Genomic DNA, 57,671 nt, shown 5'->3' with positions numbered 1-57,671 from the left:
ATCTGTATAAAGTGCATCTGATTGTGCCATATAGCCGATATCATTCAATAATTGCTGATGTGGAACATCCAAATCTAACACTTGAATAGTGCCATGATCAGGCTTTAGCATCCCCATAATCATTTTGATTAGCGTTGTTTTACCACAGCCTGACGGACCAAGTAAGCCCATTAGCTGTCCCTTAGGAATATCCAAAGAAAGGGGGGCAATAACTTGCTTTTGTTGAAATCGTTTTTCAAGAGATTTAATAGAGATTGCCTGGTTGCCCATATGGACCTCACTCCTTCACTGAACACAATGTTGATTTGATAAAAATTTTACGGTAGCATGTGAGCAAATACAATCAACAGTTTGCCAGCAAGTGTTAAGTAAATGGAGGGAAATATGTAAGCTTGCTGTTTTAGTCTATTATCATTAACAGTAAAAGATAGTGGTTATCAAAAAATCGCATCATACTTATATGAAATAAGGGGTATTTAGGGATTTTAATGACTAGAAAGTTTCCTGACCTAAAAAATTTTTTATGTTTTAATGATTGAAAGAGTATACGGATTTTTTGTGGCAGTATTCAGCACTCTCCATAAAGTGTTATGTGAATGGTGTTTATATGCGGATTTCTAAAAAATAATTCTGAAGGGGAGTCTTATCATAAATGGGGCAAGCGATTATGTTGTTTAGATTTATAATTTAGAGCTATGTAATGAATTGGGACTGACCCCAATATATAAGAAAAGGATAAAAAAGCATTATCCAACTAGTTGTCGGTACCGAACTGGCGACTGGTTGTTTAATTTCACATATATTCGGATCCGACAGAATATAGCGACTATCTAATCGCAACTTGGTCTGTAAAGGTACTTTTTATTAAACTGTCCATAAAATAGGGCTCAGCTCATACCTTCTTTAGCAACAGTTATACGTTCTTTCATTGCTCAAATTATAACCCAAATATTCCCTTTTAGTCATTTTATTGTATTAAATTCTTTAAGCTTGAATGCATTATAAAATTCTTATACTAATAAGAAATAAGCTACAATATTAGATAGAGGCATAAAAATTAAAGTTAATATTATAACGAACTTACTTATTTACTGTACCCAAAATTATTATAGAAGAATTAGCTATATTTTTAAAATGTATGCTATGGTAACAAATATTTAGTTAATATATCTCCTTGTTTCTCTAAGTAAGAAATGATTCTACTAGAAGAATATATTATTTATGATTAGTTAAAATATAGATATTCATAAGATACAAAAATATTGATATAAGCTCTTTTTCAGTAGAACTTAGCAGGAACAGGATTGTTTAGGATATGTAGATTTTTTATATAATGCAATTCTATATTGAGGGAGTAGAATATAAAATGTATAAAATAGGATTAGTTGGTTTAAGTTCTTCTATTAAACAGGTTTTGGATTTGGCAGATGAATACAAAGATGATTTCGAGTTCATCCCATTTCACTATATAAGAACTGAAGAAGTAGAGAATATTATACAAGAAAATAAATCTAGTGTGCATGCATGGCTGTTTACTGGTCCACTGCCATATGAAATTGTAAAGAAAAAGGTACAAACAGATCAAATAATGGTTTATGTTCCTGCGACGGAATCAGGTCTTTATAAATCTTTTATAGAAATGATTTATCAACAGGGAAAAGTTATTGAAAAATTAAGCATCGATACAATGTTTTCTAACAATATTAGTGAGGAAGCTTGGTCACAGGTAAATATGAAGCCTCTAGAGATATATACGAAGATGTTTGATCTAAATGTTGATACGAATGAATTGCTGAGTTTTCATTTTCAATTATGGAAAGAGGGAAAAATAGAAGGTGTTTTAACTTGTTTTCCATCAGTGTGTGAAGCTTTAAGGAAGAAAGGAGTACCAGCCTATCGCATGTCGATGAGCAGAATGGAAATACAACAAACGCTTCGAATTCTTTCTGAAAAAGTAAAAGGAGCCTATTTTAAAGATACACAAATTGGTGTTGAAATAATTGAAATTGAATACTTTAATAGAGTAGCAGAGGAAATGAAAACCCCTTATCATTTGCAGTATTTAGAACTACGCTTAAAAGCGATGGTCATTCAACTAGGTGAAAAAATAAATGGTTCTGTATCAGAAAAAGGCAACGGAAGATATATGATTTATAGCTCACGTGGAGCCATTGAACGTGAGATTATGTCACTTGAAGATACTGTTCAAAATTTGGCTTTTGAGGCAGATACTACTGTTGCGGTTGGAATTGGTTTTGGTGAAACAGCCTATTCAGCAGAGATCAATGCATTAAGAGCTATTAAATTGTCAAAAGAGATGAAAAATCGCGAAACTGTGATTGTCCAGGATGATGGTAAAATTATAGAATCTCCAGGGAAAAAACAGGAACTACAATATGCTAGCCGTTCCCAAAATGAAATCTTAATTGAAAAATTAAAAAATGGAAATATAAGTGTGAAAACATATAAAAAATTAATAGCCCTTATAGAAAAAATGGGATGGAGTAGTTTTACAACTAAAGATATAGCGACATATCTTGAAATGACAGAGCGAAATGTTCGACGCATAGTAACAGATATGTGTGAAGTTGGTTTGGCTCAATGTATTGGTTCAGAAGCCCCTGCTACTCGTGGTAGACCAAGTAAAATTTATAAATTATTATAAGCACCTGAATATATGGAGGGTATACCAAGAGGCGAATAAATAGATATTGTTTTCTGTATACTATTCTGTAAGGTTCCCAGCATTACGTCAAAAGACATAAAGATGCTTTTTACATCAAAGTGCTTTGTTGCACTGTATAAGCATTGAAGCGGATTTAATAAATAACCTGGGTTTAAAGGGAAAATAAAAATGAACGAAAAAGACGGCTTAGATTCCTATTAATTGGATATATAAGTCGTTTTTCTATCTGCAAAATAATTTTGTGTTTGCTATTACTTCTTCAATATCAATATTATTATAAAATAAGGCATGGCACCTTGTAGCTTTTTACCAACAATATAGAAAAATCACTGAAAGGTCGTATAATAGGGAAAAATAAATGCTCATTTTGATCAAAATGCGCGTTTCAGACTGTAGACAAAAGCCATCGAGAAGATCTCTCTCGATGGCTTTTGTCTAGTTTTGAAACATCTAATTAGATGGTGATTTTGATTTAAAACATTTTTATAGCACTTTATTATCAAATTCTTCTCAAGTGTAATAGAAAAAATACATATTTCAAAATTTTTAAAAAATATATTGAAATTAATGAGATGACAAACTATACTTCATTTAAGGATTTTTTTCCTTATATAATCCTAAAATAGGGTTATTAATAAAAAAGGAGTTGGAGTATGTGTCTCAAAAAGGAATGATACATCATTTAATCGGTGATGTTAAAGACCAAGTAATTGAATGGAGAAGACATTTTCATAGATATCCGGAGCTTTCTTTCCAAGAAGAAAAAACGGCTCAATTTGTTTATGAAACACTTCTGAATTTCGGTAATTTAGAAGTTTCACGTCCTACAAAAACAAGTGTGATGGCTCGATTAATTGGATCAGAGGTAGGAAAAGTGATTGCATTGCGAGCAGATATGGATGCGCTTCCAATTTATGAAGAGAATAATTTTGACTTTGTTTCACAAAATTCAGGTGTTATGCATGCTTGTGGACATGATGGGCATACAGCAATGTTACTTGGAGTTGCAAAGACCCTAACACAGCTTAAGAATCAAATTAAAGGGGAAGTGCGTTTTTTATTCCAACATGCTGAAGAGTTATTCCCAGGTGGCGCACAAGAAATGGTAGAAGCAGGCGTACTAGAAGGTGTAGATAAAGTGATTGGAATGCATCTATCGTCTACAGTGGAAATTGGTAAAATTGGGCTTTGCCATGGGCCAGCCACATCATCAAGTGACACTTTTGATATTAAAATTAAAGGGAAAGGGGGACACTCTTCTGAACCTCATCTAACTATTGATCCCATTGCCATAGGTTCACAGGTAGTAAGCAACATTCAACATATCGTTTCGAGAAATTGTGATCCGCTTGAAAAACTTGTAATATCTATAACAAAATTCCATAGCGGAACTGCCCATAACGTGATTCCTGATACAGCTATTATTGGTGGATCAGTACGAAATCTTAACCCTGAGCTTCGTCTACAAGTTCCAAATTTAGTTGAACAGATTGTTAAAGGAGTTACGGAGGCACATAATGCAACGTTTGAAATGAAATATAACTTTGGATACAGTTCGGTTATTAATGATGATAGTGTAACAGCAGTAATTGAAAAAACAATATTGGAAGTATGGGGAGAGGAGACATTACTAAGGCTACCAGCACTTATGAGCGGTGAGGACTTTTCAGCGTTTTCAAACGAAATACCAGGTTGCTTCATATTCGTTGGTGCAGGGAATCAGAAAAAGGGGATTGTTTATCCGCACCATCATCCAAGGTTTACTATTGACGAAGATGCTTTAGCAATTGGTGTGGAGCTATTTGTTCAATCAGCTTTTAAATTGTTAGGAAAATCAGTCTGAGAGAAAGCGGGTCATTATTTAGTCTATCTAAAATAAAAAACAAGGGGTGTAAAGAAAATGATACATGAACCAGTTGTAGCAGCTATGATTATCTTGGGATTAATCGCTTTAGGGGAAATTATTTCTATAGTTACAAAAGCAAGAGTTTCAATGTTTTTAGTTGCTTTAATGGGTTATCTTATCCTAGTTTGGACGGGAATTTTACCAAAGACTTTAATTGGTGATTCTAATTTTATTGAAATTGGTATTGTATTGGGAACTGCCCCTATTATCATCCATATGGGTACCCTCATTCCTTTCAAAGCTATTCGTAGTCAGTGGAGAGCTGTTGGAATCTCTTTAATGGGAATTATTTTCAGTGCAGGTTTTATTCTTCTTATCATTTCGGTTGTTTATGATTATCAAACGGCTATTGCAGGTGCCGGTCCACTTACAGGAGGGATGATTGCTTTTCTAGTGACTTCACAAGGATTGAAGGAAGTAGGTTTAACTGGCCTAGTTACGGTATCAGCATTAATTTTGTCACTACAATCACTATTTGGTATGCCTATTACTGCAAATTTATTACGAAGATATGTATTAAAGTTCCGAAATGTAGTAGATGTTGAAAATTATACAGCTGCTGCAATAGAAGCAGATACACCAAATGTTTTGGGAAAAGAAAAGCTAGATATTATTAATATAGACAAAGTCGAGGAAAAAAACAATTCTTGGATTCCTGAAAAATACCAAACTAATCTTATCCTACTTTTTCAGTTATTTATTGGAGGAGCGATTGCTGTCGTTCTAGATAAATATACTGGTATACCATATAGTTTATGGGCTCTAGCACTGGGATTTGGCGGGAGAATGATTGGATTTTATCCAGACCATGTTATGGAACGTGCTAATGCTTTCACCGTTGGAATGGCGGGACTCGTATTTTTAATTATTGCAACTATGAATGACATCACATTTGAAATGTTTATTAGCTATCTTCCTGAAACATTCTTGATTATATTTATTGGAATTATTGGTCTCTTGATTGGAGGTTTTATAGGTTCAAAATTGTTTAAATGGGATCCTTTAAAAGGTATTCCTGTTGCATTGACAGCATTAGGTGGTTTCCCTGGTGATTACATTGTCTGTGAAGAGATTAGTAGAAGTTTAGGTAGAAATAAAGAGGAAGAAAAAAAGATACTAGATGAAATCTTAACTCCTATGTTAATTGGTGGCTTTACAACAGTAACTGTAGGATCTGTCGTCATTGCAAGCATTTTAATTAAAACATTATAGCTATATTTTAAGATTCCTATATTAAGAAATATATGTGCAGAGATTATAAGAATTTTTATTTTTTGTAGTCCGTGGTGGTACAGTTTGTGATTGGAATTATACAACTGTAAAACGAATTTTTAGGAAATCAATTTTAGGCTCCGCCGCTAAAAATAATTTTTAAGTGATGTTATTCTATTTAAAAATGTGAAGTGAAGAAAAGCGTTCATTGTGATGGAAGATAAGATGACAAATTATGAAATTAATATGGATCGCTTAAAGAAAAATTTATTGGAAGTTGGTCAGATTGCTAATAGGGGGAGAAAGTATATATACGTATTGCTTATTCTAAGGAGGAAAAGACAATCACTAAATGGTTAGAGAAAAAAATGGGTTAAATTTCACATGGGAAGATGTCTTTTCAGCACAAAAAAAGCAAACTTAGGAGACGGGCTTTCCAATCTAATTTATCCTACTGTTGGAGCATTGATAGCTTTTATAGCATTTCAAAGATTCCATTTAATAAATGGTTAAAATTCATCATACTCGTATGTGTGTTTAATTTAGACTACGTCTATAGTTTTCATTAAGGATGCGGTAGTCATTGATTATAAATCTGAGTTTGCCTATTTGTTTACTAAAAAATAGTTGTAGTTTTTTTAGAAAATGTACCTAAATAACTCAAGTAGTACTAAAAATAATTTTCTAATATTTAGTGATAAACAAAGCGTATTTCAGTTTTAAATTCTTTTAGTATTCAAAGAGATAAAGAGATGAGGGGTAACAATGAAAATAATTTTAGGGATTTCTGGTGCGACTGGTTCTATTTACGGTATAAGGTTGCTTGAGGCGTTGAAGAGAGCGAAGGTAGAAACACACTTAATCATAAGTAAGTGGGCTGAGGCAACAATCAAACTAGAAACAGACTACTCGCTTGAGGAAGTTAAAGGTCTCGCATCTTATACTTACTCTAATTCAAATCAAGCCGCACTAATTTCGAGCGGATCCTTTATTACAGATGGAATGATTGTTGCACCATGCAGTATGAAATCTATTGCATCCATACGATATGGATTAGCTGATAACTTATTAACGAGAGCTGCTGATGTAATCTTAAAAGAAAAAAGAAAACTAATTTTAATGCCTCGTGAATCACCATTAAATCAAATACATTTAGAAAATATGCTGGCTCTTGCCCAAATGGGAGTTTCTATTAGCCCTCCAATGCCTGCTTTTTATAATAAACCAGATACATTGGATGATATTGTAAATCATACAATTACACGCATACTAGATCAGCTAGAAATTGAAAGTAATTTATCTAAGCGTTGGCTGCAATAGAGTCCCTATGAATAAATTAATTGTAACGACGAAATAGAGGAGGAGTATTAAATTGAATAGTGTAGGACAGGACATGCGAGATGCACTTCAATCATTAGAAAAAACAGGAAGGGTAACAAAAGTAAAAGGACAAGTTGATGTGAATTTTGAGCTAGCAGCAGTTTTAGCACAATGCCCTAATCGTTCTGCTGTGATTTTTGAAAATATTAAAGACCATACTATAAAAGTAATTGGTAACTTGGTAGATCGTAAAAATTTTGCGATAGCATGCGGAATCGATCAAACGTTAGAGGCCTCATTAAACTATATAAAAAATGGTATTGAAAATCCAATTGCACCAGTATTAGTAGAGAACGCACCTTGTCGTGAGGTGATTAAAAAAGAAAATATAGACATTCTTAAAGATATACCTATTACAACGTTTTTTGAAAAAGAGGCGGGGCATTATATAACAGCAGGTATTGTCGTAGCAAAGGACCCTGAAACAGGCAAAAAAAATGTCTCAATGAATCGTCTACTTATTCTAGGTCCAAATAAATTAATGATAGGTATGTCACCGAGTCATCATTTGCATCAGTTATTAGAAAAATCCCGAATTCTGGGAAAAACACTTGAAGTAGCTATATCTATTGGTAATCATCCAGCAGTTTTGGTTGCTGCAAACGCATATGTTACTTTAGGTTTTGACGAATTTGAAATTGCTGGTGGTATGTTGAACGAGCCGTTACAACTATCACCAGGTGTAACCGTTGACGTTGAGGTTCCAAAAGGGTCAGAAGTTGTAATAGAAGCTGAATTTATTCCAGATGAACTACATCAAGAAGGATTAGTATCTGAGTTTCATGGTATGTATGTCGATTATGGAAAAAGTCCTGTTCTAAACGTTAAAGCAATAACTCATCGTCACAATCCTTATTACCAGGTTATCTTACCTGGGAAATACCATGAACATTTTCTAATCGGAGCAATGGCAATTGAAACAACATCATTTCTTAAGATAAAAGAAGCTGTACCCAGTATAAAAGAAGCCATTATTACGGAAGGTGGAATGGGTCGTTGTCACCTAGTAATATCACTTTCAAATCCGAAACCAGGCGAGGGACAAAAAGCAGTTTTTGCAGCCTTTGCACATTGTAATTTGATTAAACAAGTCATTGTTGTGAATGATGATATTAACATCCATGATCCAGTAGATGTAGAATGGGCTATTGCTGCAAGAATGAAAGCACATAGAGATATTTTTATGGTATCAGGAGTTCGAACTGATCGAGCAGATGCAGTAGTAGAAGATGGGACTGTCACAAAAATAGGAATTATTGCGTTGCGTGAAGAAACTGCACTACCGAAAGCAGAAATACCAAGCGAGGTTATGACAAAAGTTAAATTAAAATGGGATAGTTATGAGGTAGAACTGTAAAAATGAATCTTAAGATCTTTAGAAATAGATTCATAATGGTAGAAAGGTATTTATGAAATCATTGTAGGAGATTTCAGTAACTATATTTTCAGAAGAAGTTAAGGGTATGTTATAGAATGCTACATTTAGAAAAACATCAAGGAAGAATTCATATTATTTTAGATGCTTATAAAATGGGAGACGATCTGGTGGTTATGATTTCAGGAGGAGATCGACCACACTTAGGAACGATTACTGCTGGAGCACGCCTTGAACCCATACAGACTATTCAACTTCAAAATCATAAGGAGTTTTATATAACTGAAGAGATAGCTATTCGGCTCAGAAAGGAGTTTCCAGGTAATTTTTCTATCTGCTGTGGAACCCATTTAGAAAGGATTACTAAAGAGGAAGTTAAATTGCTTACAGATTTAAGCGTCGAGCTAGGAATAGAATTAATCAATGAAATAAAGAAAGGTTACTTTTAATATTACCATACTACGCACTGACATAATAATTTAAGATAAACAAAAAACACCTTTCGTTGGATAACAGGTATTGAACACCTAACAATCAGTGAGGGGTGTTTTTTCTATGGGGATAAGAGTGAGTTGTTATTATTCCTTTAAGTAGACAATGTTAAAAATTACAGTACGTTGTAGATAACATCGTAAGGTGTAGTAATGGGTTCGACATTTTTATCTTCAGTATAATAAAATAGACAGTTTACAACTTTATTATATATATTAGTTTTTCGTTTTTGAATAAAGGTGATTATTGGGATTATAATTTACAATTTTATTATGATTTAATTAGATAGTAAACCGAACTGTTACTTAAGAATAAGTTTACAACTTCATTATCTCTTCACAACAGTTTGCCAGCAAGTGTTAAGTAAATGGAGGGAAATATGTGTCTGTACATGAAAAGATGAATTTTGAAACGAAGCAAGCCATTAAAAGGGTTTTTATCCAGCAAGTAGAGGAGGTAGGCTTTGAACGTGTGACAGTAAAGAATTTAGCGTTAGCAGCTGAAATCAATCGTGGCACGTTTTACTTACATTATACGGATAAATATGATGTGATGGAGGATTTGCAGCAGGAGCTATTACTGGAGTTAGAGCGCTATGTTAAACATGTTCAGCCTGTGGATGCTTTTCAAACAGTAAAAATGGGGCAACTCTATCAGCCGTTTATCAAGGTGATAGCGTGTATAAAGGAGCACGCACCAGCCTTTCGTATGTTATTAGGAGAGCAGGGGAGTCCTGCATTTACGCAAAAGATGAAAACGATCTTCGGAAGTCATATTTTGGACAGACTATCACTTATCCGCAAGGAAGCACAAGATCCAGAGTTTCAGCAATACTTACAAGCCTTTATAGCATCAGCCATTTTAGGGGTGATTCAGGAGTGGTTAGACAAGGGGAACGAGAACTTAACAGTAGAAGAAATGGTTGCTCTACATTTTCGATTATTAAGCTTTTTAGGAAATGTAGTAGCTACTATTTAATGGGAAACCGCTACAGCACTTGCTCTGTAGCGGTTATGAATTATAGATGTAAATCTCGTTTTACAAAAAAACGAATCGCTAAACTATAGCAAAGCAAGCCAATGAGTAAAAGCGTACCTAGCATCCACCAGCAGGAGCTATTTTGGTGAATTAATTTAACGGAATCGAACAATGAATAGATTGTGAAGTATTGTAATTTGTCATAGGTAAAATAATTGTTGGTTTAAATATTCCCACTAAAATTGGACTAATATTCGCCTGAAAATAGATAAGATTAACATTACTTTTCAGGTTCACATCTTTTAGTTGTTTCGCTAAAATAGACCACATTCTATCCTCTTTAGGCACTACTACACAATTTCTGTGTATTTTTTGATATACCTCGGTATACATACAAAAACCATAAGCTTATTCTAACAGCGCCAATTAACCAAATCACAAATACAATGTACAAAAATTTCTGATAAGGACATAGTGTTTTGTTCAACAATAGGTAATTGTTGAAATGATAAAAAATCCTGCTCTTTTTCGAGCAGTAGAGGTACACTCAATATAAGAAATACAGGTACTAGAAAAAAGAAAAGGGCTAACTTTCTATTCCAGTAATACCATTTAGCAGTAAGTACCTCGCTTGATAGAGTAGTAATACCATATGAAAGAATGAAAATACTACTGCCAGTGATTGATAAGGTCACTACTATATTCAACCATTCATCCATTTACTCACCTACTTCTCCGAAAGCCAGTGTTTCAATTCATCTAATTCATCATCCGTTACTTTCTCATCGTAGAGTGTTGCTAAAAAAGTTTTCACAGACCCTTGATACATCGTATCTAATAATCTTTTCGCTTCTCTTTGTTTATCATTCTTTAAATGTTACACAAGGGTTATAATGATTCACACGCCATTTTCCTCTTGTAACATTCAATAATCCTTTATCAACTAATTTAGATAAAAAGTATTGATTGTTTGTCCTTGCCAAGCCTTCTCTGAAATGATTTCTAATAATTTACTTGATGTAACCGAACGATTCAAGTTCCAAATAACTTGCATAACTTCCATTTCAGTATCTGTTAATTTGTGGAATTAGGGAAAATTATTCACCTACTTTCTAAAATTATATATTTGCTATTCTCACACTATATTGTTGTAGTGAATGTTACTATATACTTACAGTTATTGTCATTGTATGATGTCGAATTAGATATATCTAAAGTAACTAACCACTTTAAAGATGATTACAATCATACTTAGTAATAATGAAGTTCATGTATTTCTTTTAAAACTTTTAATTAAAATTTTAAAAATATATGTCGAAATTTGTAATGAAAAAAGCATTTACTTTTCTAAATTCAATATGATAGCATCTTAACCAAGAAAATTCGAAATTTCTAAAATTTATAAAAAATGAGAAATTTTCATGAAAAAAATTATAGAAATTATTTTCTTATCAGCTTTATTTACATTTTCTGTAAGTGTTTTTGCTAGTGCTGAAAGTGTAGATTCCATAGTAGAAGAAATAGATGTGGTGTCCTTTGAAGCTCAAGACTTTGAAACTCAAGAAAATGTAGGTGTATCTGCACTAGAAGAAACAGTTGAAGTTACTCCTTATGGTGTATTAAAGCCAAGTTCATCTTCTGTTTGGAACCTTTATACTCAAGGTAGATATGATTTTAGTGGAAACGCAACTGGTTCTGATTTATACACGAATTATTACTTAACTGGAAAAAGTTCTGTGAAAATAGTAATAACAAATCATAGTAGTAAAAATAAATTAGAAGTATCGTTCATGCAGCTTAACACTTTTTTGGACACTACAATCAAGAACTATACTGTAACCCCAGGTGCTACTTTAACTGCATACCCTCCTACAATCAGTAGTAGCGAAAAGTATTACCTTTTATTTAAAGGACCAAGTAACTTTAGTGGATACATCGAATAATTGTTTACAAAAGGGTATGGTTTGTTCATACCCTTTTTAATTTACTTAAGGAGATTTTGATAAAATGAGTACAACTACATTAAAAGTAATTGCACTAATTGCGATGGTGATTGACCACATTTATCACTTTATACCAAATACTCCTGAATGGTTTGGATGGATTGGGCGAATTACTGTCCCTATTTTTATTTATACCCTCGTAACGGGCTTTCAATATACCTCTAATCGAAAAAAATATTTAACACGATTGTATTTATTTAGTTTTGGAATGTCCTTAATGAATATGTTGGTAAATTATATTTTTAGAAATTATGCAGTTGAGGATTTAAGTAATAACTTTTTTGTACCATTATTTCTTACTGCTTTTATCTTATCCATACTTGAAAAAAAACAGCCAAAATACCTAGTTCTTTTTGGTGTATGGCAAATTATCTCGCTATTTCTTTGTGTTTTTTTAGCTGATATAATTCAATTCCCTAATTTCCAGTGAACTGGAGCTAATGGTCTTATTTGGGGTGCTATACTTGGAAATATTTTTTTAGCGGAAGGTGGACCTCTATTCATCATTATGGGAGTATCTCTTTACCTAGTTCGAAATAACAAGGCACATATTGTGATGGTATATACTTTCTTTTCTTTATGTTGTTTCTATGTATCTTATAAATGGGGGCATCTCATGAATATTTGGAACAAGCTGTTATTTCCATTTACAGATTATCAATGGATGATGTTAGCAGCCGTCCCATTCATATTACTATATAACAATAAAAAAGGAGCTGGACTGAAATACTTCTTCTATCTTTTTTACCCTATACATATTGTCATTCTATACCTGATAGGGTTTTATCTTAATGGAGGATTTTCAGCATTGCTTATAAAATAGTCTTTTTTAAATATCATTAATACAAATATGTTTGTATTTCAACTTTGATTAGTATTTCAGAAGTAGCTAAAAGTTGATTATGGATTAATTGTTTAAAATTTTATGAAGAAGATTTGATAACATGAAGAATATTGTAAAAAATTTATCACTATCTGCTTTATTTGTAGTTTCAGCAAATACTTTTGTTAGTGCTGAAAGTGTAGATTCTGTAAAGGAGGAAGCAGAAGAAAATGATGGTGTATCACCTATAGAAGAAATAAATGAGGGTATAACTAATTTTAATTTTCATGGAATAAACCAGTATCAATTCCTTCAAATACCATCGCATAGGAGCTTTTTTGAATAGTGGCATTATAATGATTTAATTCATCTCGGACCTCAAAGCTTGTTTCAGCATAGGTCTTTTTCAAAAAATCAAACAGAGCATGATATTGCTTCATGAGATCAATTTTAACTTTCATGATCTGTTCATAACGCTTAAAAATATCAGGCTCTGTTAAATCAAGTTGACGATTAAGCGCTTCGGAGAATGTATTGGTTGTATATTCATATAAAAATAGATATAAATTTTTTTTACTACCAAAATAGTGAAATAAAATGCCTTTTGAAATATTGGCATGGCTCACAATTTTATTTGTTGAAGCGGTAGCATAGTGATTGATTGAAAACTCCTTTAAGGCAGCATTAATGATTGCTTGACGTTTATCTTCTGCTAAATTCATAAAAGCTTGGTACAATTTTTTACTCCTTTCAGTCATATTTTATGCCATTATATTGAAATTGACTACTGTGGTCAATGTGATTTGGAAAAATAAAAAAGAACATGACTGTGACCATTTCTAATAGTCTCACTCATGTTCTCCATTGTTCTAGTTTACTTATCATAATAATCGTTCAATGCAATTTCTAAACGTTCTTCTAAATGCTTTGAAATATAGCTTAGAACAAATTGCTCTTTGTCCATTTCAATTTGAGTGGACTTGAAAAATTTGGTGAAAAAACCGACTTTATTATTTTGAGAAAATTGCTGTAATGCTTCTGTACGTAAAGTAGAAACAATTTCATTTTCTATATGACGCTCTCTAATCTTTTGGACAATGTCCTTTACGCTATTTTCTTGTAGCTCGGAAATTTGCTTTTGGAGATGTTCATTTTCTTGTTTTAGCTCCGATGTTTCCTTTTGAATTTCCTCTACTTGAAGGGCAGATTCAGAAGAAAATCGTTCGATATTTTGAGCAAGAAAATCCTGATTAAAGTTTACTTGTAAAGTTCCTTGCTCTTCATTGGGTAGAATCTGAAATAGGCCTGTTTGAATCATCTGCTGTAGGACGTTTCCGAGCAAATCAATTTTATGTGATAAATCCTCAGAATCCATGGTCGTTGCGGTAATTTGGTGTTTCAGCAACTGACCGTTATCATCAATACCTAACAATAATTTAATCCCCCTCACACGATACTCATCCTTCAATAATAAAATCATTCGCAATCTTAATATAGCAGGTAGGTTTAAACGAATATTGCTATTTGTATTGGGTGAAGCATTATCAAAAATGTACTGTTCAAACGGTTTTAAATAGTAGCGAAGCATGGCGTCTGTAATATCAAACCAGCCCGCGACTTCTGCGATTGTATAGTGTTTCGATTCATCAATCTCTGCTAAATACCCATCATTATAGAGGTTTTCCTCTAAAGGCGTATGTTGTAGTGCAACAAACAATGGGTCATCTTGCACAATTTCAAGTACCATTTCTTTTGCATCATTTACTTTAAGCATCCTTTCACACCCCACTTTATTTTTCCCGTGACTAAATGTTCTCTATATAGGTTTCTATTCGATTGGCAGCAATTGTATGCCTATTTTATGTAGGAAATAGTCATTAGAACGAAGTACCTTTTAATCTTTTATGAATCTTAAGGGAAATGGTACTGATGTTCAGCACAAAGTTGATACAGAAGGATTACCGTTGTATACATTTATTTTATATAGATAAAAGGGGATTGTTAGTGTAAAATTACACTAAATTAATCATTTTATATTTCAAGGAGGTATAGTTGAAATGAAAAGACTTATTCAAATAATTTTGCTGTTATTTCCATTTCCGTTCTTATTTCATTTTTACGAGTATAATAGTCATCTTTCTAACCAAGAGGCTAGTTTCTTATTTCCGTTATTTCTTTTTTTCATCATTGTAGTAGGTGTGGTATCCAGAAATCGTCATTTAATTTTGTTCTTTGCCATGAATTTTTTAATGACAGCTATTTCTTTGATATTTGGCCATTTTTTTATAGATGATGATGGAAGTTGGTTTAAGCCTTTTGGAAGAGATGTAGCCATTATCTTTGTTTCATTTTTTTATGTTTTAGGACAGTTAATTATAAGAGGAATTAGTAAGGGAATCATGAGAAACAAAGAAAAAGATTAAAATTACAACATGTCATATAAGAAAGAATCATACCTTTATACTGCTGTTATAATATAAAAAAAGGGTTATTTTGGGAGGTGTGAAATATGATTATTACTATTTATACAGCTAAGTATGAAGATTATATTGCGATCAATGATCTTGTGCGAGAAGGGCACGAAGAACATGTTATGAAAGAACAGACTGTTTTTAAAAATGTTGAATCTGTTATGTCCAATATGTATTTTAAAGAATTACTTGAAGATCAAAATAGTGAGATTTTTATAGCCAAGCATAGTGATTTAATTATAGGTTTTGCTGTAGTTTGCATTGAATGTGCACCTCCATTTCATTCTTTAATAGAGCGTAAATATGCGTATATTCATGATTTTGGTGTAAAAAAAGAAATACAAAAACAAGGTGTTGGAAAACGATTATTTGATCGTTGTAAAGAATGGGCAATAGCAAAGGGAGCTACATCTATAGAATTAAATGTTTGGGAATTCAATACCAATGCAATTGAGTTTTATGAGCATTTAGGGATGGAGAGTATAAGCAGAAAAATGAAGATGAATATATAAATTAATCAATCAAGTCACTCATGAATGAAATGAGCGACTTTTTTGTTTACACCTATGAGAATGCTGTTTGCCTACTAACTAAATAATGTAAATTATTAAGAAAAAGTTAAGAATTCTCCTTGCAAATCTTTAAGAAATGCTCTTTATAGTTAGAACCATCAACAATGAAAGCAAAGCGAGGAGAAAACTATATGCAGCTCATCACCTTCCTTACTGAATTTATAAAACATCCGAAAACTATAGGCGCCATATCACCTAGCTCTAAAAAATTAGCGCATAAAATGGTGCAACCTATTTGTTTTGAAACGGCTCGATGCATTGTTGAGCTGGGTCCTGGGATGGGGTCCTTTACAACGGAGCTTGTGAAAAGAAAAAAGCCAGCTACATTGCTTGTTCTTATAGAAAATAATGCGATTTTTTGTGAAAAACTACGTCGGCAGTTTGCTCATGTAGCCAATGTTGTAGTGATTCATGGCTCAGCAGAAAATTTGAAGCAATATATGACGGAGTTGACTATCGAAAAAATAGACTATGTTATTTCTGGGCTACCATTTACATCTTTAAAGGCGGAAGTATCCTGTTGTATTTTAAGAAATGTGAAGGATTGTTTGCACAATGGAAAATTCATTACTTTCCAATATTCACTTGTGAAAAAATCATTCTTCCAAACCTATTTTCAGGATATTTCTCATGAAAAAGTATGGATCAATATGCCACCAGCCTATGTATTGAGCTGTAGGCTTGGAAATACGAGGGTCAGTTAATGGAGCTACAGGATCTGTTACTATTTATCGAACAATATGGCTATTTTGCTTTGTTTTTTAGTTTATGGCTAGGTATTATAGGCATGCCGCTACCAGATGAAATGATTGTCATGAGTGGTGGCTTTCTATCTTCGTTAGAAAAAATGGTCGTATGGAAATCTTTTTTACTCACTTATTTAGGCGTTGTTTCGGGGCTTTCTCTAGGCTTTGTTCTCGGTAAACTATTTGGTCATCGTGTACTTGATAAATTGGTGAAAAAGAAAAAGGCAAAATACTTACTCAAATCGAAAGAATTGCTAGATCAATATGGACGCTTTGCGTTAGTCCTGAGTTATTTTATTCCGATTGTTCGACATATCCTTCCTTACTTGGTGGGAATGAATAATATGTCTTTTAAAACATATGCCTTATTTTCCTACACAACGGGCTTTGTATGGACATTGATTTATTTTACACTTGGTTTATTATTCGGTAGCCAGATTGAGTATATTTCTGTGATTGCTACGAAATATGGTATTTACTTTGGGGTATTCATCTTGATTGTCAGCTGTTTTTATTATTTTTATATACGGAAAATAAAAAAATAGGTAAAATGGTGAAACGTGATTATTGGAAAATATTTGATTAATGGTGGGATTAGATGAGCAATGAAACAATTTTAATTGTAGATGATGAAAAGGAGATAAGAAATCTTATCGCCATTTATTTGAAAAATGAGGGGTTTCATGTGCTAGAGGCATGTGATGGAGAAGAGGGTTTGCAGTTAGTAAAGAAGCATAAGGTTCATTTAATTGTATTGGATTTGATGATGCCTAAAGTAGATGGCATTGAAATGTGTATGAAGGTAAGAGAAATAGCAGAAATGCCTATTATTATGCTGACTGCCAAATCTCAAGATATGGATAAGATTGTTGGTTTAACGATAGGTGCTGATGATTATGTGACAAAGCCCTTTAATCCGTTAGAACTGATTGCCCGCATTAAATCACAGCTTCGTCGCTATTTGAAAATGAGTGGTATTAATAGTAGCAATAATGAGGAGATGGAAGTGGGTGATTTACGTATCAATACAGCGACACATGAAGTTTTTGTGAACAATGAAAGAGTAAAGTTAACGCCAAGAGAGTTTGCTATTTTGGAATTGCTTGTTAGTAATCCAGGCATCGTCATGAGTGCAGAGCAAATCTATGAAAAAGTTTGGAAAGAGGAGGCATTTCAATCAGAAAATACTGTAATGGTACATATTCGAAAAATTCGAGAGCGAATTGAGACAAATCCAAGAAATCCTCAATATATTAAAACCGTATGGGGAGTAGGGTATAAAGTTGAAAAAGATCTTTAGGCTTTTAAGGTTCCCAAGGTTTCTAAAGCATATCGGTGTGAAAATAAAAAATAATATTCAACGTAGCATTCGTATTCAACTGTTTACAACGTTTTTATTATGTGCGCTTGGCAGCTTTTTAGTGGCACGTGCAGTAGTGCCATTTTTTGAGAATATCAATGAAACTGTGATCGTGGATTATAGTGGCAGTATGAAGATGATGTATTACCATGCACAGGATACAGCAGAATTGGCGACCCAAGAAAATAGTGTTGAAGCGTTAAGAGAATTGATTGATCAAGAAAACGGAAAAATAGAAAATGAAGACAATGCTTTAAAAATAGTCGTCACAGATGAGGCAGGTAAGATCTTATATAAAACAAAGCAGGTAAAAGAGCAACAAATCGATTTACATGAAGAAATTAGGCATGTCATGGATTTTACAATGAATCAGCCTTTTGAAAATGCCTATCATGTGATCGAAACTTCCCGTAAGGAATTTACTACATTAGTGCCGTTGACCTTACAAGAAAAAAATTATTATTTCTTTGTTAGTGGGCTACCACAGGGTGAAGCGATTACTAGTACGCGTGAAGGACCCATACCTTTTTTCATTGGTGTTATTTTGTTTATCGTATCATTTTTCTATATAACAAAACGCAAAATGAATCAAATTGAGGCATTAGCGGAGGGGGTTATGGAAATCGCAAAAGGGAATTTAGCCTTTCGTATTGAGAAAAAAGGGCAGGATGAAATTGCTTTACTAACTGATAATATTAATCAAATGGCAGAAGAAATCATGACAAGTATCGAGATGGAAAGAAAAATTGAGCAACAAAAAAATGATCTCATTACTAATGTTTCACATGACCTCAGAACGCCTCTTACCTCGATCATGGGTTATTTGCGTTTATTAAGAGAAGAGAAGTATGAGACGAAAGAGCAATATAACGAATATTTGAAAATAGCCTTTTCGAAATCCGAGCAATTAAAGAATTTAATAGATGATTTATTTGAGTATACCAAGCTAACGAATGATAAAAATACTTTAGTGCGACAACAAGTTTGTGTAAATGAGCTGCTCGAACAACTAATGGAAGAATTAGTACCATTAGCAGAGGAAAAACAACGTATTTTTATAAAACATTTTCCAGAAAAACGAATTTTTGCGGCGCTGGATTCGGAAAAGATTGTGCGAGTATTTGATAATCTACTCATCAATGCGATCAATTATAGTACAGCTGAAGGAAAAATTATGGTTTCTCTTGAGGGACAAAAAAACCATATGCGTATCTGTGTGGCGAATCAAAGTGATGCCTTTACATCAGAGGAGCTTAGTAGTTTATTTGAGAGATTTTATAAAAAGGATCAATCGAGAACAAATGTTACTGAGGGCTCAGGGCTTGGACTAGCGATTGCCAAGAGCATTGTGGAGCTTCACGGAGGAACGATTCACGCTAAATATAAAAACGAGACACTGTACTTTATTATCACATTGCCATTAATAGCCCAATAACCTTGACTACAATGGAAGAATGGTAATGGCATGTTGTGTCTGTACATGTTGTGAAAGCATATCTTGCAGGGTAGCTAGGGTAGCTGTGTTTCTAATTAATAATTGGATTTCTGTCTGCTTGTATTGTCGTTGAAAGTCCATAATATAATCTGCGATGATATGTAAATTATATTGATTTTTAATCTCTACCTCGACGAAAAACGGCAGTGTTAAATCTGGCAGCTTAATACTGCCACCACGTCGAATCCAAATCGCTTCCTGCACATAGTAGCGGATAGGTAATTGGCGGTTACTAGCGATAAAAATATCCATAGAAAACTCCCTTCAGTGTCTAATTACAGCCTAAAGGAAATGCATTCAGTCGTCAAAAGAAAACATGTGAAGAGCTGTTCAGCAGAGAATGATGGGCTGAACAGCTTTTTCAATAGGGAGACGGATAGATTCGAAAAATTGTAGGATAGAATCCCAAAACTGACGGATAGAACTCTAAAACCGGTGGATAGAACCCTAAAACAGATGGATAAAATCGTCAAACCTTTGGATAGTCATAAGCTTCGATAGATTCTAAAAAATACTTTAGTATGGGGGATTGCACTTCATCCTTACGATAAATAAACCATGTAGGAATATGTGCTTGCTTGTTCTTTATCTCGTGCAATGTCAATGTTTGTGTTGCCATGTATTTTTCCGCAATGGCACGAGGGAGCAAGGTAATACCTAACCCAGCAGCAACACAGCCAATAATACCGTCAAGCGTACCAAACTCCATTCGATTCTGTGGTTGAACACCGTCTTCATGTAACCAATGTTCCAAGATGGCTCGATAGGAACAGCCATGGCGGAATGTAATTACGGTGCTACCCTCTAAATCCCGTAGATACTTGATGGGTTTTTGCTTGCTAGATGTGAGAATAACAAGCTCTTCACAGACAAACTCTTTCATCCATATATTTTCTTTATAAACAGGTCCCGTAACAAATGCACCATCCAGTTCATAGTTTTCTACCCGTTCAATATTGTGCTGAGAGGGGCTTGTTAATATGGTGATATCCACCTGTTCATGTGCTTGCTGGAATGTTGTCAACAGCACTGGTAAATGCAGTGCAGCAGTTGTTTCCATCGAACCAATTCGTAAAACGCCTCGTTGTTCCTCTGTATCCTGTATGATTTCAAAAGATTTTTCATAGAGATGAAGCATTTTTAAGACTAACTCGTAAAATTGTTCCCCTTTTGGTGTTAGCCGTATGCCTCGATGCCCACGATAAAAGAATGTTGTACTGTACAGTGCCTCAAGACTTTGGATTTTCATAGAGATGTTGGATTGAGTGTAATTAAGTGCTGTGGCAGCTTTTGAAAAGCTACCAGTTTGGACGACTGTTCGAAAGATCGTTAAATCATTAATATTCATAGAGTCACCAACTATCAATTTTTTTGATACTTATTATAACGAATTGGGTCTATTTGTGATACCTAGATATTCGATATAGTGAAATAGAAGGAGTGATGTTATGCACAAGCAAACCGTTCGATATTTAATCGGTGGCGTTTTTGCTTTAGTAATTGCTATGGGCATCGGTCGTTTTTCGTATACGGTTATTTTACCGTATATGCAAGAAGCATTTGAATTTAGCCGTGCAACAGCAGGTTATTTAGCAACTAGTAATTACTTAGGCTATCTGGTTGGAGCCTGGGTGGCAGGCCGTTTACCAATAGGGAATAAACGTATTCCCTTTTTGCGAATTGCACTTGTTATCAGCATTTTAACAACGGCGTTCATGGGTTTTACAAATGCCATCATAATATGGTACATATTACGGTTTATCTCAGGTGTTATGAGTGCTTTTATTTTTGTTGTTATGACAAGCCTTGTATTAGACCAGTTATCTAGCAGTAGGAATATGCAACTATCAGGGCTGTTTTATAGTGGGGTTGGCATGGGTATTGCATTAAGTGCCGTGATCGTTTCTCCAATACATGCCATGTTCAATTGGAATGGCACTTGGATCGCACTAGCCCTGTTTTGTTTTGTATTGTTTGTCTGGATTGTGCTATTCATCAAACCCATTCCACCAAGTAAACAACTAGCAGAAAGCCAGATAATTATTTCACAGAAAACGCCTCCTCCGTCTTGGATGAAGTGGTTAATCATCGCTTATAGCTTAGAGGGACTTGGCTATATTGTCACGGGCACATTTATTGTATCGATTGCACAGGAGTCGACAAGCTTTCATGGGGATGCAGCCTTTGTATGGTTTGCTGTGGGCGTGGCAGCAATTCCCTCATGTATCGTGTGGTCTAAGCTAGCACAGCGTTATGGTTATGTGAAAATTTTACTCATCTCTATGTTCTTGCAAGCGATAGGCATTATTTTACCTGCATTAGCTACAAATTCGATGATCCTTTATGCTAGTGCCTTTATTTTTGGGGCAACCTTTATGGGTATTACAACGGTTGGGACAACATTAGCAAGACAAATTGTACCAGTTAATAGTCATCAAATAATAGGTTATTTAACGGCAGGCTATGCACTTGGACAAATGATTGGACCATCCATTGCAGGAACACTTGCGAATTTTACAAATAGCTATCAGTATGCATTAATCGGGGCTTCCTTAGTAGTAATGCTGGGGGCATTATGTTTAATAGGGGGCGTAAAATATGATAGTAGTAACTAAATAAAAAAGTAAGTAAGGCGCATCATGCCTTACTTACTTTTACATTAATGGATATCTCGCTTCTTAAAGTTACCACCGCGAACTTCGGATACATCAGAAATGACAACAAAAGCGCCTTCGTCAATGTCCTTAATAATCGAAACTAATTTATTTTCTTCCATACGGTTAATGACACAGTTCAAGATTTCAGTTGGTTCATTGGAGAAGCCACCACGACCATGTGTATAGGTAACACCACGTCCTAAGCGAGCTTGGATGGCGTCGCCAATCTCCTCTGATTTTGCACTAACCACACGTACTTCTTTTGATTTCTCTAAACCAACTTGGATAATATCAATAACGTTTTTGGCAATATAGTAAGTTAACGCTGAGTAAAGAGCACTCTCTAAGCCAAAGATAAAGCTTGCCCCTAAGAAAATAAAGGCATTGATAAATAATATAATATCGCCGACTGAAAATGGAATCTTACGTGATAATAATACAGCTAAAACCTCTGAGCCATCTAAAGCGCCACCATTTCGTAAGACAATCCCGATACCCACACCAAGCAGCATACCACCAGATAAGACAATTAGGAGGGGATCATTTGGGCCTAAAATGGTTTTGACATCATGTAATAAAACCGTCGAAATCGATAAAGCTGCAATGCCGGCACTACTCATTAAGGCAAAGGTTTTTCCAACTTGCTTATAGCCGATATAAATGAACGGAATATTTAATACAAAGAGTAGTACGCCTAACGGGATACCAAAGAGGTGAGCCCCCATAATACTAATACCTGTTACACCGCCATCAATAACCGCATTTGGAATTAATACGGCCTCTAGTCCGTAAGCGGCAATAACTGCACCAATAATTATCATAATGAATTTTCGTATATTTTCTAGTGACTTTCCTTTTTTCATAAATCTTCTCCATTTCTTTACGTCAATAGTACCTAAGGTTTTGGAATAATATTTAGAGCAATTGTTTTAGTCTCAGAACCTTTATTTGAGTCGGTCATATTATAGTATTTAGTTAATAAATCGTTTAATTCATTTTCAAAGTTTTTGAATTGATCGTTCGTTAACGTTAGGTCGATTAAAGAAAATGTTGCTAAATCTGTCGTGCTTTCTTTTTCATCAAGTGAATGCAAATAATTTTGATATTGAGATAGTAAAGCCAATTGATAGTAGGAAATATAATTTAATTTTTGCTTGGTTGTGAGTTGGGTCCAATCCTCCTTGCTAAGTTTTGCTGCTCCTTCATTTAATGCATAAAACTTCTCTGTAACAGAACGAACTTTTCGCTCTTTCACAATTTTTATGATGTTTTCATCGACTAAAATTTGGATATGACGATATAGAGTAGCTTGTGGTACATCCTTAATGACAGAAATCATCTCCAATGTGCTTAAACCCTCTTCTTTATTGTGCATCAGAGCTTGTAAAATTTTCATTCTCACAGGGTGCATTAATACCTCTGCTTTATTGCGCATAAACCGATCCTCCTACTAGAAAATGAGATAGTATCAAGGGAAGCATTCAAATGTTATCAATATGAGAACATTATCAAAAAATATACTATAGATTTTTTTTTCAGATGTACAGTAAAAAGGTAATGAAATTTTTTCATCCATTTGTTATCATTATCGATAATGATAATGAAAGGAGCTATAAAAATGAAATTACACTATGGTTTTGAAGACTTAAATCAAATTGATTGGGCAAGCATACTACCAATCCTTTTACCATTTGTACTCGTAGGTTTTTTACTTATCACTGTTGCACTAATTGATTTATATAAACACCGAGATACGAGAGAAAATATACTGATGTGGGCAATGATTATTTTGTTCTTTAATACAATTGGTTCTGTTCTATATTTCGTGATTGGTAGAAAGGATGTCAATAAACATGCGCTTAGAAATTAACAATATTACGAAAAAATTTAAACAGAAAGCGGCCGTGAGCGGTTTTTCAATGGTTATAGATTCGAATGAATGTGTAGGGCTTATTGGACCAAACGGGGCAGGGAAATCCACATTAATTCAGATCATTGCTGACATTCTTTATGCAGATGAAGGGGACATTGTACTTGATGGACAAAAAATTTCAAAGATGAAAAATCATATTGGTTATTTACCGCAGTATCCTAATTTCTTCTCGTGGATGACAGCATCTGAAACCTTATCCTTTATGGGGACACTTTCTGGTATTTCAAAAAATCAATTACAAAAAGACATTCCAATTCTTTTAGAAAAGGTGGGCTTAGGGAAAGAAGCAGATGCTCATGTTGGAACATTTTCAGGGGGGATGAAGCAGCGTCTTGGCATCGCACAAGCTTTATTACACAAGCCAGCTTTCATCATTATGGATGAACCAGTATCAGCACTAGATCCAATTGGTAGACGTGAAGTGCTGAATCTATTAAAAGACATAAAAAAAGAAACGACCATTTTACTTTCTACGCATATATTAGGCGATGCGGAGGAAGTTTGTGAGCGCTTTGTGGTCATTAAAAATGGTTACAAAATAGAAGATGCAACAAAATTAGAGTTACTTAATCGCTATCAAGATCCAGCTATCTTTTTAATGATTCAGAAGAAAGATGTTAAGTGGCTCACAACGATTGAACAGTTACCATATGTAAAGAAAATCGAAAGTTGTGGTGATGGTTTTAAAGTATATGTCAATCAATTGGAAGCAGATGCTCAACGATTGCTACAGTACGGATTGGATTCAAACGTGGTATTTACAAAGTTTGATCTTGGCATTCAAGAAAGCTTAGAAGAAATATTTTTAGATTTGGTGGTGTAAAGTGAAGTGAATACGTTTCTAGCATTAAGTAGAAAAGAAATGAATCAAATGACAAAGGAATATAAAGTCGTTTGGCTACCAATTGTCTATATCCTCCTAGGCTTAACTCAGCCAATCATGATGTATTTTTTACCTGCTATTTTACAATCTATGGGTGGTGTTGAAGGGATTATAATTGATCCTACAATGGCAAAGCCAGGGGGAGAAGAAGTGCTTGCCTCAACCCTTAATTCGCAATTTGATCAATTAGGTATAATCATCCTTGCCATTGCAACGATGGGGATTATTCAAGGAGAAAAGGCCAATGGGATGATGGCATTTATTCTAACAAGGCCAGTATCTATCTCGTCCTACTTAAATAGTAAACTCCTTACTCATTATGTTTTAGCTGTTCTATGTATTACGCTTGGCTATGCAATGTCCTTTGGCTATACATCTTATTTATTTACCTCTGTACCGATCACTCGTGCATTGATCGCTTTAGCATTTTATTGTATTTGGCTGTTGTTTGTCATTACATTTGTTGCCATGATCAGTACCTTTTTTAATAGTTCACCATTTATTGCTTTAATCAGTATTAGTGTCTTATTTATTTGTCGTTTTTGTGCTGGCTTACATCCAATCTTAGATGTAATGAATCCTGCTAGTAATAGTTTGTATGCTACCACGATATTAATGACAGGTGACGTAGAAACATGGTATGGCTTTAATATTGTTGTCACACTGTTACTTGTACTATTCATGATGGCTATCATGCATCATTTTATTGCCAAAAAGAAATTTTAATATGGAGGGAATTCTCGACAAATGAATGTAAAAATAAATCGAAGAAGTAAAATTCCATATTATCAGCAGTTAACACAGCAGGTCCTTTTAGCAATAGTGACTGGAAATTTAACACAGGGGGACCAATTGCCTTCTATTCGTAATTTAGCAGCACAAACAGACCTCAATCTGCATACGGTTCATAAAAGCTACAAGGAGCTTCAAAGGAAAGGCATCATCACCATTAAACCGCATTCTGCAGCATTGATAATAGTAGATTCTAGTAAAGCCATGCATTTTTCCATTCAACAAGTAGCGAAGGGTGTCGAGCAAATCATGGTAGAAGCTAATATTTTGGGGATTAATGGATTTCAATTAAAGCAGATATTTCATGAATCTTTTCGAAAATATTATGCGGATAGTTAAAATAGCGTGAAAGAGATGGCTTCCAAAAATAGGCCATCTCTTTGTTGTCTTTAAATCAAAAATACCGCTACAATCGTTGTCACAACCAGTCCAATGACTACTGGGATTAAGTTACGCCTTGCCAGCTCAAATGGGCTGACATTACAAATAGCAGCGGCTGGGATTAATGCCCATGGAATTAGTGTTCCGCCACCAACCCAAATAGCTGTGATTTGCCCTAAAGCTGTTAAAGTTGCCGTTCCTTCACCAATGGCATTGCCGAACAAACTGCCAACAGAGCCAGCCAGAGAAATTCCTGAGAAGCCAGAACCATCTAATCCTGTAATAGCGCCAACAACTGCTAGCGTGACAACGGCAATTTCCTTTGTTAACGGAACGATTGCTGCAAGACCTACACCAAGATCATTGACAATACCGTGTGAGGTAGCGGGAAGGTGATCACCAAGAATTTGTGTAAAGCCAGCATCTCCAAGATAAAAGAAAGCAGCAATTGGAATTACGGGTCCGAAGACTTTAAAGCCGAATTGAAATCCTTGAATCAAATAACTTGTTGTTTTTTCTAGTCCCTCTGATTTATGGGCAACAACACTAAGCAACAATAGAATAAAAACAGAGGTTCCCCCGATTAAAGCCGTAGCATCGCCACCTTGCAATTTAAAAACAGACATTGCAACAACATCCAAGATGAAAGCTATAGGAATAAGTACAGCAAAGAATCGTTTTTGCCCGATCGATAGTAAATTTTCCTCCATTGCTTGTGAACTATCTTCGTCTTCCTTGGTGGCAGTGTTTAAAAGTAAAGTGCCTCGTTTCATATCACGTCGTAAGAAAATATAAGCAACAATTGTCGTCACAACGCCCATTGTGATAACAAGTGGAATACTGGCTGAAACAACATCGCCAACCGGGATACCAGCAGCATCAGCCGTTAATTTTGGAGCCCCTTGAATGACAAAATCACTCGATAACGCAATACCATGCCCAAATAAGTTCATCGCCATGGCAACACCTAGTGCTGGGAGGCCAGCCCGAATCGCAACAGGTAAGAGCACCGCCCCTAACAGAGCCACTGCAGGTGATGGCCAGAAAAACCAAGAAATAAACATCATTAATAGTCCAATCGTCCAATAAGCTAGTGCTGGTGTTTTAATGATCTTTGTGAAAGGTGCAACCATAACCTCATTAATACCTGAAGACATCATGACTCGACTCATCGCCACGATAATCGAAATAATAAGAATCGTTGATAACAGCTCTGTTATGGCATAAATAAAGCTGTTAAACACACCACTTATGGACGAAGTAAAATCGCCAGTCGCAACAATCGCTAGCATAAAGATGCCTACTACACAAATGAGGGTGGTATCGCGACGTTTAACCATAAATCCGATGATGAGCACAATAAAAACAACGTAAATCCAATGGAGAGCTGTGAATTCAATCCCCATATGTTTCCCCCTCAATAATCTGATTCTATAGAATATGAAGAGAAAAAAAGATGGTGATGATTTCAAAAAAATTCTGGAAAATTAGTTGCAAACTTAAAGTAGGAGCTAATAACAAGTTTAGTTGAAAAGTAGAAAATGTCATTTCATTAAATCGTTATCCTTTAGTTTTAAGGGGAGATTATAGAATGTCTATTGGAATATTAGCTGTTGAGAATTTAGGTGTCATTTCGCAAATGCCCTTGGTAATCTAAATATGTGAAGTTTATTCTTTAACTCTAGTTTGAGATGGACTTGATCCAAATGATGCACCATGTGTTGGGACTTCGATTGTAGTATTAGTTGCTGTTTCACATAAGAAACAGAATGATTTAAATTAGTTGTTTAACTAATGGATGGCTTAGAGGAATAACAAGTACAAAAATAATCAAATTTTATTATTAAAATCCATGCTAAGTAAAAAGGATAAATCTATTTTAAATAATCATTTTTAAAAATGAAGTTTGTTTATGTAGCTTTAAGATTTTAAATCAAGAATTACTCAATAATGGAAGTATTATTAAATTTAATGATTATTTAGAAATCAAATAAAAATACATTTCTAGATAATTTCGCAAAGTATATATACTGTAACAAGCAATTCTTAGTATTTATGACATAATACGTTATCTACCTGAACTCAGAACTGAAACATTACGGTCATGTCATTTGTCAAAAAAACAACGCTTTCAAATCAGGTTTTCTGAGAGTTTATTTTAGCTTTATTGTGTAAATATAAGGTTGAAAATTATGAATACATGTATTAATATGTATTTAAATGTAAATACAGGAAAATTAGTTTGGGGGTCATACTATGAAAAAATTTGTAAAGTTATTATTTACATCCTTTTTATGTTTGAGCATTTCCTTATCATTAATCACCTGTGTGTCTGCAAGTAAAAATGTAAATCTTGAAAAATCTATTAGTCCATATCAGGAAGTGCTGAATAAACTGACTAATGAATTTGGCGTAGAATTTTATATTAATCCAGAAAAAAAGGAACACTTTTATAACAATGTAGGAGATATGAGCACAGATGAATTAGAAAAATTACTAAGAGAACAATATAAAGAGTTCTTAGATAATTTTTATAATGATAAGCTATCTAATAGTGAATCTGCGGTTTCTCCATTATCTACTAGTGAAAATATTACTCAACTAGTTGCATTAAGCTATAATTCTTCAATGTACTTGAACTCAAATGTTTTTAGTGCATCAGGTAATCAAGGAACTTTCACTTATCAAAGTATAAAATCATATGGAACAACTTGGCCATCAAGTTTTACAGGTTATCATTGGGAAGTTGATAGTGCTTCACATAAATTAAGTAGTGATTTAAAAAGTTGTACAGTCTCTCTAAGAGGACATCCAGAAGATGCTAATGGTGTTGCACTTGCACTTTCTTTAACAGCATCAAATACATTCTATGCAAATTAGTTGGTTTATTTATTTAAAACAGGCATACAATTATAATGTGTGCCTGTTTAAAAATGAAAAAAATAAAGATGTGTTTATTATTAAATAATTCGGATATAAGTAAGGGGAAAGGAACAATAAAGGAGAGAAAAACATGAAGAAGATAATAAATATTACATTGATTTGTATCATGGTTTCTGTTTTTTGTTCAACTACTCATTATAATGCTGAGTCAACATATGACAATGATATTGAGTTATTACTCGTACCTTACAATAAAATATTGATAAAACTTAGTAAAGAATATGGGATAGAAATGTATATTCCAGAAAAAAACAAAGAAAAGTTTTTAAATAGCATTCAAAATATGACGCCTAAAGAATTTGAAAACCGACTAAGACAACAGTACAAGGAATCAAAGAAATATATTAATCAATCTAATGGAAAAAGCAACTTTTTTTATCCTCAACCAATCCCTAATGCAGAACAAGTTGTACCGGCAATTCCGTTAAATTAATAACTATAGAAAAGGTCAGGTGCATAAAGCCTGATCTTTTTTTTGCATATTTATAAAGTTTTCTATTGTGGCTTTTTTGCTGATTCTTGGAAAGTTCGATGTATCTCTTGGGCTTTTAATCGAAGCAGTAAATGATAATACAACTTATTACTTCAAAAAAGGAAAATAAGTAAATCCTATTTAGAAGTTTATTGTAAAATTAGGCACACTAAAATGAAATGCTTAGTGCTTTGGAATATTTGATCCACCTCTCTGCGAACAATCCCGCTGTACTTCGCTCATCAGCTTAATAACACTTTCTTAGAATTTGATATTTCTTTTAAAAGATACTATATCCGAAACAAGATAATTGAAAGAAATGAATTTATAGATTAAAATACTTTTATAGATTATCGATAATCTATAATCCATAATATATAACGCTTTTAGCTAATCACCCTATACACTGAACTATGTTAAAATAAAAGGATATAAATTTATTGGAGTGGTTTAATGGGGTTTGATGAAAATTCAATTTCAAAAAAAACAATTTCTGAGCAGATAGCGGAACGATTATTATTTCGCATATTTTCTGGTTATTATGAACAAGGTCAGCGCTTAATCGAAGCGGAAATTGCAAAGGAGTTACAAGTAAGTCATGCACCTGTTCGTGAGGCCCTTTATCTTTTACAAAAAGATGGTGTAGTTGAAAAAGTACAACATAAAGGTGTAAGAGTAAAGATTATAACGGATCAGGAATTAAAGGATTATTTGGAAGCGCTTTATCATCTATTGGATATTGCACTTACCGAGTGTGAATCTAAATGGACTGCCGATTTACAAAATGAACTATTACTTCGTTTTGAAGCGATGAAGCAAAGAAAGTCTGCTGAAAATATTTATGAATATGTTGTTTCGTTTGCTCACTTGCTACAATTGTTTTTTGATGTTACAGGAAATATTGCCATGCTACGATTCTTTAAAGAAACAATATTTGTTACCAATGTAGCTGCACAAACAAAATGGAAAATGAATCTAGTTGAATCCTACCATATGTCCATCAATACATTTATCAAGTGTATAGAAGTGTCAGATTTTGAAAATGCACGAATGGCTATTAAGGATGTTATTTTATGGTACCAATTTAAATAATTTTTTGGGGGTAACATAAATGAAAGCTGCAGTTTGGCATGGTGTGAAAGATATTAGAGTCGAAGAGGTTGAATTACGAGCTTTAAGAGAAGAAGAAGTGAAAGTAAAAGTAGCATGGGCTGGTATTTGTGGAAGTGACTTACATGAATACGAAGAGGGTCCGGTTTTCGTACCAGTTGATGTAAAAGCTGAATTAACAGGTGAAGTTGCCCCACTTACAATGGGACATGAATTTGCTGGTATCATCGAAGAAGTTGGCTCTAAGGTTACTGACTTTAAGGCAGGGGACCGAGTTGTCATCAATCCTACACTAACGTATAGAAATAAACATGAAGATGTCGATCGTTATGATGGATTTAACTTCATTGGCTTACATGGAAACGGTGGATTTGCGGATTATGTTAATGTCCCTGTAACAAATGTACACCGTTTAGCAGATAACTTAACATTACAAGATGGCGCACTGGTAGAACCAATGGCTGTTGCTGTACAAGCAGTCAAAGATGCTGGAGTTACATTAGGGGATTCTGTTGCTGTATTTGGGGCTGGACCAATTGGATTATTAACAGTAATCGCTGCAAAAGCATCTGGTGCTAGTAAAGTTATCGTATTAGATTTATCGGATGATCGATTAGAAAAGGCAAAAGAATTAGGTGCAACCCACGCTATTAACTCAGGTAAAGAAAATCCTGTACAAGCTGTTCGCGCGATTGTTGCAGATGGGGTTGATGTATCCTTTGAAGTGGCGGGAGTTGCTCCTACATTTAAACAAGCAATTGATGTAACAAAACCTCGTGGAAACATGATGATTGTTTCGATTTTTGCAAGACCAATCGAATGGAATCCAATGCAACTTACAAACACAGGCGTTAATGTATTATCATCCATTGTTTATACACCGTCCATTTTCCAAAGAACAATTGATGCAATGAGCGCTGGTCAACTAAATCCACAAGGGATCATCACAAGTCAAATTGAACTAGATGAGATTGTTGAAAAAGGATTCAAAACGTTAACAAATGACAAAACACAATCTAAAATTTTAGTCGAGATAAGTGGAGAAAATTAATAAAATTGATAGGAGTATGGCTTATGACAGCCATGCTCTTTTTTTATAGTCTGGAGGAGCATGGAGCTTAAGAAAAAATGACAAAAGGAATCGAGAATGAACTTCTCGACTCTTTCAGTAATATAACCTATTCTCTTTCTCTTGCTCTCTGTGTGTCTCTAATATTCTTTTGAACCGTGATGGATGCAAATAAACTAAGAACAAATGACATACCATAAAACCCTTTTTCGCTTAAAACAATACTGCCAGCATTATATAACCCAATGCCCATTAATGAAATAGATACAATAAGTGCAACCCAACTAATACCATAATAAATATTCGTGACAGGTATTCCCTCTTCTTTATCTCTTACTGCTTTTTGTAAAGATATTGCTGAATAGAGTCCAAATACTAAAACAGCTAAGTAATATCCTTTCTCGTTTAGTTGCATCGTTGCATTAAACAAGCCTATAAAATAAGCAGTAACACCTACTAACAATGCAGCCCAGGAAGCCCCTTTGAAAGCAGCAGTAGGTTCTCCCTCTTTTCTTTCTACTTTGATTTTCGGATCAGGCTGTTTTCCCTTATCTAATGAGTTCTCATTTTGATCAGACAATGAATCGTTCTCCTCCTTCTATCACTGTATAAAAACATTCTATCATTCTACAGGGATGTTATGAGAATAGAAATTTCTCTAAATCGCGCTTTTTAATAATAAAATAACTTTTCTTAAAGGAGGCAGCTTTAAATTGGACCACTATTTCGCGGGAATATGAGAGTCAATGTGGCTTCATCAAATCTGAAGGCACTCTTATCATTCCTTGGTACATTTGTGCTCTTCACCTAGAACAATCTTTTGCTGTCCTTCGTTGCAATTATTTTGTAGAGATAGGAGCTAGATGTATAACTTTTTTTCATATTATTCAAATTGACAGCTGAATATGTTAGTGGATGTGGTAGCGTATTATTGCTGTGTCCACTGCTTTTTTCGATTCGTGGCAGCTCTGAACGAAATAATTGAAATGGTTGATAAAGCTGTGAAAACCACCGTTTATAGATGAAATTAAATTGCTAGTCCGATCACTTAGAAACCGATTGCGCCACTGCAACCAACCTTTGTACCCCTTCTCTTAGCTGTTTTTCATTTGCATAAGAATAGCTCAAACGTATCCAGGAAGATAGTTGTTTTAATGGATCACAAATTTGACCTGGCACAAAGGATATCGATTGTTTGATACTTTTGGATAATAATAATTCAGTTGGAAGTTTATCGGGGAGCTGCACCCATAAATTCAGACCGCCTTTTGGGCTGATCCATCGCCAACCTGTTACTGCTAACTCTTCCTCCATGATTTCTTTTCGGATCTGTAAAGCAATCCGAATTTTCTCCAAGTGCTGCTGCAACCTTAGTGAGGAAAAGTAATGGAGAAAAATTTTTTGATTGAGAAGTGGTGAGCCATTATCAGCTAACGATTTTTCTGTTAGTAGTGAGTTCATTAATGATGATGGACAAATAACAGTCGCTATTCTCAAACCAGGAGAGATATATTTGCAAAAACTTCGGATATAAATGACTGTCCCAGCACTATCATATGTGTAAATTGGTGGTGGCGGGGCTTCATCAAAATAGATGTCGTGATAGGCATCGTCTTCTATTAATAAAAATCGATAGTGTTCAGCTAATTCTACTAATCGTTTACGCTGCTCAACAGGAACAGTATAACCTGTTGGGTTATGGAATGTGGGGTTGAGATAAAATAGGCGTGGCTTATATTGCTTAATATAGTATTCAACCTGTTCTAAATCGTAGCCCTCAGGATGGATATCAATCGTTACAATCTGTGCCCCCTGTGCTCTAAAAATATCAATCGCTGCACTATAGCTTGGACGTTCAAATAAAACGACGTCTCTTGGCTTAATAAAAGCTTGAGCGATTAAGTGAATGGCTTGCTGTGAGCCAGACGTTATTAACAGATCATCTGCACTGAGATGAGTTTTATACTGGTTGATAAAATACTGAGTGAGTGTTTCACGCAACTCTAAATCACCTTGTACAGTTGAGTAGGTTGCCAGTACTTTGGGGTGAAGGTCAAACACTTCCTTCACGTAATCTGAAAAATAATGATTAGGCAAAAGATTGGGATCAATCAATGCCTGAGAAAAATGATAGGAAACAGCTGGTTGATGGATTTCGGATAAATGATTTTTTTTTACGTATGCTGAAACAATGGGGTTGTCCTGATCTAGATATTCAAGGTTTTTCGTTACATTTGATTGGACAAAATAGCCTGCTTTATCTTTTACATAAACTTTGTCATGCTGTTTCAGTAATTGATAAGCCTTTAATACCGTTAGTCGATGAACATTCATTTCAGATGCTAATTGCCGAACGGAGGGAAGCTTTTCATGTTCTTTCCATTCTTTACGCTCTATTCGGTGCAGTACATCATCATAGACTTTCTTAAAAAGATAATCTTCATTTTGAATTGCTTTGCCCACATCGATTCCTCCTATTCAAAACGATTGTACCACGAACCTATCTAATCTGTTCTATCCTTTTCAATCTGTTCTGTCCTCCTTCTTTTATGATAGAAAAAGAGGAGGAGTTTTATATGGTAATGATTAATTATTTCTTTATGTGTTTGATTTTTGGGACAACATTTTTAGCGATTAAAATTGGTGTAGATGCAGGAGTGCCTCCGTTTTTATCAGCTGGCCTTCGATTTTTCATTGCTGGCTTGCTATTATTTAGTTTTATGGTTTGGAGAGAAAAAACGACAATCCGGTTATTATTTCGGAAAGAGATGCTTTTTACAGGAGTGGGCTTAACCTTTGGGACGTTTGCCACGTTATACTGGGCAGAACAGTATGTGACATCTGGAATCGCAGCTATCTTATCTGCTACAGGTCCGATGATGATCATAGTTATTCAGACATTCCTTTTGAAGCAAAAAGGAAATCGGAAATCATTCATTGGTTGTGTCGTCGGAGTTATTGGTGTCACGTTCTTGCTCTTACCTAGTTTTTCAATTGAGATTAGTCCCCTCTGGATGGTTGGATGTTTCGCCATTCTATTAGGTGAAGTTTTTTACGCATCTGGAACGATTTATACGAAGCATGTCATCCGAAAATTTGAAACGACATCCCCGATTGCTTTAAATGCAGCACAAATGATGCATGGAGGGATTTTATTAATCATTTTGTCACTTTTTACCGAGAACATTCAGCTTCATTATCTTTTAAGCCCAGCTTCAATTGGCTCTCTTTTTTATTTAATTATTTTTGGTTCAATGATCGGTCATAGTATTTATTATTGGCTTGTTTCACGGACAAATCCTGTTTTTCCTTCTACATGGCTATATATATCACCAGTCATTGCCGTTATATTAGGCGTTACCTTCTATCATGAATATATTTCGTGGCTAACAGGCATAGGTACTCTGATAATTATTGTTGGAACGATTCTAGTCAATTTCGAAACTTTGAGAGAGTTCCTTTGGCGCAAGAGGACTGTTCTTCGTGATGTAAAAAATTAACATATTATTGAATGATAAAATCTACTTATAAAGGGGAAGAAAATTATGAAAGTTTCTAAGGGAGTAGAGATTCTGGAGCTTGATTTTAATGGAGCCATTATTCATCCAACTCTTATATGGGATCAGGAGATGGCTGTTTTAATTGACACTGGATGCTCAGGTCAAATGGAAGACTTATGCATAGCAATGGAGAAGGTAGGCGTGTCGTTGGATCAACTAAAATTTGTGATTTTGACACATCAGGATATAGATCATATAGGCAGCCTCCCAGAGATATTACAAAATTGCGGAAGTAATATAAAAGTTTATGCGCACGAATTAGATAAGCCTTATATTCAGGGAGAATTACCACTTTTGAAAGATGGGCACATAGCGAACCCACCTATGGGGAAAGTGGATGAGACCTTGAAAGACGGTCAAGAATTACCATATTGTGGGGGGATACGAGTTATCCATACGCCAGGACATACGCCTGGCCATATTAGTTTATATTTGAAGCAAAGTAAAACGCTTGTTGCTGGTGATTCAATGTATAGCGTAAACGGAGCACTGGGGGGAATTCATGCTCCAACCACGTTGGATATAGAGGTTGCTCAACAATCTTTAAAGAAATATGTAGACCTAGACATTGAATCTGTGGTTTGTTACCACGGAGGATTATGTAAGGTAGATATTAAAGAGCAGATTCAAAAGCTTTGAATCTTACAAGGTTCCTTGGTATGCCAAGTGCTGGGAGGCTCGCTCGAATCGTAACAGTACTCACAGGTTTGTAAAACATCTGTTTAATTGTTAGCCAGCTCATGTTATAATGAGGCGCTTAAGATCTTTTTTATAACGGATGCCAAGAAAAGCCTCCGCAGAACGATCAAATATGGAGGTGTAAGAGAATGAATAAACGTTGGACGATTGGTGAAATTCAGAAATTTGTTGAGAACAATTCAGAAAGTAAGTTGTTAACGACGGAATATCATGGTTTTTCTCAAAAGTTACTATTTAAATGTGCATGTGGTAGTAACTTTGAAAAAACATTTACGAAATTTAAAAATAAAAATCAACGAAAATGTGATGTATGCCAACCACCAAAAGAGTCACGCTAAACGCATTGCCGATTTTTATTAAAGAGAAATTAAGATTCTTTTGATGCTGCTTTGTACCCTTAAAGCTGTATCAAAAGAATCTTTTTTATTCAAGCAAATCTTTTAATTGTTGACTATCTATGTTCTTAGTTAACCGTAAAATTATGTTAGTAGTCTTCTAAGACAGGAGGAGTCGAATTCCTTGTTTCGATATTATTAATTTATGTCTCTTTATTAGGCTACTCCTTGTTCTAATAACCATTTAAATAATTTTTGCACGAATTTAGAGTCTGTAGTATGACTCCTAGTTCATAGCACGTGCAAGTACTTGTTAAGTAGCAACATAACTCGTCCTATCAAAAATAAAATTTAATAAACAACACTGTATTACTAAATTTTTCAATATAAAATTCTTTTTGAAAACATCAAAAGCCGATTTAGTTTGTAGCAATTTCTAGAAGCCTACCTAAAAATGTGTAGTTTTTTCATGAAAACGAGTTTGTTTCTTCTCTTTTTGTATTATGAACATTTGAGGGAAGAAAACTCCAAATAAAATACAAAGAATCCCAATCCATTGTAAAGGCGATACGACTTCATGGACAAGTGTAATTGAAGCAATAACTGCTGTAGGGAGTTCGACAGCTCCTAAAATTGTACCTAAACCCGTCCCAACCTTTGGTACACCAATTGAAAAACAAATGACTGGTATAACAACACCAAAGAAACCTAAAATTAAAGCATATTTCCATAATCCAGCCTGCAGTGTACCATCAATCAAGTATGTTGGGGGAAAAGTTAAGCAAACAAAAAGGGTTGCACTTGTTGTCATCAGAAAGCTTTTTGAGTAAATTGGAACATCAGTAGATACACGTCCACTTGCAAATATATACATGGAAAAAGTTATAGCTGCTAGTAACCCAAAGATGATTCCTTTTGTTGATAATTCTTGTCCTATTCCATCAAATACACCCCCAGCAAATACCGTTCCTACAAATAAGATGGCAATGGACAATACTTTGTCGCGGCTTGGCAAGGTTTTATTAGCAATTGCTTCCATTAGGACACCCATCCAAGTGAATTGAAATAACAATACAATTGCAATTGATGCAGGTAGTTCTTTTACAGAAAGCCCATAAAAAATACTAGTTAAACTCATTGTTATCCCAACTGCTAACAATGATAATATATTTTTTAAGGATACTTTATGACGAGAAAAGGTAACAACGAGTAATAATAGTCCAAACCAGCCAAATATATATTGTCCACCTAAAAGTTCAGGAAAAGAAAATCCATCTAAAAATCCAATTTTAAGTATGGATGATAGGACCCCATAGCTACAGGCACCCAATAAAACCACTAAAGAAAACTTTAATTTATTCAAAAAATCCCTCCAAAAAATAAAAATCCCGTCGTCTATTTATAGACGACGGGCGAATGAAACAGAGAAAAAACTCTACAAAATTCCGCCACTCACAAATTTGTGTGAGTTTGCGTATCAAATTATAAATATTGTATACAAAAGTTTTCTAGAAATCAACAGCTATTTTTAATACGTGCAAGCTTTAAGTTTAATAATATAACGTTGGTATTTATAAATCGAAAGAAGTAAAACCAATTTAGTTATAAATTCAATAAAGAAGGCAAAGATAATATAAGAATTTCTTAGAAACTCATAAGCATAATATTAAAAATGAACACCCATCTTAACCCTGTATAAAGATATAAATATACAATCCACCTGGGAAATGGCCGTAACTTTTTGTTATTTTGTGATTAACAGGGTTGGATTATTCATGAAATAGAGGATAAAAGCCAAACCCTTGATATATCTGGGTTTGGCTTTTTTGTCATTTTTAAAATTAGACTTTCTTCTACTGGGGAATTCATTATTAACGAAAAAAAGATTGTAAAATAACAATCAGTGATATATATTGGAGATTATGATTTTTTTCGACATCTCAAAATCATAAACAACATTTCATTTATATACAAGTTTTGAGAGGGAAGTGAATAATCAAGATGTATCTTTATCCCCTATTAGTAGTGATTGCAGCTAGTAGTTTTGGTATCGTTTCAACTATTATAAAACTGGCAATGCGTAGTGGTTTTTCTGTCTCCGAGGCCGTTACAAGTCAGTTTTTTATCGGCTTTTGTATAGCAGTATGTATCTTCTTACTTACAAATAGATCGAAATTTAGCTTTAAAGGCGTTAAAATCCTTGTATTTGCAGGCGTTTTAACAGGGTTAACAAATATTTTATATGGTCATTCTTTGAACTTTTTGCCTGCTTCCTTGGCGGTTGTACTACTGTTTCAATTTACATGGATTGGCATGTTGATATCTTGTATCACAAAACGACAATTCCCAAGCAGGATTGAATTCATCTCTTTAATTATATTGGTAGCTGGAACCATACCAGCTGCTGGCATAATTGATGTAGATTTATCTCAAATACCTTTTCAAGGGTGGTTATGGGGGTTGGCGGCTGCTCTTTGTTATTCCTTATTTTTATATGTGAACGGAAAGGCAACTGCAAGTATGACAACTTCTAACCGTTTAGTATTGGTTTCTTTCTTTGCTTTCACGATTACGGCGGTTTTTCAGTCTCCAGAAATTATTTGGAATGGTACTTTGTTTAACGAAGGACTTTGGATTTACGGATTGGCATTAGGGTTATTCGGCATGATTATACCGGTTTTCTTATTCACGATTGCAGTTCCTAAAGTTGGATTAGGTATGTCATCCATATTGAGTGCTGTTGAATTGCCAATAGCGGTGATGGTATCAGTTATCCTACTAAGCGAAACGGTTACAACTTTGCAAATAGCAGGTATCGTAACGATCGTTATCGGTATAAGTTTACCAACATTACTAGAAAAAGATGGATTGTTAAGAAACGTCAAAACTAAATACAAAAAATCCAGTAAAGAAGTAGCAAAAGGATCTTCGATTTGAAGATCCTTCAGAATGAAGACAAACACATTGTTCAATTAAAAAATGTGTTTGTTTTTTTATCTATTTCTCTATTTTTGAATTAAAATACAGAAATAGGCAAAAAATAGAGTCCTTTTGGTCTCTTAATTTCAGGATGTTTGCTAAGTTTTTTATATTTAGACAAGCAAAAGTAAGACCCATTTTCATGTGCATTTTTTCTTTACCAATCATCTTCGAATAGTGAAGACCAGAAATTCTTTAGCTGTTCCAAATAATCGTTAATTTATCATAAAGAACAATAAAAGTTCTATTTAAGACAAAGTATCGAATAATCAGATACTTTGTCTACAGTCTGAGGTTGAGAGATTTTATGCGGTGTTTTTTTATTTTCACTCCATATTTTCTACATTTAAATACTTAGTTTCACAGTAATAGCCTTTGCCGCCAACATAAACTTTTTCTATTTTATGGTTGCTATTGGTTGCTAATTTAACTAATATTTCGGAAGGCGAGTGTAAAGAATAGCCTTGTTCAAATGCATAGACTTCTTTTTGCAAGTTGTGCTGTTCATAAAGGTAGCAAGCTAATGCACCGTTTGAAGTTCCAGTCGCTGCTTCTTCATTGATGTCGTATAGTGGAGCAAAATTTCTGCATATTATTCGATCATCATTAAAAGTATATAGATGCATCCCGACAACATGATAATCCTTGCTGATTTCTTTAATTTTTTCAAAATTAGGTTGCAGTGCATGTAATTGTGTTTCACTTGTTATAGGAATTAAAATATCTTTTAAGCCCGTGGAGACAATTTGAATCGGGTATTTATTGTCTATAGCTTTAATGTCAATACAATCGATAAACTCGTTTGGAGATATAACATCATAAAATTTCGGTTTGTTTTGTTCCATGAATATGATGTCATCTTTTATCGTAATAGTAAGAACACCGCTGTTTGTTTCAATCGTATAGCGATCCTTGAAAAGTTTATTTAAATGCATCAGTATCGTGAAAGAGCCAATTGTGGCATGACCACATAAATCAACTTCCTCTTTTGGTGTAAAATACTCAAATTTATAATCAGCTATTTCAGATTCTGATATAAATGCGGTTTCCGCATAGCCCAGTTGTTTGGCTATTGCCATTTTTTGAGTAGTGGTCAATGTATTCTCAATAAATACTACTCCTGCTTTATTTCCGCCTTTATGATCCTTGCTAAATGCACTTGCAACATAAACGGATATTTTCATAAGACACCATCCTTCCTCATGTATAGAAAATTGTAGCATAGAAAGCATGACGTATAAATGTTGTTGGATAAATTCGCTATAAAGCAAGAGATAAACTATTTTTTAGCATCTGAACTCTCCAAAAGTAGTTTGTCTACAGTCTGAAGGGTCTTCGATTTGAAGATCCTTTTTTTATGTCAATTAAGCAATACCATAACAAAAGGATCATGGGGTCCTTTCTGTAATTGATCATGTCGTATTATTTTTTTTGTTCATACCCCGTTCATATTGTTGTCATAGGTAGTACACCTTCATTGTATAAGCTATCCTTAACGGTTTGCGAAAATAGCCAGGATACACTGATATGGAGAAGAGATAACGAAAGGGAGGTGTGGTACGAGAACAAAGGAGAAGACGGCTATCGCTTGCCGTTCTAAACCCTCGTGCCAATATAATGAAAAAAACGATCACCATTATAAGTAAAATAATAGTGGGTTTAGTTATAGCCATATTACTTTTTTTGCAATTGTCTTTCTTGTTAATATTGTCTGCAGCAAGATGGAGCAAGGAAAACTAGAAACTTATGGTCAGTCTGTAACCGTAGATGGGAAAAAAATGAATGTCTTCATTCAGGGAGAAGGGGAAGAAACCGTCGTCCTCTTACCTGGTTATGGAACAGCGGCACCAGCACTTGATTTTAAATTATTAGTAGATGAATTATCTCCTTTTTACAAGGTTGTTGTTATTGAGCCTTTTGGATATGGATTAAGTGATCTAACTGAAAAAGAACGAAGCACAGAGAATATTGTCAGTGAAATACATGAAGCTTTACAGCGACTTCATATTGAGCGTTATATTCTAATGGGCCACTCCATTTCAGGCCTTTACGGATTGGAGTATGTGAACAAATATCCAAACGAAGTGAGTGCATTTGTCGGGCTCGATAGTAGTGTTCCAACGATAAGCGAGAAAAAGATTGAGTCTTCAATAATAACTACTTTAAAACTACTTAAAAAATCAGGTTTAGCTAGATTGCAAGTGAAGCTAAGTGATGACCCATATGCCGTACTACCATATGAGGAAAAAACAAAAGAACAAATGAAAATTCTTAAGCATAAAAACATGTATAATACTAGCCAATTAAATGAAGCTGAAACGATGTATGCAAATTTTAAAGCAGCTGAAAATTTATCATTTCCCAAAAATATTCCAGTTATTTTCTTTATACAAGCGAATCATCCAGTAACGGATAGGTGGATACCAGAGCATAAAAAACAAATAGAAGATTCTATACATGGAAAAGTGATGACATTTGAAGGGGATCATTATTTATATCGTACTAAAGCAAAAGAAATCGTTGAAAACTTTAGGGAATTTATGAAAGAGGAAAAGTGAATGTACTGAGAAAAATTTTTCATTTCTAAATTGCTTAGTAGTGAAGTATTTTGTGTGTAAGAGCAGCAAGTATATTATTTTGCCCCCAATTATATGCTAGTCTCGAAACAAATAACCAGGCGCTCAAATGAGAACCTGGTCTTTTTTTAACTTTTTGATGTATTTATAAATATAACTATCTATGTCTAGATCTCTGACCGGAAGTTGTTACCAAGCTTGCTACCCAGACCAAAATAATGACGAAAATTATAAATTAGGGGACTCCATTTATTTGGATCAATATGATTTTCTTCTATAATTATATCTTCATGGGCATGTACATGTATCGTTTGTGTTTCGACGATTGCAAAACTAGGCGCATAATCTGGGATACGAATATGTTTTACCTGAGCTTCGATTTGAATTGGACACTCCATAATTCGAGTAGGAATAACCGTTGTAGACCCAATTGGTGTTAAACCACTAATATCAAATTTCTCTTTTCTATATGTAAAGCCAATCTGTTTCTTAAAATCTGGGACTGGATTTTTTCCTGTGTAAGGAGCTAACTGTTCCACGTTCTCCCATAGTGAGGGATCAGGAATATTCAGGACACATTCAGGATGTCGCTCTAAATTTTCAATTGCTTTTCCACCGAGGCCAATACCTAAGACAATACAGTCTCCTAATGCCCAAGAAGAAGATAAAGGGCTAATATTCACAGTTCCATCCTCATTTAATGTACTCAGTAAAATTACAGGAAATCCATAATATAATATTTTAGGATTTATCATTTTTGTATTTGGCATTTGTTTCATTATTTTCATTTTTAGTTCCTCCCGCAAAATGTTTTCACTGTCAGAACCCATTATAAAATATCAACATTTCAACGAACATCGAAGTGTGGAATACAAAAAAGGACCACTACAATTTTAATGTAGTGGTCCCATGTTGTTGCAAAAAGATGATGTCAACGGCAGAAAAGAAACTTTGCAAGGTGAGGGGTTGATTTCCGTTCCGCCAGCGTCCTTTCCAGGGGGCGTTCGATGTGCCGCTTCACTCACTCACGCTCGCTCCACTCCAATCAAGCATTCTGCAAAGTGTATTTACTTTTTTTCATAGTAGCATAGCGGTCAAATCGCCCATTATCTGTATTCTTAGAGGGGATAAACTCTTATTTTCAATGTGGAGAAGTAATGCGTGACAACACCTCTCCATAAAGAGTCTTGAACACCTTCACTTTATTAGAAAACCTTTGCTAAAAAGATAATACTTTTGTGGGTTGGAGTGGAAGGCTACTTGACTCCCGTGGGATAGCGAGACAGGCGAGCCCCTACACGGAGCGGTAGCGGAGGAAGCGGCTCGGCGCTCGCCCACAGGAAAGCAAGTAGCCTACAACGGAAACCATTTTCACCTTTCACAAAAATTCTATTGATGGTTTTGTTTTTCAACAATATGAAGGGACCACTCCAACTTAACAGTAGTGGTCCCTTGTGTTTTTTATCTTAATGATAAGCCGATAGGAATGCAAAGTGGTGTTTGATCTACTGGATTTTCAATAATACAGCAATCTAATCCAAATACATCCTTAATCATGCTCTTGGTAAATACTTTTTCAGGCGGCCCCTCTTGATAAATTTTCCCCTTAACAATGCTAATGAGATGATCCGCATATTGTGCTGCTTGATTTAGATCATGTAAAACCATGACAATTGTTCGTCCGTGAGTAATATTTAAATCACGTAGTAATTCTAGTATCTCAATTTGATGCGCCAAATCTAAATAGGTTGTTGGTTCATCTAATAATAGTAGATCTGTGTCTTGTGCTAAAGCCATTGAAATCCATGCTCTTTGCCTTTGTCCTCCAGATAGCTCATCCAATGTACGATCCACAAAATCAGTCATTTTAGTTGCTAATAATGCGCGGTTTACAATTGCATCATCTTCCAGCGTTTGTCTAGACAATAGACCTTTGTGTGGATGTCTACCATAATAACATAGGTCTTTAACCGTTATATCTTCTGGAGCTTCTGGACCTTGAGGTAAAATAGCCAATTTCTTAGCAACTTCTTTGGACGACTGCTGCTGAATCGCCTTACCATCTAAATAAACCATTCCTTCTTGAGGTGTTAATAATCTAGCTAAGGAACGCAAAATAGTAGATTTTCCACAGCCATTAGCCCCAATAATAACGCTAATCTTACCTTCAGGAACGACTAAATTTATATTATCAAGGATTTGAGATGATCCATAGGAGAGAGAAAGATGCTCTGCTGATAATGTTGTCATAAATGCTCACCTTCTTATGTCTTTTTTCGTTCAGAACGTAATAAATATAAAAAATAGGGTGCACCAATCACTGCTGTAATAATTCCAGCAGGTATTTCTATTGGAGGGAAGAGACCTCTACCCAGGCTATCAGCAACTAATAGAAGAATAGCACCAAAGAGAGCGGAAGCAGGAAGTAGCACTTTAAATTTAGATCCTACAATTCTTCTGGCAATATGAGGAGCGATTAAACCGATAAATCCAATAGAACCCACTGTCGCTACACATACGCCAATTAACACAACTGAAACACCTAGTAAAATATAGCGCAGGAATTTTGAGCGTTCACCGAGACCAGTAGCTATATCATCACCAAGGCTTAGAATATCTAATTTAGAAGTTAATCCAATTAGTAGGGGGATAAGAATGAGGCATGGAAGCAGGATATATACTTGATCCCATCCTCTTGCCCATAGACTGCCCGTCAACCATAAAAGAGTCGCACTTACATCATCTGGAAACTTAATCATAAAATACTCTATCCCTGCTTGACATATTGCACCTAGAGCTATTCCTACTAAAGCGAGTGTATTTGGTTGAGCCCCTTTTTTATAAACAAACAGCATTAGAATGACAGCAATGATAGCTGCTCCTATAAAAGCCGCAAGGGGAAGATAAATAATGGGTGACGCTGGAAATAGAACGATAATGATAACGGCTGCTAATCCGGCTCCTTTCGTAACGCCGATTACATCAGGAGATGCCAATGGGTTACGGAGGATTCCTTGCAAAATCGCTCCAGCGGTTGCTAATCCAGATCCTACGATGATAGCGATTATAATACGAGGAATCCGATAATTGCTTAATATAAATTTTTGACTTGATGTTCCTTCTCCAATTAAATTTTGAATGATTTCTGACGGTGTAATGTAAATGGCTCCTAAGCCTAGACTTATAATAGATAAAATGAGGATGATTATTAAAAGCACTAGAAGAATAAGATTAGGATGAACATTGCGTTGTAGCATAAATTTTTGTTTATTTTTCATTGCTTAATATTCCTTCCTTTCTTTGCTAAATAAAGGAAGAATGGTGCCCCAATAATAGCTGTCACAATACCAACGGGCGATTCAAAAGGATAAGCGATAAATCGAGCGAGAATATCTGCGTAAACTAAAAGTAAAGCTCCAAATAGTGCAGAGAATGGAATGATTCTTTTATAATCTCCTCCCACTAATCTTCTAACAATATGAGGAATAATTAATCCAACAAAGCCTATCGGACCTGCGACCGCTACAGAAGAGCCAGCCAAAATAATGACTAGGATTCCAGCTAGCATACGGATACGATTTACTTGTTGCCCAAGCCCTTGAGCAGTACTTTCTCCTAGGACAAGAATCGAAATAGACCTTGAAAGTAATAAGGCAATGAATAGTCCTGAAATAGACCAGGGAAGAATGATCATAACATGTGTCCATGATTTTCCGTTAATTGATCCTACTAGCCAATACAGAACATCCTTTGCTTGCTCACTAAAAATAATGATTCCTTGTGTTAAAGAGGATAAAAGGAAGTGTACGGCAATTCCAGCTAATGCTAGTTTTACATGTGTCATTCCTCCTCCAGATGCAAAGGAATAGACTGTTATTCCTCCAACTGCTGCCCCGATAAATGCAGAGAAAACGAGAGATGGGGAAGAGAGGGAAGGAAAGAGAGCAAAAGCAGTGACAATAAAGAATGAAGCCCCCGCATTCACACCAAATACTTGAGGGGAGGCTAATGAGTTTCGAGTAATGGCCTGCATAAGAGCACCGGCTACGGCTAAATTTGCACCGACTAATGCTCCGATGATAGCTCGAGGCAATCGAAGGGTTTGTATAATTAACTGTTCCTTTGATGGATTTATCTCGAAAAAAGATTTCAATATCATTACTAGATCAATATCTGCTATCCCTACAGAAACACTAATGATAATTCCTAACATCAATAAAACGATTGCAGTTATTGCTGTACTATATATTTTTACTTTAGCTTTAACTATAGATTCCATTAACTACAACACACTTTCTTACAAAATATAAGATTTACTAGAAAAAGAAGTAAGTAGGGTATCTTACTTACTTCTCTTTTGTTTACTTTATTTTTCATTCAATTTTGCTAACGTGTCTTTAGCAATAGCTTCTGCCGAAATAATTCCTCGGAATCTTGTCCATAAATCTCTATCAACACTATAAATCTGGTCATTTTTTACTGCCTTTAAGTCTTTCCAAAGAGGATTTTCCTTCCACTCATCAGTAAGTAGCTTACCTTCATTATTCGCTAAAAGTAGTACATCTGGATTGATTTCCACAAGTTGTTCCAAACTCATTTCAACATAAGGTTGTTCGTCCTGAATTGCCACCTTCAGACCTAATTGTTCAAGTAATTCTCCATCATAAGAAGAAGTAGTATGCGCTTGAAATGATGTGTCTCGTACAACTGCAGGTAAAACAGTTAGATTTGTATCAAGACTCAGTTTCGAATTAATTTCATTTATGATTTCTTTATGTTCACCTAATCTCTTTTCAGCAGCCTCTTTTTGATCTAATGCTTCGGCAATTATTTTAAAAGAGTCTAAGTTATCCTGATATGTCGATTCGCGACTCTTTAAAACAATTGTAGGAGCAATTTGCTGTAAATCTTTATAAATAGCACTGTGTCGCTCAGCATCTGCAATGATTAAATCCGGTTGTAAAGAGCTAATAACCTCTAAGCTAGGCTGTTCACGAGTTCCTACAGATGTATAGTCTATGTCATGGCCGACTAGCTTTGTGATCATATCTTTTTTATTGTCATCGGCAATACCTATCGGATTGACATCTAATGTATTTAGGGAATCAACAAAAGATAACTCTAAGGTAACAATCTTTTTAGGGGTATTTTTAAGTACGGTTTCTCCCATTTCATGTTTAATTGTTTTACTTTTAGATTCTTTTGCTTCTCCAGTAGTTTGTTCCTTTTTCTCTGTGTCTGTATGATTTTGAGGAGCATTGCATCCAGTTAACACCATCATTATTGCTAATAACAGGATTAGCGATAGCCCACTCAAATTCTTTAATTTAGTAAAACTTAGCATTCTTCTAACCTTCCTTTTCCGTTACTTTAAATGAAAATGATAATCATTAACAGGGATTATCATAGATTGTTCAGTTGGCAGGGTCAATATAATGAAAGTATTGTGAAATAAAAATAATATGAGTAAATCATTCATTTTGAACATTTTGTTCATAGTGGTTTACTAAGTTGCCTATTTAGGTGTTAGATATTCTACCGTAGAAAATCTTCTGAAAGCATTGGTATGAAAAGAAAAGGTGCGTAAAGAAACGAGATAACGATCGTATCTTGTAGATAAATAAATTATTTTACAAGATTCTTCGCTCCGTAGAGATTTTTAATAATTTACATAACCAAGGAAGTGATGAAATAGTATGAAAAGGTTTGGCATATATTGAACTTTAATCCTTAAACATAGGAGTGAGGCAAGTGAAGGATATAGATGATTTTTTTGAGAAATTACTTTACTTTGATAAAAAATTTAAGTTATTTATCCATCAACACAATGATCACCTACTAGTTGATTATTCAGAGTTGTGTGGAATAATCGATAATTATTCATCTTTTATAATAAATCGTGACAATGAAAAACTATGGGATAATTTAGAGCAAACAAGCGAAATTGTATCATTAGTTGAGAATCTAAGAAATAACGCTTCTGTTTGTGTGCAAATCATGGAAAAATATCGAGCTCAACTAGTAACCTGTGAAAAAGAGGAGATCACTGATTATTTTCGAAATATAGAAGATTGCATTGAAAAGGAATTTGGAGGTTTTCAAATTACCAGTCAATCGAAGGTGCTGTTGGTGGGATCTGGCCCTTTTCCTATAACCTTATTAAGAATTGCGGAACGAACAGGCGCAGACGTTTTTGGGATTGATATTGATAATGAAGCGATTCAATTGGGAAAACATGTAGTCAATAATTTAGGAAGTCATTTATCCATTGAAATAGAAAAGAAGACAGTAGGTGAACTTGCAGTGATTAATCAAATTAGCCATATCATATTTAGTTCCACTGTTAGCTGTAAATATGACATATTAGATCAACTATATGATGTCACAAATAAAGATGTGCTGATTGCGATGCGTTATGGAAATGGATTAAAGTCTCTTTTTAATTATCCCATGCAGAGGGTAGACGAAACCAAATGGCATATAATAGAAGAAGTTATGCACCCTCAACGTGTATTTGATGTTATTTTATATCAAAAAGTACTATAGATGAGGAGAGGAATATGGCTTATTTTAACAATGTTTTATTGCTAGGAACAGGGCCAACAGTAATTCAATTAGCTGTGAATTTCAAAAAAATTTTAAACAGTAAGGTAGCTATTGCTGGTCGAGAATCTTTACGCTCCAATCTATTCTTCGAAGCTATCATTCAGCATCACCTGGCACTTAAGGTATCTATACAAAATACACAACATCAGCCTGTAGCGGGAGAATGTACAATTGATACATTTTTTAAGGGTTATGATACAATTTGTGGAAATTGGGATACGGTTATACTTAGTGTTACCACAGATGCATATCTATCTGTACTCGCACAAATCGATACCAAAGTGCTAAAGGAGGCTAGATGTTTTATATTAGTTTCCCCTACATTTGGTTCTAGTCATTTAATAACTAATTTCTTAAAGAATATAGCTCCTCAGGCAGAGGTAATTAGTTTTTCAACCTATTATGGAGATACGAGATGGATAGGTGGAATTCCATCAAATGAGGTATTCACAACAGGTGTGAAGAAAAAAGTATATATTGGTTCAACTTACTCGAAATCAGATAGACTAGAAATTTTAACTGAACTATTTCATCATCTGGGGATTAGTCTGAAAAAGGTAGCATCTCCTCTTGAGGCAGAAACAAGAAATATATCTTTGTACGTGCATCCTCCTTTATTTATGAATGATTTTTCATTACAAGCGATTTTTAATGAAAAGACAATGACAAAGTATGTGTATAAACTCTATCCGGAGGGTCCCATTACTTATACAATGATTCATCAATTATTAAATTATTGGAAAGAAATGATGGCAATCGTCAGTCAATTCGATATTCAATCTCTAAATCTATTGAAGTTTATGGTAGATGATAATTATCCATTGCTGCCAGCAAGTATAGCCAGACAAGACATAGAGAATTTTAATAAGCTTGAGTCCATTCACCAGGAATATCTTCTCTACATTCGCTATGCATCCTTATTAATTGATCCATTTTCTAAGCCAAATCAAGAGGGAAGATATTTTGATTTTTCGGCAGTTCCTATTAGAAAAGTTTTTAAAAATCACGACGGTGAATGGGATATTCCGAGAATGCCAAAAGAGGACTACTATCGTGTAAAAATCATTCAAGGGATTGCTAAGGCCCTGAAGTCAAAGAGTCCAACGCTTGATCATTTTGTACAAACATATGAAGAAAAACTGCTACAAGTAGTAGCTGTATCTGAGGATCAAAGGTTTTCAGAAGCCTTCCAAGTAAAATCCTTTTCACAAGAAATAGAGAGGATTTGCAAGGAATTAAGAGGTCAAAAGATAGAGAAGTGAAAAATGTGAAATGAGTGCGGTTGACTGACCTTTCAGAGAATCTTTTAAAAGGGATTAGTATCCAGCTTTTCACGCGTAGATTAAGAGGCTCTAATTTTAATTGACAATGATAATCGTTATCGATAAGGTGGGGATAGGCGAGAGCCGTCATCCCTACCTTTTCACATTTTTGGTATAAATAGATGAAAACTATAGGTCAATCCAACGACCGAGGACCACGCCTTGAAAATCGATCCTACACTTTAATGTCTTTTGGCTGAAGCAGTAACTTATTGAAAGGTATGTGCTATTTACCGTAGGACAAATCCTGGTATTACAAGCAAACTATTATTGAAATGAGGTATACAAGATGAATATCGACGTAAATCAGCTAGCAGAGCATTTAGCACGCACGCCTTTTCAAGTAGAGGGAATATATCGATATGCTAGAAATACAGGTGTGCCTCACGCTGACCATACAGATTCTTTTCCTGGATTTGTTTTTCCCCTTACAGGAAAAATAGAATTTCAATTTAATGGCACGCCTTATATCTTTTCGCCAGGAAAAGTGGTGCATGGGGGTGCAAAAATGAAACTAAATCAAAAAAATTTTGGAGATACAAATTGGGAATATATTCTTGTCCTGTATAGGATATGGAACACAGAATTAGCAGAGACAAGCTTTTCTCATCAGCATTTTGAATTACCAATAGGACAATCTCCTCGTCTAATCGAATTAATTATGCGTCTATGGCATGTATATAATCAGCGTGGAGGCATTTCAAAGTTTCAGACAGAAATGCTATTTCGCGATGTACTCAATGAAGCCTTATTATGTGTTGTTAATAGGCAAAATAGCTGTGAATCCCACACTCTATTCGAACAGGTAACTACTTATATTCATGAAAACTATTATCAAAGCCTTTCCATTAACTCGCTTGCCGAACAATATAACGTTAATCGAAATCGACTATCTTATATATTTCGAAAACATGCAGGGATGGGACCAGCAGAATATTTATTAAACTATCGAATAAACAGGGCGCAAAAAATACTGTTTACAAGTGATGTGCCTGTACAACAAATTGCGGAAACGGTTGGAATTGCTGACCCTTTTTATTTTAGTAGAGTATTTAAGAAGCAAGTTGGTATCTCTCCCACTGAATATCGAGAAAAATTCATCAATAATCCATGCTAAGTTCAACAAGCATCCATTCTCCTCCAAAAATGACTTTACTATACTAAGGATATATCAGAGATCATATGTTGGAGGAATTTCGGATGCAAAAGATAAAAGGACTGTTATTTTCAATGCTAGTACTAGCAGTTATATTGGGAGGTTGTAATAAATCGCCTGCTGAAAATAAGGAGTTAACTACAGAAGACACATCTTCATCATCAGTTAGTATAGAAGCAACAGATTGGCCGAGAACCATTAAGGATGCCTTAGGGAAAGAATTTGTGATCGAGAAAAAACCAGAAAAAGTGGCTTCTTTATGGTATTTTTACCCTGAAATTTTAGTTGCATTAGGTGAGCCTCCTGCAGCTTCTACTGATAAAGACTATCTATCTTCTTTGTCTTATTTAAAAGGGAAGCTAGATTCAACAGAAGAATTAGGTGATAAATTGTCTCCTAGTATTGAAAAAACCCTATCGATTGGCCCTGATTATATTTTAGCAACAGAACATCACGAAAAGTTGTATGAATCACTAGAAAAAATCGCCCCAGTCATTACGTTGAAATCTCAGGACATCTACGAAGACTGGCAATATGGACTTCGTACAGTAGCCGAGATTATCGGAAAAGACGATGAGGCGGAAAAAGTAATTGATAAAATGATGAAAGATATCTCAACAGGACGTGAAGCATTAAAGTCCATTCAAGGAGAGTCTGTTGCCCTTATTTTGTCTTGGGATGGAAAAACTTTTAATGTTCTTGGTGAAGAGAACCCTGTTTATACACTTGCTTTTGATAAAGAAAAGGGCTTGGGTCTAACACCAGATGATACATTTAAGGGGAATAATAATCAATTCGCTGCATTTGAAGGAATCTCAACTATTCAAGCAGACCATATTTTCCTTATCGGTGACATTACAAAAAAGGAAACTTTAATGAGTGAGTTGAATCAAAGCAATGTCTGGAATAATATGAATGCCGTAAAAAAAGGTAATATTCATTTGATGGATACTTCCGCTATTACAGGAGGTCCATTAGCTATCGAATACGCTTTGCAAAATATAACAGAAGCCTTGCAAAAGGACGAATAATAGGAAGCACCTTTTCCAAAAAGTAAATAAGGAGAGATGAATATGCAAGATCAAGTTATCAATATAAGTGTGGAACTATCTGAATTAAAAGAGCTTTGGTCACCGAAAGTCCTTGGTGAAATACACGATTTTCAATTCAAAGTGGTTAAGATTGCTGGTGACTTTATTTGGCATGAGCATCAAGGTGCTGATAAGGTATTTATTGTGCTCGAAGGAGAGATGTTCATTGCTTTTCGCGATGGCCAGGTGAAAATATCCAAAGGGGAGATGTTTATTGTGCCTGGAGGAGCTGAACACATGCCTTTTGCAGAAAAGGAATGCCATATTATGCTGGTAGAGCCTAAAGTTGCAGTAAATACAATCGATATTGAGGCTGAATAACCAACAGTAAATACTACTGAGCTTATAAAATGGAGGAGACCGTTTATATTATTTAAACGGTCTCCTTCAGCCTCTTAGAGAGAACGTATAGCTAGTGCACATGATAACCGTCATCATACTGTATCCTTATATATTTTTTTTATATTAATTCATTACGAATAATATATTATTCATATGAAAACAGGATCTTTATAATAAAGATATCACGTATAAAAGGAGGATCTACAATGGAGTTTAGTAAACTTGGCAATAGTGGTTTATCAGTTAGCAAGATTGCCTATGGAAACTGGATAAATCATGGTGGTAAAGTAGATGAGGATACTGCAAATGCATGTGTTCATGCAGCACTGGATGTCGGTATCACAACATTCGATACGGCTGATGTTTATTCTGACACGAAAGCTGAAGAAATACTTGGTCGATCTTTACAAGGTATACGACGTGAGAGCATTGAGCTATGTACAAAAGTGTGCCATCCGACTGGGAAGGGGCAAAACGATAAGGGATTATCACGAAAACATATTCTAGAAAACTGTCATGCCTCTTTGCGACGGTTACAGACCGATTATATTGATGTTTATTATGCACACAGATTTGACCCAACGACTCCTCTTGAAGAAACGATGTTAGCTTTCGCAGACCTTGTAAGACAAGGAAAGGTGCTATACATTGGCGTAAGTGAATGGACAGCAGAACAAATCACTCGTGGTGCAGCACTTGCACGACAATTAAATATTCCGTTCATCGCTAGCCAACCCCAGTATTCTATGCTGTGGAGAGTTATCGAAACGGATGTGATCCCAACCTGTCAACGGGAGGGACTTGGGCAAGTAGTATGGTCGCCTTTAGCACAAGGTGTACTTACCGGGAAATATCTACCACAAAAACCAGTGCCAACTCAATCCCGTGCCAATTCTGCTGCAGGCAAACCATTTTTTGATAAACTCGCACAACGTTGGATGGATGACAATGTGCTCTCTGCTATACAGAAGCTCAAACCCATTGCACAAGAGATTGATCTTTCGCTTGCTCAACTTTCATTGGCGTGGGTACTACAAAACCAACAAGTCTCTTCAGCTATTATAGGTGCTTCAAGCCCAGAACAGGTAAGAGAGAATGCATTAGCTTCTGGTGTCAAACTGGAACCTGCAATAATGAATCAGATTGACGAAGTATTAGAAGGTCTTATAGAATACGATCCGAGTAAAACAGGTTAAGCTTTGCAAGTGACTTATCTAGAAATATATATAACTGCTATTTTTCCCCATCCTATTTAGGGTGGGTTTTTATTTTTGGTAGTGAAGTTGAGAAAAGGAATAAACCTCTCTAACGGCTGTTAAGAAATGAGCTATTGCTGGAGATATTTCATTTTGTCTCCATCCTACATATAAATTTACTGTTGGTGTAGTCTCTTTGATTTTTTTATAGATAACGCCAGGACGTTGATAACTTTCCACCGATGAAGGTACAACAGAAATGCCCATTCCTGTAGCTACTAAATTAACAATCGTTTGCATTTGAACAGCTTCTTGAACAACATTCAAACTTACCCCATGATCCCAAAAATAACTAATAATTAAATCATAAAAATTGGGTCCTAAATGACGCGGAAACATAATGAATGGTTCTTCCTTTATTAATTGAAGTGAAATTTCGGGCAATGTGGCCAAAGGATGATCTTGATGTAAAACCAATCTTAAGGATTCTTCAGAACAAACTTCAGAAGCTAATATCTCGTTGTTTTGCTCAGAACGAATAAATCCAATATGAATTTGTTTCTCATAAAGTGCTTTCAATTGCTGCTCTGTTGTCATTTCACGTAATGTAAGGTGGATTTTAGGAAAGCGTTCTCTAAATTTATTAAGAACTTCTATAACAATTTCTGTAGAATCGACAAAACCGATTATTAAGCACCCTATTTTCCCTTCAGCTGCAAGTTGTGTTTCTTTTATCGCTTTATCTAATTGAAAAAGTGTTTGTTTAGCTCCTTGTAAAAAAATTTCCCCAGCGTCTGTTAGTTCAACCATTCTTTTTGTTCGATGAAAAAGTTGAACACCCAATTCTTCTTCTAATTTACGAATTTCTTGGCTTAGGGGAGGCTGTGCCATTCTAAGACGCTCTGCTGCTCGACTAAAATTCAATTCCTCTGCCACCATTATGAAATAGCGCATTTTTCTAATATCTATTTTTATCCACCCCTTCTACTAATAGCAATCAAATCCATTTAGCAAGTTAGTGTTTAGGGCACGTAACGATCACAATGCCTAAAGTTAATTTTACCAATTAACTCACATTATCGCTTTAATTTTGTGTCCTCTATTATATCAAGAAAGTAATATAACACATTCAAGTGAAAAGTATGTTTCAGTAAAATTCCATAAATAAGATGCATTTTATCACCATTTCAACTGTTTTTTCTATATTATAGAAATTTTCTATGAAAAGATTACCTATATAACCAATACTGTATTAAAATTACCTTATTTTTAGCGTTTATTTATTGGTAATCTAGTTATATTATTGTCTTGTAAAGCAAATTACAGTTTCATTGGGATATTTAATCTTGGAAAATTTAGAAGTTTGCTTTCCCTATAATTGGTTGTAATTATTATTTGCGAGAACAATTTATACATATTTTAAAAATTAAATAATGCGATAATATTGTTCTCACAGAATAATATAATTTATTAAAATTCTGGAGGAATATAAAATGACAAAACAAAACAAAGGTCGTAAATTTTTCGCAACTACTGCTACAGCAGCACTTGTAGCATCAGCAATCGTACCGGTAGCATCAGCTGCTGAATTTCAAGATGCAGCTAGCATTTCATCTTGGGCAAAAGAAGCTGTACAATTTTTAACTGACAAAGGCTTCATCCAAGGCGATGAAAAAGGAAACTTCAACCCAGCTGGTACACTTACACGTGCAGAAGCTGCTGAAATTTTATCAAAAGCATTAGATTTAAAAGCTACTGGCACAGAAGATTTTTCTGATGTTAATGAAAATGACTGGTTCTACAACGCAGTACTTGCAACTTCACCAGAATTATTTGATGGTATGGGCAATGGTAAATTTGAGCCTAAAGCTCAATTAACAAGAGAACAAGCTGCGAAAGTTATCGTTCAAGGCTACCAATTAACAGGTAAAGCAGATCTTAGCCAATTTGCAGATGCTTCTAAAGCTTCTAAATGGGCTGTATCTTACTTAGAAACAGCTGTAGAAAATGGCGTAATCAATGGTAAAGGTTCATTATTAGCACCACAGGATAAAATTAGCCGTGAAGAATTCGCTACAATGGTAAAACGTACGATTGATGCAGTTCAAGAAGTAACACCAGCTGTAGAAGCTGTAAAAGGGCTTAATGCAAAGGAACTTGAAGTGAAGTTCAACACAGCTGTTGATGCAAAAGATGCTGCAATCACAACGAAATATGCTGTTGAAGGTGTAGCAATCACAAACGCAGTAGTATCTGAAGACGGAATGACTGTTACGTTAACAACTGATAAAGAAGTAAAATTAACAAATGGTAAAGTAACTGTAAAACCAATTAAAACAAAAGCAGATGCTAAAGTTCTAACTGAAGAGTTCAACAAATTAATCACATTTGCAGATACAACGCCTGTTAGCGTGAATACTGTAGAAGCAAAAGGCACTACAGCAGTGATCACTTTCGATGAGCCTGTACAAAGTGAAGGAACAATCAGCTTAAATGGTACTGAACTTTCAAAAGATCGCTATACTTTATCTGGTAAGAAATTAACAATTACTGGATTAACAGCTGAACAATCTTACAAAGTAGACATTGTTGGTGCAACTGACTTCGCTAATAATATCGCAAATCCTATCGCAGTAAACTTCACAGTTTTGAAAGCAGACGTTGATAATTCAAAACCAACTGTTTCTACAGCTGTGAATGGTACAGAAATTACGTTTGATTTCTCTGAAGAATTAATGAAACAAAATCTTAATGCAGATGCTGAAACGAAAGAATATGCAAAAGTAACAGTAGGATCAACTGTATTCTATTTAACAGATGCTGATATTAAAGATACAGAGGATAAAACTGTTTTCACTATTGATGCTAAATCTGCTTTAGGTACAGCTACATTCATTAATACAAACATTAAAGTAGAAGGACAAAAAGATTTAGCTGGTAATGCAGGTGATGCATTTGAGTTCAATGCTATCCTTTCAAAAGATTTAACGCCTGCTACACTTGTATCTGCAGCTACAAAAATGTTAGTAGCTGACGATGTGAATGCTACTACTGATGTTGATGCTCTATACCTTACTTTTAGTGAACCAGTAAAAGTAGAAGGAACATTAACAGTTAAAACGCAAAATGGTATTGCTTACACTACTGGAAAAGAAACAGCAGTAAAAGCAGATGCTGGTTTCGATGTAGATGGTAACGGTAAAATTGAAGGTGCAGAGAAAAACACTGTAAAAGTTGACATTGATTTAGATAGCAATTCATCTTATACATTCGAATTATCTGCTAAAGCAGTGACAGATTTAGCTGGCAACGTAACTGCTGATACAGTGACATTCAATGTAACAACAGGCGTGTTTGAAGCTACACCAGAAACACCTACAGATTCATTAGTATTTCGAGCTACTCCAGTTGTTGTAACAGATAACAATGTATTCACTGTTGAATATGCTGCAGATGTAACGGCAACAGCAACAACTGCTGCTAACTACAAACTAGGAGGAAAAGAGCTTCCTGCTGGTACGCAACTTCAATTTGTAGATGGTACTAAAAAAGTAAGATTCACTTTACCTGAAGGTTCTATCACAGCTAATGGTAATTATGTACTTGAAGCTAGCAATGTAGTAGATACAAAAGGTAACACTCTTAAAGGTGGAAAAGTTTCAACGCAAGTAACACTTAAAGAAAATATTGTACCTGTTGCTACTAAAGTAACTGCAGTAGATAGCAAAACATTTACAGTAGACTTCTCTGAAAACATTGCTGACCAAGCTGCACCAACAGGTGTAACTGTTAAAATTGCAGGCTCAACTGTAGAACTTGCTTCTGCTACAGTAGCTGGTGGTAAACTTACAGTAACAACTAAAGCTGACTATGCATTAACAGACAGCATTGTAGTTGAATTCAAATCAACAAACCTAGTTGATGCTAATAACAATAAAGTAAAAGACGGTTCTATTGCAAAATAATTAAATCGTTCATTGAAAAGCCCTGTGGAGAGGTCTCTACAGGGCTTTTTTTATGTTTAAATAAGATCATGCTAATAAGAGAGAAAGACCTCTAGGCAAGGCGAG

55 protein-coding genes and 3 pseudogenes (1 of these 58 running past the window's edge) are annotated in these 57,671 nt (G+C 34.8%); 37 read left to right on the top strand and 21 right to left on the bottom strand.

The genetic code is table 11. From position 1 onward, the window contains the following. Window positions 1-270: the 5' portion of an ABC transporter ATP-binding protein gene (locus tag ACEVFT_RS09960; RefSeq protein ID WP_205442209.1), read on the bottom strand. 459 nt of this gene lie to the left of the window's left edge; the window shows 270 of its 729 coding nt (coding positions 1-270); it begins with the start codon at window positions 268-270; its stop codon lies off the left edge, out of view. Window positions 271-1,366: 1,096 nt separating this feature from the next. On the opposite strand from ACEVFT_RS09960, the gene ACEVFT_RS09955 reads away from it, so the two are divergent. The 7 genes from ACEVFT_RS09955 to ACEVFT_RS09925 all read left to right on the top strand — a co-directional run bounded on the left by ACEVFT_RS09955 (window position 1,367) and on the right by ACEVFT_RS09925 (window position 10,029). Next, window positions 1,367-2,665 (top strand): helix-turn-helix domain-containing protein, encoded by a 1,299-nt coding sequence (locus ACEVFT_RS09955; protein ID WP_393949505.1) that lies wholly within the window; start codon window positions 1,367-1,369, stop codon window positions 2,663-2,665. 691 nt (window positions 2,666-3,356) lie between these two features. After that, window positions 3,357-4,529, top strand: coding sequence for an amidohydrolase (locus ACEVFT_RS09950; protein WP_393949581.1), 1,173 nt, complete (start codon window positions 3,357-3,359; stop codon window positions 4,527-4,529). Window positions 4,530-4,586: 57 nt separating this feature from the next. Beyond that, window positions 4,587-5,804, top strand: coding sequence for a hypothetical protein (locus ACEVFT_RS09945; RefSeq protein WP_393949503.1), 1,218 nt, complete (start codon window positions 4,587-4,589; stop codon window positions 5,802-5,804). A gap of 765 nt (window positions 5,805-6,569) precedes the next feature. Next, window positions 6,570-7,124 carry a UbiX family flavin prenyltransferase gene (locus ACEVFT_RS09940; protein WP_393949501.1) on the top strand — a complete coding sequence of 185 codons (555 nt, stop codon included), beginning with the start codon at window positions 6,570-6,572 and terminating at the stop codon, window positions 7,122-7,124. Window positions 7,125-7,176: 52 nt separating this feature from the next. Then, window positions 7,177-8,541 (top strand): UbiD family decarboxylase, encoded by a 1,365-nt coding sequence (locus ACEVFT_RS09935; protein ID WP_393949499.1) that lies wholly within the window; start codon window positions 7,177-7,179, stop codon window positions 8,539-8,541. A gap of 116 nt (window positions 8,542-8,657) precedes the next feature. Continuing rightward, entirely contained in the window at window positions 8,658-9,008 is a 351-nt protein-coding gene (lpdD, locus tag ACEVFT_RS09930) for a prenylated flavin chaperone LpdD (RefSeq protein WP_393949497.1), read from the top strand. A 424-nt stretch (window positions 9,009-9,432) separates the two neighbouring features. Then, a complete protein-coding gene (locus ACEVFT_RS09925; protein WP_342442845.1) occupies window positions 9,433-10,029 on the top strand; it encodes a TetR/AcrR family transcriptional regulator in 597 nt (198 codons plus the stop codon). A gap of 413 nt (window positions 10,030-10,442) precedes the next feature. Here ACEVFT_RS09925 and ACEVFT_RS09920 read toward each other — a convergent pair whose 3' ends face one another. Further along, a complete protein-coding gene (locus ACEVFT_RS09920; RefSeq protein WP_393949495.1) occupies window positions 10,443-10,748 on the bottom strand; it encodes a hypothetical protein in 306 nt (101 codons plus the stop codon). Between the two features lie 224 nt (window positions 10,749-10,972). Continuing rightward, window positions 10,973-11,095: pseudogene (locus ACEVFT_RS09915) on the bottom strand (BlaI/MecI/CopY family transcriptional regulator); the annotation flags it as partial. A gap of 355 nt (window positions 11,096-11,450) precedes the next feature. Between ACEVFT_RS09915 and ACEVFT_RS09910 the strand changes: the two are divergent. The 3 genes from ACEVFT_RS09910 (at window position 11,451) to ACEVFT_RS24730 (ending at window position 12,855) form a co-directional block, all read left to right on the top strand. Continuing rightward, window positions 11,451-11,972, top strand: coding sequence for a hypothetical protein (locus ACEVFT_RS09910; protein ID WP_393949494.1), 522 nt, complete (start codon window positions 11,451-11,453; stop codon window positions 11,970-11,972). A gap of 64 nt (window positions 11,973-12,036) precedes the next feature. Further along, window positions 12,037-12,462 carry a TraX family protein gene (locus ACEVFT_RS24735; protein ID WP_483869620.1) on the top strand — a complete coding sequence of 142 codons (426 nt, stop codon included), beginning with the start codon at window positions 12,037-12,039 and terminating at the stop codon, window positions 12,460-12,462. A 78-nt stretch (window positions 12,463-12,540) separates the two neighbouring features. Continuing rightward, window positions 12,541-12,855, top strand: a complete 315-nt coding sequence (locus ACEVFT_RS24730) for a TraX family protein (RefSeq protein ID WP_483869619.1) — start codon at window positions 12,541-12,543, stop codon at window positions 12,853-12,855. A 278-nt stretch (window positions 12,856-13,133) separates the two neighbouring features. Here the strand turns inward: ACEVFT_RS24730 and ACEVFT_RS09900 are convergent, their stop codons facing one another. Both ACEVFT_RS09900 and ACEVFT_RS09895 read right to left on the bottom strand, forming a co-directional pair. Continuing rightward, the gene (locus ACEVFT_RS09900; protein WP_393949493.1) at window positions 13,134-13,577 is read right to left on the bottom strand and encodes a TetR/AcrR family transcriptional regulator; all 444 of its coding nucleotides are present in this window, start codon (window positions 13,575-13,577) and stop codon (window positions 13,134-13,136) included. A 152-nt stretch (window positions 13,578-13,729) separates the two neighbouring features. Further along, entirely contained in the window at window positions 13,730-14,629 is a 900-nt protein-coding gene (locus ACEVFT_RS09895; protein WP_393949491.1) for a hypothetical protein, read from the bottom strand. 283 nt (window positions 14,630-14,912) lie between these two features. Between ACEVFT_RS09895 and ACEVFT_RS09890 the strand changes: the two genes are divergently transcribed. The 6 genes from ACEVFT_RS09890 to ACEVFT_RS09865 all read left to right on the top strand — a co-directional run bounded on the left by ACEVFT_RS09890 (window position 14,913) and on the right by ACEVFT_RS09865 (window position 19,439). Further along, window positions 14,913-15,278, top strand: a complete 366-nt coding sequence (locus tag ACEVFT_RS09890; RefSeq protein WP_342442849.1) for a hypothetical protein — start codon at window positions 14,913-14,915, stop codon at window positions 15,276-15,278. Window positions 15,279-15,364: 86 nt separating this feature from the next. Beyond that, window positions 15,365-15,838, top strand: a complete 474-nt coding sequence (locus ACEVFT_RS09885) for a GNAT family N-acetyltransferase (protein WP_342442850.1) — start codon at window positions 15,365-15,367, stop codon at window positions 15,836-15,838. Window positions 15,839-16,029: 191 nt separating this feature from the next. Then, entirely contained in the window at window positions 16,030-16,602 is a 573-nt protein-coding gene (locus ACEVFT_RS09880; protein ID WP_342442851.1) for a class I SAM-dependent methyltransferase, read from the top strand. Next, on the top strand, window positions 16,602-17,189 hold the full coding sequence (locus tag ACEVFT_RS09875; protein WP_205442219.1) for a DedA family protein: 588 nt from the start codon (window positions 16,602-16,604) through the stop codon (window positions 17,187-17,189). Before ACEVFT_RS09880 ends, ACEVFT_RS09875 begins: the two co-directional genes overlap by 1 nt. 53 nt (window positions 17,190-17,242) lie before the next feature. Then, on the top strand, window positions 17,243-17,944 hold the full coding sequence (locus ACEVFT_RS09870) for a response regulator transcription factor (protein WP_342442852.1): 702 nt from the start codon (window positions 17,243-17,245) through the stop codon (window positions 17,942-17,944). Further along, complete coding sequence (locus ACEVFT_RS09865) at window positions 17,928-19,439, top strand: sensor histidine kinase (protein ID WP_393949487.1); 1,512 nt, start codon at window positions 17,928-17,930, stop codon at window positions 19,437-19,439. Before ACEVFT_RS09870 ends, ACEVFT_RS09865 begins: the two co-directional genes overlap by 17 nt. 6 nt (window positions 19,440-19,445) lie before the next feature. Here the strand turns inward: ACEVFT_RS09865 and ACEVFT_RS09860 are convergent, their stop codons facing one another. Further along, entirely contained in the window at window positions 19,446-19,751 is a 306-nt protein-coding gene (locus ACEVFT_RS09860; protein ID WP_205442224.1) for a hypothetical protein, read from the bottom strand. Window positions 19,752-19,968: 217 nt separating this feature from the next. Beyond that, window positions 19,969-20,847 carry a LysR family transcriptional regulator gene (locus ACEVFT_RS09855; RefSeq protein WP_393949485.1) on the bottom strand — a complete coding sequence of 293 codons (879 nt, stop codon included), beginning with the start codon at window positions 20,845-20,847 and terminating at the stop codon, window positions 19,969-19,971. 100 nt (window positions 20,848-20,947) lie between these two features. Between ACEVFT_RS09855 and ACEVFT_RS09850 the strand changes: the two genes are divergently transcribed. Continuing rightward, on the top strand, window positions 20,948-22,114 hold the full coding sequence (locus ACEVFT_RS09850; protein ID WP_393949484.1) for a YbfB/YjiJ family MFS transporter: 1,167 nt from the start codon (window positions 20,948-20,950) through the stop codon (window positions 22,112-22,114). 44 nt (window positions 22,115-22,158) lie between these two features. Here ACEVFT_RS09850 and ACEVFT_RS09845 read toward each other — a convergent pair whose 3' ends face one another. Further along, on the bottom strand, window positions 22,159-23,019 hold the full coding sequence (locus ACEVFT_RS09845) for a YitT family protein (protein ID WP_205442227.1): 861 nt from the start codon (window positions 23,017-23,019) through the stop codon (window positions 22,159-22,161). Between the two features lie 32 nt (window positions 23,020-23,051). Further along, window positions 23,052-23,591, bottom strand: a complete 540-nt coding sequence (locus ACEVFT_RS09840; protein ID WP_205442229.1) for a transcriptional regulator — start codon at window positions 23,589-23,591, stop codon at window positions 23,052-23,054. 183 nt (window positions 23,592-23,774) lie between these two features. Here ACEVFT_RS09840 and ACEVFT_RS09835 point away from each other — a divergent pair, with 183 nt between their 5' ends. The 4 genes from ACEVFT_RS09835 to ACEVFT_RS09820 are packed head-to-tail and all read left to right on the top strand — an operon-like array spanning window position 23,775 to window position 26,103. Then, window positions 23,775-24,026 (top strand): PLD nuclease N-terminal domain-containing protein, encoded by a 252-nt coding sequence (locus tag ACEVFT_RS09835; RefSeq protein ID WP_393949483.1) that lies wholly within the window; start codon window positions 23,775-23,777, stop codon window positions 24,024-24,026. Continuing rightward, window positions 24,010-24,912, top strand: coding sequence for an ABC transporter ATP-binding protein (locus tag ACEVFT_RS09830; protein ID WP_393949481.1), 903 nt, complete (start codon window positions 24,010-24,012; stop codon window positions 24,910-24,912). The genes ACEVFT_RS09835 and ACEVFT_RS09830 overlap by 17 nt, the downstream gene beginning before the upstream one ends. A gap of 6 nt (window positions 24,913-24,918) precedes the next feature. Then, on the top strand, window positions 24,919-25,698 hold the full coding sequence (locus ACEVFT_RS09825; RefSeq protein WP_393949480.1) for an ABC transporter permease: 780 nt from the start codon (window positions 24,919-24,921) through the stop codon (window positions 25,696-25,698). 21 nt (window positions 25,699-25,719) lie between these two features. Further along, window positions 25,720-26,103, top strand: coding sequence for a GntR family transcriptional regulator (locus tag ACEVFT_RS09820; RefSeq protein ID WP_393949478.1), 384 nt, complete (start codon window positions 25,720-25,722; stop codon window positions 26,101-26,103). Between the two features lie 50 nt (window positions 26,104-26,153). Here the strand turns inward: ACEVFT_RS09820 and ACEVFT_RS09815 are convergent, their stop codons facing one another. Next, window positions 26,154-27,551 (bottom strand): hypothetical protein, encoded by a 1,398-nt coding sequence (locus ACEVFT_RS09815; protein ID WP_393949476.1) that lies wholly within the window; start codon window positions 27,549-27,551, stop codon window positions 26,154-26,156. A gap of 850 nt (window positions 27,552-28,401) precedes the next feature. Here ACEVFT_RS09815 and ACEVFT_RS09810 point away from each other — a divergent pair. The 4 genes from ACEVFT_RS09810 (at window position 28,402) to ACEVFT_RS09795 (ending at window position 31,721) form a co-directional block, all read left to right on the top strand. Beyond that, window positions 28,402-29,025 (top strand): hypothetical protein, encoded by a 624-nt coding sequence (locus tag ACEVFT_RS09810; RefSeq protein ID WP_393949474.1) that lies wholly within the window; start codon window positions 28,402-28,404, stop codon window positions 29,023-29,025. Between the two features lie 133 nt (window positions 29,026-29,158). After that, window positions 29,159-29,521, top strand: a complete 363-nt coding sequence (locus ACEVFT_RS09805; protein ID WP_393949473.1) for a hypothetical protein — start codon at window positions 29,159-29,161, stop codon at window positions 29,519-29,521. A gap of 492 nt (window positions 29,522-30,013) precedes the next feature. After that, on the top strand, window positions 30,014-30,652 hold the full coding sequence (locus tag ACEVFT_RS09800; protein WP_205442236.1) for a GntR family transcriptional regulator: 639 nt from the start codon (window positions 30,014-30,016) through the stop codon (window positions 30,650-30,652). A 19-nt stretch (window positions 30,653-30,671) separates the two neighbouring features. Further along, window positions 30,672-31,721, top strand: a complete 1,050-nt coding sequence (locus ACEVFT_RS09795; RefSeq protein WP_342442931.1) for a 2,3-butanediol dehydrogenase — start codon at window positions 30,672-30,674, stop codon at window positions 31,719-31,721. A gap of 127 nt (window positions 31,722-31,848) precedes the next feature. Here the strand turns inward: ACEVFT_RS09795 and yiaA are convergent, their stop codons facing one another. Together yiaA and ACEVFT_RS09785 are read right to left on the bottom strand one after the other, a co-directional pair. Beyond that, window positions 31,849-32,319 carry an inner membrane protein YiaA gene (yiaA, locus tag ACEVFT_RS09790; protein ID WP_205442238.1) on the bottom strand — a complete coding sequence of 157 codons (471 nt, stop codon included), beginning with the start codon at window positions 32,317-32,319 and terminating at the stop codon, window positions 31,849-31,851. Window positions 32,320-32,783: 464 nt separating this feature from the next. Beyond that, entirely contained in the window at window positions 32,784-34,202 is a 1,419-nt protein-coding gene (locus tag ACEVFT_RS09785; RefSeq protein WP_393949469.1) for an aminotransferase-like domain-containing protein, read from the bottom strand. Window positions 34,203-34,315: 113 nt separating this feature from the next. Between ACEVFT_RS09785 and ACEVFT_RS09780 the strand changes: the two genes are divergently transcribed. The 3 genes from ACEVFT_RS09780 (at window position 34,316) to ACEVFT_RS09770 (ending at window position 36,336) form a co-directional block, all read left to right on the top strand. Beyond that, the gene (locus ACEVFT_RS09780; RefSeq protein ID WP_393949468.1) at window positions 34,316-35,239 is read left to right on the top strand and encodes a DMT family transporter; all 924 of its coding nucleotides are present in this window, start codon (window positions 34,316-34,318) and stop codon (window positions 35,237-35,239) included. A gap of 45 nt (window positions 35,240-35,284) precedes the next feature. Next, window positions 35,285-35,938 (top strand): MBL fold metallo-hydrolase, encoded by a 654-nt coding sequence (locus ACEVFT_RS09775; protein WP_393949467.1) that lies wholly within the window; start codon window positions 35,285-35,287, stop codon window positions 35,936-35,938. 188 nt (window positions 35,939-36,126) lie between these two features. Then, entirely contained in the window at window positions 36,127-36,336 is a 210-nt protein-coding gene (locus tag ACEVFT_RS09770; protein WP_205442243.1) for a hypothetical protein, read from the top strand. A gap of 445 nt (window positions 36,337-36,781) precedes the next feature. Here ACEVFT_RS09770 and ACEVFT_RS09765 read toward each other — a convergent pair whose 3' ends face one another. Further along, window positions 36,782-37,696, bottom strand: coding sequence for an EamA family transporter (locus ACEVFT_RS09765; protein WP_393949466.1), 915 nt, complete (start codon window positions 37,694-37,696; stop codon window positions 36,782-36,784). A gap of 638 nt (window positions 37,697-38,334) precedes the next feature. On the opposite strand from ACEVFT_RS09765, the gene ACEVFT_RS09760 reads away from it, so the two are divergent. Continuing rightward, window positions 38,335-39,270: an EamA family transporter gene (locus tag ACEVFT_RS09760; RefSeq protein WP_342442937.1), complete on the top strand. Its 936-nt coding sequence runs from the start codon at window positions 38,335-38,337 to the stop codon at window positions 39,268-39,270. 60 nt (window positions 39,271-39,330) lie between these two features. On the opposite strand, the pseudogene ACEVFT_RS09755 reads toward ACEVFT_RS09760, so the two are convergent. Together ACEVFT_RS09755 and ACEVFT_RS09750 are read right to left on the bottom strand one after the other, a co-directional pair. After that, window positions 39,331-39,527, bottom strand: a pseudogene (locus tag ACEVFT_RS09755) (IS5/IS1182 family transposase); the annotation flags it as partial. Between the two features lie 111 nt (window positions 39,528-39,638). Next, window positions 39,639-40,496, bottom strand: a complete 858-nt coding sequence (locus tag ACEVFT_RS09750) for a PhzF family phenazine biosynthesis protein (RefSeq protein WP_393949465.1) — start codon at window positions 40,494-40,496, stop codon at window positions 39,639-39,641. A 433-nt stretch (window positions 40,497-40,929) separates the two neighbouring features. Between ACEVFT_RS09750 and ACEVFT_RS09745 the strand changes: the two are divergent. Then, window positions 40,930-41,870, top strand: a pseudogene (locus ACEVFT_RS09745) (alpha/beta fold hydrolase). Window positions 41,871-42,055: 185 nt separating this feature from the next. On the opposite strand, the gene ACEVFT_RS09740 reads toward ACEVFT_RS09745, so the two are convergent. The 5 genes from ACEVFT_RS09740 to ACEVFT_RS09720 form a co-directional block, all read right to left on the bottom strand. Further along, entirely contained in the window at window positions 42,056-42,676 is a 621-nt protein-coding gene (locus ACEVFT_RS09740; protein WP_393949462.1) for a flavin reductase family protein, read from the bottom strand. 673 nt (window positions 42,677-43,349) lie between these two features. Continuing rightward, a complete protein-coding gene (locus tag ACEVFT_RS09735; RefSeq protein ID WP_393949460.1) occupies window positions 43,350-44,138 on the bottom strand; it encodes an ABC transporter ATP-binding protein in 789 nt (262 codons plus the stop codon). Window positions 44,139-44,152: 14 nt separating this feature from the next. Continuing rightward, a complete protein-coding gene (locus ACEVFT_RS09730) occupies window positions 44,153-45,166 on the bottom strand; it encodes a FecCD family ABC transporter permease (protein ID WP_393949457.1) in 1,014 nt (337 codons plus the stop codon). Beyond that, window positions 45,163-46,167, bottom strand: a complete 1,005-nt coding sequence (locus ACEVFT_RS09725; protein ID WP_393949455.1) for a FecCD family ABC transporter permease — start codon at window positions 46,165-46,167, stop codon at window positions 45,163-45,165. Before ACEVFT_RS09725 ends, ACEVFT_RS09730 begins: the two co-directional genes overlap by 4 nt. Window positions 46,168-46,254: 87 nt before the next feature. Further along, entirely contained in the window at window positions 46,255-47,232 is a 978-nt protein-coding gene (locus ACEVFT_RS09720; RefSeq protein WP_205442251.1) for an ABC transporter substrate-binding protein, read from the bottom strand. Between the two features lie 407 nt (window positions 47,233-47,639). On the opposite strand from ACEVFT_RS09720, the gene ACEVFT_RS09715 reads away from it, so the two are divergent. From ACEVFT_RS09715 to ACEVFT_RS09690, 6 genes are all read left to right on the top strand, one after another. Next, window positions 47,640-48,434, top strand: coding sequence for a nicotianamine synthase family protein (locus tag ACEVFT_RS09715; protein ID WP_393949453.1), 795 nt, complete (start codon window positions 47,640-47,642; stop codon window positions 48,432-48,434). 14 nt (window positions 48,435-48,448) lie between these two features. Further along, the gene (locus tag ACEVFT_RS09710) at window positions 48,449-49,756 is read left to right on the top strand and encodes an opine metallophore biosynthesis dehydrogenase (protein ID WP_393949452.1); all 1,308 of its coding nucleotides are present in this window, start codon (window positions 48,449-48,451) and stop codon (window positions 49,754-49,756) included. Between the two features lie 349 nt (window positions 49,757-50,105). Continuing rightward, a complete protein-coding gene (locus ACEVFT_RS09705; RefSeq protein ID WP_393949450.1) occupies window positions 50,106-50,933 on the top strand; it encodes a helix-turn-helix transcriptional regulator in 828 nt (275 codons plus the stop codon). A gap of 83 nt (window positions 50,934-51,016) precedes the next feature. Next, complete coding sequence (locus ACEVFT_RS09700) at window positions 51,017-52,003, top strand: ABC transporter substrate-binding protein (protein ID WP_393949448.1); 987 nt, start codon at window positions 51,017-51,019, stop codon at window positions 52,001-52,003. A gap of 42 nt (window positions 52,004-52,045) precedes the next feature. Next, entirely contained in the window at window positions 52,046-52,384 is a 339-nt protein-coding gene (locus tag ACEVFT_RS09695) for a cupin domain-containing protein (RefSeq protein WP_393949447.1), read from the top strand. A gap of 227 nt (window positions 52,385-52,611) precedes the next feature. Continuing rightward, complete coding sequence (locus ACEVFT_RS09690; RefSeq protein ID WP_205442260.1) at window positions 52,612-53,601, top strand: aldo/keto reductase family protein; 990 nt, start codon at window positions 52,612-52,614, stop codon at window positions 53,599-53,601. Between the two features lie 69 nt (window positions 53,602-53,670). Here ACEVFT_RS09690 and ACEVFT_RS09685 read toward each other — a convergent pair whose 3' ends face one another. Beyond that, window positions 53,671-54,570 (bottom strand): LysR family transcriptional regulator, encoded by a 900-nt coding sequence (locus tag ACEVFT_RS09685; RefSeq protein ID WP_393949578.1) that lies wholly within the window; start codon window positions 54,568-54,570, stop codon window positions 53,671-53,673. 524 nt (window positions 54,571-55,094) lie between these two features. On the opposite strand from ACEVFT_RS09685, the gene ACEVFT_RS09680 reads away from it, so the two are divergent. Further along, a complete protein-coding gene (locus ACEVFT_RS09680; RefSeq protein ID WP_393949443.1) occupies window positions 55,095-57,566 on the top strand; it encodes an S-layer homology domain-containing protein in 2,472 nt (823 codons plus the stop codon). The last annotated feature ends 105 nt before the right edge of the window (window positions 57,567-57,671 follow it).

The organism is Lysinibacillus sp. PWR01, from assembly GCF_043359455.1.
GTDB lineage: Bacteria > Bacillota > Bacilli > Bacillales_A > Planococcaceae > Lysinibacillus > Lysinibacillus fusiformis_F.
Note: the sequence above shows the minus strand (reverse complement) of the source record. Positions and strands in the feature narration are given on the sequence as shown.

What these genes read in the sequence shown, in the direction of transcription:
- ACEVFT_RS09955 (WP_393949505.1), top strand. Translation starts at nt 1,367, where the DNA reads ATGTATAAAATAGGATTAGTTGGTTTAAGTTCTTCTATTAAACAGGTT.
- ACEVFT_RS09950 (WP_393949581.1), top strand. Translation starts at nt 3,357, where the DNA reads ATGATACATCATTTAATCGGTGATGTTAAAGACCAAGTAATTGAATGG.
- ACEVFT_RS09945 (WP_393949503.1), top strand. Translation starts at nt 4,587, where the DNA reads ATGATACATGAACCAGTTGTAGCAGCTATGATTATCTTGGGATTAATC.
- ACEVFT_RS09940 (WP_393949501.1), top strand. Translation starts at nt 6,570, where the DNA reads ATGAAAATAATTTTAGGGATTTCTGGTGCGACTGGTTCTATTTACGGT.
- lpdD (WP_393949497.1), top strand. Translation starts at nt 8,658, where the DNA reads ATGCTACATTTAGAAAAACATCAAGGAAGAATTCATATTATTTTAGAT.
- ACEVFT_RS09920 (WP_393949495.1), bottom strand. Translation starts at nt 10,748, where the DNA reads ATGGATGAATGGTTGAATATAGTAGTGACCTTATCAATCACTGGCAGT.
- ACEVFT_RS09910 (WP_393949494.1), top strand. Translation starts at nt 11,451, where the DNA reads ATGAAAAAAATTATAGAAATTATTTTCTTATCAGCTTTATTTACATTT.
- ACEVFT_RS24735 (WP_483869620.1), top strand. Translation starts at nt 12,037, where the DNA reads ATGAGTACAACTACATTAAAAGTAATTGCACTAATTGCGATGGTGATT.
- ACEVFT_RS24730 (WP_483869619.1), top strand. Translation starts at nt 12,541, where the DNA reads ATGGGAGTATCTCTTTACCTAGTTCGAAATAACAAGGCACATATTGTG.
- ACEVFT_RS09900 (WP_393949493.1), bottom strand. Translation starts at nt 13,577, where the DNA reads ATGAATTTAGCAGAAGATAAACGTCAAGCAATCATTAATGCTGCCTTA.
- ACEVFT_RS09895 (WP_393949491.1), bottom strand. Translation starts at nt 14,629, where the DNA reads ATGCTTAAAGTAAATGATGCAAAAGAAATGGTACTTGAAATTGTGCAA.
- ACEVFT_RS09890 (WP_342442849.1), top strand. Translation starts at nt 14,913, where the DNA reads ATGAAAAGACTTATTCAAATAATTTTGCTGTTATTTCCATTTCCGTTC.
- ACEVFT_RS09885 (WP_342442850.1), top strand. Translation starts at nt 15,365, where the DNA reads ATGATTATTACTATTTATACAGCTAAGTATGAAGATTATATTGCGATC.
- ACEVFT_RS09880 (WP_342442851.1), top strand. Translation starts at nt 16,030, where the DNA reads ATGCAGCTCATCACCTTCCTTACTGAATTTATAAAACATCCGAAAACT.
- ACEVFT_RS09875 (WP_205442219.1), top strand. Translation starts at nt 16,602, where the DNA reads ATGGAGCTACAGGATCTGTTACTATTTATCGAACAATATGGCTATTTT.
- ACEVFT_RS09870 (WP_342442852.1), top strand. Translation starts at nt 17,243, where the DNA reads ATGAGCAATGAAACAATTTTAATTGTAGATGATGAAAAGGAGATAAGA.
- ACEVFT_RS09860 (WP_205442224.1), bottom strand. Translation starts at nt 19,751, where the DNA reads ATGGATATTTTTATCGCTAGTAACCGCCAATTACCTATCCGCTACTAT.
- ACEVFT_RS09855 (WP_393949485.1), bottom strand. Translation starts at nt 20,847, where the DNA reads ATGAATATTAATGATTTAACGATCTTTCGAACAGTCGTCCAAACTGGT.
- ACEVFT_RS09850 (WP_393949484.1), top strand. Translation starts at nt 20,948, where the DNA reads ATGCACAAGCAAACCGTTCGATATTTAATCGGTGGCGTTTTTGCTTTA.
- ACEVFT_RS09845 (WP_205442227.1), bottom strand. Translation starts at nt 23,019, where the DNA reads ATGAAAAAAGGAAAGTCACTAGAAAATATACGAAAATTCATTATGATA.
- ACEVFT_RS09840 (WP_205442229.1), bottom strand. Translation starts at nt 23,591, where the DNA reads ATGCGCAATAAAGCAGAGGTATTAATGCACCCTGTGAGAATGAAAATT.
- ACEVFT_RS09835 (WP_393949483.1), top strand. Translation starts at nt 23,775, where the DNA reads ATGAAATTACACTATGGTTTTGAAGACTTAAATCAAATTGATTGGGCA.
- ACEVFT_RS09830 (WP_393949481.1), top strand. Translation starts at nt 24,010, where the DNA reads ATGCGCTTAGAAATTAACAATATTACGAAAAAATTTAAACAGAAAGCG.
- ACEVFT_RS09820 (WP_393949478.1), top strand. Translation starts at nt 25,720, where the DNA reads ATGAATGTAAAAATAAATCGAAGAAGTAAAATTCCATATTATCAGCAG.
- ACEVFT_RS09815 (WP_393949476.1), bottom strand. Translation starts at nt 27,551, where the DNA reads ATGGGGATTGAATTCACAGCTCTCCATTGGATTTACGTTGTTTTTATT.
- ACEVFT_RS09810 (WP_393949474.1), top strand. Translation starts at nt 28,402, where the DNA reads ATGAAAAAATTTGTAAAGTTATTATTTACATCCTTTTTATGTTTGAGC.
- ACEVFT_RS09805 (WP_393949473.1), top strand. Translation starts at nt 29,159, where the DNA reads ATGAAGAAGATAATAAATATTACATTGATTTGTATCATGGTTTCTGTT.
- ACEVFT_RS09800 (WP_205442236.1), top strand. Translation starts at nt 30,014, where the DNA reads ATGGGGTTTGATGAAAATTCAATTTCAAAAAAAACAATTTCTGAGCAG.
- ACEVFT_RS09795 (WP_342442931.1), top strand. Translation starts at nt 30,672, where the DNA reads ATGAAAGCTGCAGTTTGGCATGGTGTGAAAGATATTAGAGTCGAAGAG.
- ACEVFT_RS09780 (WP_393949468.1), top strand. Translation starts at nt 34,316, where the DNA reads ATGGTAATGATTAATTATTTCTTTATGTGTTTGATTTTTGGGACAACA.
- ACEVFT_RS09775 (WP_393949467.1), top strand. Translation starts at nt 35,285, where the DNA reads ATGAAAGTTTCTAAGGGAGTAGAGATTCTGGAGCTTGATTTTAATGGA.
- ACEVFT_RS09770 (WP_205442243.1), top strand. Translation starts at nt 36,127, where the DNA reads ATGAATAAACGTTGGACGATTGGTGAAATTCAGAAATTTGTTGAGAAC.
- ACEVFT_RS09760 (WP_342442937.1), top strand. Translation starts at nt 38,335, where the DNA reads ATGTATCTTTATCCCCTATTAGTAGTGATTGCAGCTAGTAGTTTTGGT.
- ACEVFT_RS09750 (WP_393949465.1), bottom strand. Translation starts at nt 40,496, where the DNA reads ATGAAAATATCCGTTTATGTTGCAAGTGCATTTAGCAAGGATCATAAA.
- ACEVFT_RS09740 (WP_393949462.1), bottom strand. Translation starts at nt 42,676, where the DNA reads ATGAAAATAATGAAACAAATGCCAAATACAAAAATGATAAATCCTAAA.
- ACEVFT_RS09735 (WP_393949460.1), bottom strand. Translation starts at nt 44,138, where the DNA reads ATGACAACATTATCAGCAGAGCATCTTTCTCTCTCCTATGGATCATCT.
- ACEVFT_RS09730 (WP_393949457.1), bottom strand. Translation starts at nt 45,166, where the DNA reads ATGAAAAATAAACAAAAATTTATGCTACAACGCAATGTTCATCCTAAT.
- ACEVFT_RS09725 (WP_393949455.1), bottom strand. Translation starts at nt 46,167, where the DNA reads ATGGAATCTATAGTTAAAGCTAAAGTAAAAATATATAGTACAGCAATA.
- ACEVFT_RS09720 (WP_205442251.1), bottom strand. Translation starts at nt 47,232, where the DNA reads ATGCTAAGTTTTACTAAATTAAAGAATTTGAGTGGGCTATCGCTAATC.
- ACEVFT_RS09710 (WP_393949452.1), top strand. Translation starts at nt 48,449, where the DNA reads ATGGCTTATTTTAACAATGTTTTATTGCTAGGAACAGGGCCAACAGTA.
- ACEVFT_RS09705 (WP_393949450.1), top strand. Translation starts at nt 50,106, where the DNA reads ATGAATATCGACGTAAATCAGCTAGCAGAGCATTTAGCACGCACGCCT.
- ACEVFT_RS09700 (WP_393949448.1), top strand. Translation starts at nt 51,017, where the DNA reads ATGCAAAAGATAAAAGGACTGTTATTTTCAATGCTAGTACTAGCAGTT.
- ACEVFT_RS09695 (WP_393949447.1), top strand. Translation starts at nt 52,046, where the DNA reads ATGCAAGATCAAGTTATCAATATAAGTGTGGAACTATCTGAATTAAAA.
- ACEVFT_RS09690 (WP_205442260.1), top strand. Translation starts at nt 52,612, where the DNA reads ATGGAGTTTAGTAAACTTGGCAATAGTGGTTTATCAGTTAGCAAGATT.
- ACEVFT_RS09680 (WP_393949443.1), top strand. Translation starts at nt 55,095, where the DNA reads ATGACAAAACAAAACAAAGGTCGTAAATTTTTCGCAACTACTGCTACA.